The organism is Pseudomonas sp. TWR1-1-3, from assembly GCF_049896805.1.
Classification (GTDB): Bacteria; Pseudomonadota; Gammaproteobacteria; order Pseudomonadales; family Pseudomonadaceae; genus Aquipseudomonas; species Aquipseudomonas bubulae.
Genome location: NZ_JAFCUZ010000005.1, coordinates 403,701 through 458,630 on the forward strand (window position 1 = coordinate 403,701; position 54,930 = coordinate 458,630).

At 59.4% G+C, this 54,930-nt stretch carries 56 protein-coding genes and 2 tRNA genes (2 of these 58 running past the window's edge); 34 read left to right on the forward strand and 24 right to left on the reverse strand.

Going from position 1 to position 54,930, the window contains the following annotated elements; all coding sequences use genetic code 11:
• From glnA to ntrC, 4 genes are all read left to right on the forward strand, one after another.
• Window positions 1-1,071 carry the 3' portion of a glutamate--ammonia ligase gene (glnA, locus tag ACP7BE_RS20200; RefSeq protein ID WP_095000795.1) on the forward strand. Its footprint begins 336 nt before the window's first position, so only the last 1,071 of its 1,407 coding nucleotides appear in the window; its start codon lies off the left edge, out of view; the stop codon is at window positions 1,069-1,071.
• A gap of 174 nt (window positions 1,072-1,245) precedes the next feature.
• Window positions 1,246-1,662, forward strand: a complete 417-nt coding sequence (locus ACP7BE_RS20205; RefSeq protein ID WP_095023767.1) for a cupin domain-containing protein — start codon at window positions 1,246-1,248, stop codon at window positions 1,660-1,662.
• A gap of 409 nt (window positions 1,663-2,071) precedes the next feature.
• On the forward strand, window positions 2,072-3,157 hold the full coding sequence (gene glnL / locus ACP7BE_RS20210) for a nitrogen regulation protein NR(II) (RefSeq protein ID WP_095000793.1): 1,086 nt from the start codon (window positions 2,072-2,074) through the stop codon (window positions 3,155-3,157).
• On the forward strand, window positions 3,154-4,587 hold the full coding sequence (ntrC, locus tag ACP7BE_RS20215) for a nitrogen regulation protein NR(I) (protein ID WP_088378458.1): 1,434 nt from the start codon (window positions 3,154-3,156) through the stop codon (window positions 4,585-4,587). The genes glnL and ntrC overlap by 4 nt, the downstream gene beginning before the upstream one ends.
• A gap of 453 nt (window positions 4,588-5,040) precedes the next feature.
• Here ntrC and ACP7BE_RS20220 read toward each other — a convergent pair whose 3' ends face one another.
• A complete protein-coding gene (locus ACP7BE_RS20220; protein WP_095000792.1) occupies window positions 5,041-5,478 on the reverse strand; it encodes a hypothetical protein in 438 nt (145 codons plus the stop codon).
• Between ACP7BE_RS20220 and trmL the strand changes: the two genes are divergently transcribed.
• Window positions 5,477-5,932, forward strand: a complete 456-nt coding sequence (gene trmL / locus ACP7BE_RS20225) for a tRNA (uridine(34)/cytosine(34)/5-carboxymethylaminomethyluridine(34)-2'-O)-methyltransferase TrmL (protein WP_095000791.1) — start codon at window positions 5,477-5,479, stop codon at window positions 5,930-5,932. The two genes, ACP7BE_RS20220 and trmL, sit on opposite strands and share 2 nt — an antisense overlap.
• A gap of 142 nt (window positions 5,933-6,074) precedes the next feature.
• On the opposite strand, the gene secB is transcribed toward trmL, so the two are convergent.
• Genes secB through ACP7BE_RS20240 form a run of 3 tightly spaced genes read right to left on the reverse strand, consistent with a single transcriptional unit; the run spans window position 6,075 to window position 7,272 of the window.
• Entirely contained in the window at window positions 6,075-6,560 is a 486-nt protein-coding gene (gene secB / locus ACP7BE_RS20230; RefSeq protein WP_003438592.1) for a protein-export chaperone SecB, read from the reverse strand.
• A 41-nt stretch (window positions 6,561-6,601) separates the two neighbouring features.
• Window positions 6,602-6,856: a glutaredoxin 3 gene (gene grxC / locus ACP7BE_RS20235; RefSeq protein ID WP_095000790.1), complete on the reverse strand. Its 255-nt coding sequence runs from the start codon at window positions 6,854-6,856 to the stop codon at window positions 6,602-6,604.
• Window positions 6,857-6,858: 2 nt separating this feature from the next.
• A complete protein-coding gene (locus ACP7BE_RS20240) occupies window positions 6,859-7,272 on the reverse strand; it encodes a rhodanese-like domain-containing protein (RefSeq protein WP_086799305.1) in 414 nt (137 codons plus the stop codon).
• A 148-nt stretch (window positions 7,273-7,420) separates the two neighbouring features.
• On the opposite strand from ACP7BE_RS20240, the gene gpmI reads away from it, so the two are divergent.
• The 4 genes from gpmI to ACP7BE_RS20260 all read left to right on the forward strand — a co-directional run bounded on the left by gpmI (window position 7,421) and on the right by ACP7BE_RS20260 (window position 12,574).
• Window positions 7,421-8,956, forward strand: a complete 1,536-nt coding sequence (gene gpmI / locus ACP7BE_RS20245) for a 2,3-bisphosphoglycerate-independent phosphoglycerate mutase (protein ID WP_095017755.1) — start codon at window positions 7,421-7,423, stop codon at window positions 8,954-8,956.
• 195 nt (window positions 8,957-9,151) lie between these two features.
• Window positions 9,152-10,438, forward strand: coding sequence for a murein hydrolase activator EnvC family protein (locus tag ACP7BE_RS20250; protein WP_095000788.1), 1,287 nt, complete (start codon window positions 9,152-9,154; stop codon window positions 10,436-10,438).
• Window positions 10,439-10,473: 35 nt separating this feature from the next.
• Window positions 10,474-11,790, forward strand: coding sequence for a S41 family peptidase (locus ACP7BE_RS20255; RefSeq protein WP_095000787.1), 1,317 nt, complete (start codon window positions 10,474-10,476; stop codon window positions 11,788-11,790).
• 1 nt (window position 11,791) lies between these two features.
• On the forward strand, window positions 11,792-12,574 hold the full coding sequence (locus ACP7BE_RS20260; protein WP_178102580.1) for a divergent polysaccharide deacetylase family protein: 783 nt from the start codon (window positions 11,792-11,794) through the stop codon (window positions 12,572-12,574).
• A gap of 70 nt (window positions 12,575-12,644) precedes the next feature.
• Here the strand turns inward: ACP7BE_RS20260 and ACP7BE_RS20265 are convergent, their stop codons facing one another.
• The 7 genes from ACP7BE_RS20265 to ACP7BE_RS20295 all read right to left on the reverse strand — a co-directional run bounded on the left by ACP7BE_RS20265 (window position 12,645) and on the right by ACP7BE_RS20295 (window position 18,395).
• Window positions 12,645-13,400, reverse strand: a complete 756-nt coding sequence (locus tag ACP7BE_RS20265; protein WP_095000785.1) for a substrate-binding periplasmic protein — start codon at window positions 13,398-13,400, stop codon at window positions 12,645-12,647.
• A gap of 72 nt (window positions 13,401-13,472) precedes the next feature.
• Window positions 13,473-14,243, reverse strand: coding sequence for an imidazole glycerol phosphate synthase subunit HisF (gene hisF / locus ACP7BE_RS20270; protein WP_048383956.1), 771 nt, complete (start codon window positions 14,241-14,243; stop codon window positions 13,473-13,475).
• Between the two features lie 10 nt (window positions 14,244-14,253).
• Window positions 14,254-14,991, reverse strand: a complete 738-nt coding sequence (hisA, locus tag ACP7BE_RS20275) for a 1-(5-phosphoribosyl)-5-[(5-phosphoribosylamino)methylideneamino]imidazole-4-carboxamide isomerase (RefSeq protein ID WP_088378464.1) — start codon at window positions 14,989-14,991, stop codon at window positions 14,254-14,256.
• 39 nt (window positions 14,992-15,030) lie between these two features.
• Entirely contained in the window at window positions 15,031-15,288 is a 258-nt protein-coding gene (locus ACP7BE_RS20280) for a DUF2164 domain-containing protein (protein WP_016783110.1), read from the reverse strand.
• Entirely contained in the window at window positions 15,288-15,926 is a 639-nt protein-coding gene (gene hisH / locus ACP7BE_RS20285) for an imidazole glycerol phosphate synthase subunit HisH (RefSeq protein ID WP_016783109.1), read from the reverse strand. The genes ACP7BE_RS20280 and hisH overlap by 1 nt, the downstream gene beginning before the upstream one ends.
• The gene (gene hisB / locus ACP7BE_RS20290; RefSeq protein WP_016783108.1) at window positions 15,926-16,519 is read right to left on the reverse strand and encodes an imidazoleglycerol-phosphate dehydratase HisB; all 594 of its coding nucleotides are present in this window, start codon (window positions 16,517-16,519) and stop codon (window positions 15,926-15,928) included. Before hisB ends, hisH begins: the two co-directional genes overlap by 1 nt.
• A 214-nt stretch (window positions 16,520-16,733) precedes the next feature.
• Window positions 16,734-18,395, reverse strand: a complete 1,662-nt coding sequence (locus tag ACP7BE_RS20295) for an OFA family MFS transporter (RefSeq protein ID WP_150629290.1) — start codon at window positions 18,393-18,395, stop codon at window positions 16,734-16,736.
• 291 nt (window positions 18,396-18,686) lie between these two features.
• On the opposite strand from ACP7BE_RS20295, the gene ACP7BE_RS20300 reads away from it, so the two are divergent.
• From ACP7BE_RS20300 to ACP7BE_RS20325, 6 genes are all read left to right on the forward strand, one after another.
• Window positions 18,687-20,894 carry an AsmA family protein gene (locus ACP7BE_RS20300; protein WP_095031401.1) on the forward strand — a complete coding sequence of 736 codons (2,208 nt, stop codon included), beginning with the start codon at window positions 18,687-18,689 and terminating at the stop codon, window positions 20,892-20,894.
• A complete protein-coding gene (gene mutY / locus ACP7BE_RS20305; RefSeq protein ID WP_095000781.1) occupies window positions 20,891-21,958 on the forward strand; it encodes an A/G-specific adenine glycosylase in 1,068 nt (355 codons plus the stop codon). Before ACP7BE_RS20300 ends, mutY begins: the two co-directional genes overlap by 4 nt.
• Window positions 21,955-22,227: an oxidative damage protection protein gene (locus ACP7BE_RS20310; RefSeq protein ID WP_003438557.1), complete on the forward strand. Its 273-nt coding sequence runs from the start codon at window positions 21,955-21,957 to the stop codon at window positions 22,225-22,227. Before mutY ends, ACP7BE_RS20310 begins: the two co-directional genes overlap by 4 nt.
• 104 nt (window positions 22,228-22,331) lie before the next feature.
• Window positions 22,332-22,407 (forward strand) — tRNA-Phe (locus ACP7BE_RS20315).
• A 163-nt stretch (window positions 22,408-22,570) separates the two neighbouring features.
• On the forward strand, window positions 22,571-23,041 hold the full coding sequence (locus ACP7BE_RS20320; protein ID WP_095000780.1) for a hypothetical protein: 471 nt from the start codon (window positions 22,571-22,573) through the stop codon (window positions 23,039-23,041).
• 59 nt (window positions 23,042-23,100) lie between these two features.
• A complete protein-coding gene (locus ACP7BE_RS20325) occupies window positions 23,101-23,997 on the forward strand; it encodes an alpha/beta hydrolase family protein (RefSeq protein WP_095000779.1) in 897 nt (298 codons plus the stop codon).
• A gap of 2 nt (window positions 23,998-23,999) precedes the next feature.
• On the opposite strand, the gene ACP7BE_RS20330 is transcribed toward ACP7BE_RS20325, so the two are convergent.
• The gene (locus ACP7BE_RS20330) at window positions 24,000-24,245 is read right to left on the reverse strand and encodes a DUF1272 domain-containing protein (RefSeq protein ID WP_095000778.1); all 246 of its coding nucleotides are present in this window, start codon (window positions 24,243-24,245) and stop codon (window positions 24,000-24,002) included.
• Between the two features lie 351 nt (window positions 24,246-24,596).
• On the opposite strand from ACP7BE_RS20330, the gene ACP7BE_RS20335 reads away from it, so the two are divergent.
• Both ACP7BE_RS20335 and ACP7BE_RS20340 read left to right on the forward strand, forming a co-directional pair.
• On the forward strand, window positions 24,597-25,202 hold the full coding sequence (locus ACP7BE_RS20335; protein ID WP_095000777.1) for a biliverdin-producing heme oxygenase: 606 nt from the start codon (window positions 24,597-24,599) through the stop codon (window positions 25,200-25,202).
• Window positions 25,199-27,436, forward strand: a complete 2,238-nt coding sequence (locus ACP7BE_RS20340) for an ATP-binding protein (protein ID WP_095000776.1) — start codon at window positions 25,199-25,201, stop codon at window positions 27,434-27,436. Before ACP7BE_RS20335 ends, ACP7BE_RS20340 begins: the two co-directional genes overlap by 4 nt.
• A gap of 97 nt (window positions 27,437-27,533) precedes the next feature.
• Here the strand turns inward: ACP7BE_RS20340 and gltS are convergent, their stop codons facing one another.
• From gltS to gabP, 4 genes are all read right to left on the reverse strand, one after another.
• On the reverse strand, window positions 27,534-28,742 hold the full coding sequence (gene gltS / locus ACP7BE_RS20345) for a sodium/glutamate symporter (protein WP_095000775.1): 1,209 nt from the start codon (window positions 28,740-28,742) through the stop codon (window positions 27,534-27,536).
• 57 nt (window positions 28,743-28,799) lie between these two features.
• On the reverse strand, window positions 28,800-29,738 hold the full coding sequence (gene hutG / locus ACP7BE_RS20350; protein ID WP_426107034.1) for a formimidoylglutamase: 939 nt from the start codon (window positions 29,736-29,738) through the stop codon (window positions 28,800-28,802).
• 20 nt (window positions 29,739-29,758) lie between these two features.
• Window positions 29,759-30,484: an IclR family transcriptional regulator gene (locus ACP7BE_RS20355; RefSeq protein WP_095000773.1), complete on the reverse strand. Its 726-nt coding sequence runs from the start codon at window positions 30,482-30,484 to the stop codon at window positions 29,759-29,761.
• Window positions 30,485-30,677: 193 nt separating this feature from the next.
• Window positions 30,678-32,069, reverse strand: a complete 1,392-nt coding sequence (gene gabP / locus ACP7BE_RS20360) for a GABA permease (protein ID WP_095017765.1) — start codon at window positions 32,067-32,069, stop codon at window positions 30,678-30,680.
• Window positions 32,070-32,612: 543 nt separating this feature from the next.
• On the opposite strand from gabP, the gene ACP7BE_RS20365 reads away from it, so the two are divergent.
• The 5 genes from ACP7BE_RS20365 to ACP7BE_RS20385 are packed head-to-tail and all read left to right on the forward strand — an operon-like array spanning window position 32,613 to window position 36,783.
• Window positions 32,613-33,386: an ABC transporter ATP-binding protein gene (locus tag ACP7BE_RS20365; protein ID WP_095017766.1), complete on the forward strand. Its 774-nt coding sequence runs from the start codon at window positions 32,613-32,615 to the stop codon at window positions 33,384-33,386.
• A gap of 13 nt (window positions 33,387-33,399) precedes the next feature.
• Window positions 33,400-34,155 (forward strand): ABC transporter substrate-binding protein, encoded by a 756-nt coding sequence (locus tag ACP7BE_RS20370; RefSeq protein ID WP_095000771.1) that lies wholly within the window; start codon window positions 33,400-33,402, stop codon window positions 34,153-34,155.
• 57 nt (window positions 34,156-34,212) lie between these two features.
• The gene (locus ACP7BE_RS20375) at window positions 34,213-34,905 is read left to right on the forward strand and encodes an ABC transporter permease (protein WP_095000770.1); all 693 of its coding nucleotides are present in this window, start codon (window positions 34,213-34,215) and stop codon (window positions 34,903-34,905) included.
• On the forward strand, window positions 34,905-35,594 hold the full coding sequence (locus ACP7BE_RS20380) for an ABC transporter permease (protein ID WP_095000769.1): 690 nt from the start codon (window positions 34,905-34,907) through the stop codon (window positions 35,592-35,594). The genes ACP7BE_RS20375 and ACP7BE_RS20380 overlap by 1 nt, the downstream gene beginning before the upstream one ends.
• On the forward strand, window positions 35,575-36,783 hold the full coding sequence (locus ACP7BE_RS20385) for a methyltransferase (RefSeq protein ID WP_426107038.1): 1,209 nt from the start codon (window positions 35,575-35,577) through the stop codon (window positions 36,781-36,783). Before ACP7BE_RS20380 ends, ACP7BE_RS20385 begins: the two co-directional genes overlap by 20 nt.
• 105 nt (window positions 36,784-36,888) lie before the next feature.
• On the opposite strand, the gene uraH is transcribed toward ACP7BE_RS20385, so the two are convergent.
• The gene (gene uraH / locus ACP7BE_RS20390) at window positions 36,889-37,299 is read right to left on the reverse strand and encodes a hydroxyisourate hydrolase (protein ID WP_095017768.1); all 411 of its coding nucleotides are present in this window, start codon (window positions 37,297-37,299) and stop codon (window positions 36,889-36,891) included.
• Window positions 37,300-37,326: 27 nt separating this feature from the next.
• Entirely contained in the window at window positions 37,327-37,806 is a 480-nt protein-coding gene (locus ACP7BE_RS20395) for a GlcG/HbpS family heme-binding protein (protein ID WP_426107040.1), read from the reverse strand.
• A 135-nt stretch (window positions 37,807-37,941) separates the two neighbouring features.
• On the opposite strand from ACP7BE_RS20395, the gene ACP7BE_RS20400 reads away from it, so the two are divergent.
• From ACP7BE_RS20400 to ACP7BE_RS20410, 3 genes are all read left to right on the forward strand, one after another.
• A complete protein-coding gene (locus ACP7BE_RS20400; RefSeq protein ID WP_095000765.1) occupies window positions 37,942-38,616 on the forward strand; it encodes a heavy metal response regulator transcription factor in 675 nt (224 codons plus the stop codon).
• A complete protein-coding gene (locus tag ACP7BE_RS20405; protein WP_095000764.1) occupies window positions 38,609-39,973 on the forward strand; it encodes a heavy metal sensor histidine kinase in 1,365 nt (454 codons plus the stop codon). The genes ACP7BE_RS20400 and ACP7BE_RS20405 overlap by 8 nt, the downstream gene beginning before the upstream one ends.
• A 186-nt stretch (window positions 39,974-40,159) precedes the next feature.
• Window positions 40,160-40,235, forward strand: a tRNA-Thr gene (locus ACP7BE_RS20410).
• A 99-nt stretch (window positions 40,236-40,334) separates the two neighbouring features.
• On the opposite strand, the gene ACP7BE_RS20415 is transcribed toward ACP7BE_RS20410, so the two are convergent.
• Both ACP7BE_RS20415 and ACP7BE_RS20420 read right to left on the reverse strand, forming a co-directional pair.
• A complete protein-coding gene (locus ACP7BE_RS20415; protein WP_095000763.1) occupies window positions 40,335-40,745 on the reverse strand; it encodes a type II toxin-antitoxin system HicB family antitoxin in 411 nt (136 codons plus the stop codon).
• Window positions 40,742-40,939: a type II toxin-antitoxin system HicA family toxin gene (locus ACP7BE_RS20420; protein ID WP_095001086.1), complete on the reverse strand. Its 198-nt coding sequence runs from the start codon at window positions 40,937-40,939 to the stop codon at window positions 40,742-40,744. The genes ACP7BE_RS20415 and ACP7BE_RS20420 overlap by 4 nt, the downstream gene beginning before the upstream one ends.
• A 246-nt stretch (window positions 40,940-41,185) precedes the next feature.
• Between ACP7BE_RS20420 and ACP7BE_RS20425 the strand changes: the two genes are divergently transcribed.
• From ACP7BE_RS20425 to ACP7BE_RS20435, 3 genes are all read left to right on the forward strand, one after another.
• Complete coding sequence (locus ACP7BE_RS20425) at window positions 41,186-41,686, forward strand: sigma-70 family RNA polymerase sigma factor (protein ID WP_095000762.1); 501 nt, start codon at window positions 41,186-41,188, stop codon at window positions 41,684-41,686.
• On the forward strand, window positions 41,686-42,633 hold the full coding sequence (locus tag ACP7BE_RS20430) for a FecR domain-containing protein (RefSeq protein ID WP_426107043.1): 948 nt from the start codon (window positions 41,686-41,688) through the stop codon (window positions 42,631-42,633). Before ACP7BE_RS20425 ends, ACP7BE_RS20430 begins: the two co-directional genes overlap by 1 nt.
• A 112-nt stretch (window positions 42,634-42,745) precedes the next feature.
• Window positions 42,746-45,184 carry a TonB-dependent siderophore receptor gene (locus tag ACP7BE_RS20435; RefSeq protein WP_095025192.1) on the forward strand — a complete coding sequence of 813 codons (2,439 nt, stop codon included), beginning with the start codon at window positions 42,746-42,748 and terminating at the stop codon, window positions 45,182-45,184.
• Between the two features lie 110 nt (window positions 45,185-45,294).
• Here ACP7BE_RS20435 and ACP7BE_RS20440 read toward each other — a convergent pair whose 3' ends face one another.
• Together ACP7BE_RS20440 and ACP7BE_RS20445 are read right to left on the reverse strand one after the other, a co-directional pair.
• The gene (locus ACP7BE_RS20440) at window positions 45,295-45,702 is read right to left on the reverse strand and encodes a type II toxin-antitoxin system HicB family antitoxin (protein ID WP_095000759.1); all 408 of its coding nucleotides are present in this window, start codon (window positions 45,700-45,702) and stop codon (window positions 45,295-45,297) included.
• Between the two features lie 40 nt (window positions 45,703-45,742).
• The gene (locus tag ACP7BE_RS20445) at window positions 45,743-45,922 is read right to left on the reverse strand and encodes a type II toxin-antitoxin system HicA family toxin (RefSeq protein ID WP_095001085.1); all 180 of its coding nucleotides are present in this window, start codon (window positions 45,920-45,922) and stop codon (window positions 45,743-45,745) included.
• Between the two features lie 233 nt (window positions 45,923-46,155).
• On the opposite strand from ACP7BE_RS20445, the gene ACP7BE_RS20450 reads away from it, so the two are divergent.
• The 3 genes from ACP7BE_RS20450 to dsdC all read left to right on the forward strand — a co-directional run bounded on the left by ACP7BE_RS20450 (window position 46,156) and on the right by dsdC (window position 49,928).
• A complete protein-coding gene (locus ACP7BE_RS20450) occupies window positions 46,156-47,496 on the forward strand; it encodes a gluconate:H+ symporter (protein WP_095000758.1) in 1,341 nt (446 codons plus the stop codon).
• A 42-nt stretch (window positions 47,497-47,538) separates the two neighbouring features.
• The gene (gene dsdA / locus ACP7BE_RS20455; protein WP_426107047.1) at window positions 47,539-48,885 is read left to right on the forward strand and encodes a D-serine ammonia-lyase; all 1,347 of its coding nucleotides are present in this window, start codon (window positions 47,539-47,541) and stop codon (window positions 48,883-48,885) included.
• An 83-nt stretch (window positions 48,886-48,968) separates the two neighbouring features.
• Window positions 48,969-49,928, forward strand: coding sequence for a DNA-binding transcriptional regulator DsdC (gene dsdC / locus ACP7BE_RS20460; RefSeq protein WP_095000756.1), 960 nt, complete (start codon window positions 48,969-48,971; stop codon window positions 49,926-49,928).
• Here the strand turns inward: dsdC and ACP7BE_RS20465 are convergent.
• Both ACP7BE_RS20465 and ACP7BE_RS20470 read right to left on the reverse strand, forming a co-directional pair.
• The gene (locus ACP7BE_RS20465) at window positions 49,870-51,213 is read right to left on the reverse strand and encodes a sensor histidine kinase (RefSeq protein WP_426107049.1); all 1,344 of its coding nucleotides are present in this window, start codon (window positions 51,211-51,213) and stop codon (window positions 49,870-49,872) included. The genes dsdC and ACP7BE_RS20465 overlap by 59 nt on opposite strands.
• Complete coding sequence (locus tag ACP7BE_RS20470) at window positions 51,210-51,902, reverse strand: response regulator transcription factor (RefSeq protein ID WP_095000754.1); 693 nt, start codon at window positions 51,900-51,902, stop codon at window positions 51,210-51,212. Before ACP7BE_RS20470 ends, ACP7BE_RS20465 begins: the two co-directional genes overlap by 4 nt.
• Window positions 51,903-52,079: 177 nt before the next feature.
• Here ACP7BE_RS20470 and ACP7BE_RS20475 point away from each other — a divergent pair, with 177 nt between their 5' ends.
• The 3 genes in view from ACP7BE_RS20475 to ACP7BE_RS20485 are tightly spaced (at most 33 nt apart) and all read left to right on the forward strand, a layout consistent with a single transcriptional unit that may run on beyond the window.
• Window positions 52,080-54,182 carry a TonB-dependent receptor domain-containing protein gene (locus tag ACP7BE_RS20475; RefSeq protein ID WP_426107052.1) on the forward strand — a complete coding sequence of 701 codons (2,103 nt, stop codon included), beginning with the start codon at window positions 52,080-52,082 and terminating at the stop codon, window positions 54,180-54,182.
• 33 nt (window positions 54,183-54,215) lie between these two features.
• Window positions 54,216-54,518: a hypothetical protein gene (locus ACP7BE_RS20480; protein WP_426107054.1), complete on the forward strand. Its 303-nt coding sequence runs from the start codon at window positions 54,216-54,218 to the stop codon at window positions 54,516-54,518.
• On the forward strand, window positions 54,515-54,930 hold the 5' end (the start) of the coding sequence (locus tag ACP7BE_RS20485; RefSeq protein WP_153379214.1) for a PepSY-associated TM helix domain-containing protein. Its footprint extends 1,195 nt past the window's final position; the window shows 416 of its 1,611 coding nt (coding positions 1-416); its start codon is at window positions 54,515-54,517; its stop codon lies off the right edge, out of view. Before ACP7BE_RS20480 ends, ACP7BE_RS20485 begins: the two co-directional genes overlap by 4 nt.

Here is a 54,930-nt window from a genome sequence, read left to right on the forward strand (position 1 = left end):
GAATACCTGAAGTCCACCGGTATCGGCGACACCGTTTTCGTTGGCCCGGAGCCAGAGTTCTTCATCTTTGACCAGGTGAAGTTCAAGTCCGACATTTCCGGCTCCATGTTCAAGATCTACTCCGAACAGGGTTCGTGGATGTCCGACCAGGACGTGGAAGGCGGCAACAAAGGCCACCGTCCTGGCGTCAAAGGCGGTTATTTCCCGGTTCCGCCGTTCGACCATGACCACGAAATCCGTACCTCCATGTGCAACGCCATGGAAGAGATGGGCCTGGTTATCGAAGTTCACCACCACGAAGTGGCAACTGCTGGCCAGAACGAAATCGGCGTGCAGTTCAACACCCTGGTGAAAAAGGCTGACGAAGTTCAGACCCTGAAATACTGCGTACACAACGTGGCAGATGCCTACGGCCGTACCGCTACCTTCATGCCAAAGCCTCTGTACGGCGACAACGGCTCGGGTATGCACGTTCACATGTCCATCTCCAAAGATGGCAAGAACACCTTCGCAGGCGAAGGCTATGCCGGCCTGTCCGACACTGCCCTGTTCTTCATCGGCGGTATCATCAAGCACGGTAAGGCCCTGAACGGCTTCACCAACCCGGCTACCAACTCCTACAAGCGTCTGGTACCAGGCTTCGAAGCACCGGTAATGCTGGCCTACTCGGCTCGTAACCGTTCGGCTTCGATCCGTATTCCTTACGTGTCCAGCCCTAAAGCTCGCCGTATCGAAGCACGCTTCCCGGATCCGGCAGCCAACCCGTACCTGTGCTTCGCGGCACTGATGATGGCTGGTCTGGACGGTATCCAGAACAAGATCCACCCTGGCGACGCAGCGGACAAAAACCTGTATGACCTGCCGCCTGAAGAAGCCAAAGAGATCCCGCAAGTGTGCGGCAGCCTGAAAGAGGCCCTGGAGGAACTGGACAAAGGTCGCGCGTTCCTGACCAAAGGCGGCGTTTTCAGCGACGACTTCATCGACGCGTACATCGCCCTGAAAAGCGAAGAAGAAATCCAGGTTCGTACCTTCGTACACCCACTGGAATACGAGCTGTACTACAGCTGCTAATCCGGTGACGCCTGCGCAAGCGGCGTGATTTGAAAAAGCCTCCTTCGGGAGGCTTTTTTGTGGGCGCCGTCTTACACAAGCATCGGATCAGAGCTTCTGGATTCGTGCCTGCACCTGACAGCCACCCTGCTGAGTGACCGGTAGTTTGTCGCCACTCAACCAATGGAGACTGACATGCACCCCTTACTCGCCCTCAAAACCCTGCTGCTGGCATGCGCCTGCCTGCTCATGCTGGGCTGCAACAGTTCACCCACTGCGGTAACGGTCGAACAACTGCTCAAGACAGGCCAATCTTGGACAGGCACCCCTTACACCTGGCCGGACGGCAAGCCGGAATTCACCGTGGTCAAAATCACACTCCCGGCCAACACCGCACTGAAATGGCACACGCACCCCATGCCCAATATCGCCTACGTGGTCGCTGGCGAACTGCTGGTCGAAACCGAAGACGGCATGCACAAAACCACGCTCAAACCTGGCCAGGTACTGCCCGAGATGGTCAATACTTCCCATCGAGGCACCAGCGGCAAGGCCCCGGTAGAACTGATCGTGTTCTATGCAGGCACGCCCGGCATGCCGCTGTCCCATTAACCACGCAAGGCCCGTAGCAGGTACCGGAAGCTGCGTTCGAAACGCAAAACGGTGGTCACCTCAGAGTGGGCGCTGCCTGTGTCGCATCGCACACTCGGGGCTTGTGACCGGTGTGCGCTCGATCGCGGTACACAACCTCTGGCTGCACCCATAGCAAATATCCCGCGCACATTTTCAGGCAACTGAATCCATTCATCTAAATTGCACTATATTGGTGCGACTATAGTTTGATAGTGCACTTACCAGCCCAATTTGGTTCATAAACACTCGCATGCCGGGCTGCGGCGATATGCGCCCAGCTTGTAAACGCCTATTTCAGGGGAGCGACGCTTCTTTTCGGAGCCTTGGTTTGGTTTTTGCATTTTCCTTGCACCAGCGCTTCACCGCGCACGCAATCCGGGATCGGCCCATGACCATCAGTGACGCCCTGCACCGACTGTTACTCGACAACCTGACCACTGCCACGCTTTTACTCAATGCTGATTTGCGCCTTGAGTACATGAACCCGGCGGCAGAGATGCTGTTGGCGATCAGCGGTCAACGCAGTCACGGCCAGTTCATCAGCGAGCTCTTTACGGAGTCCACCGAGGCTCTGCACTCGCTGCGCCAGGCAGTTGAGCAAGCGCACCCGTTTACCAAACGCGAAGCCATGCTGACCTCGCTGACGGGCCAGAACCTGACGGTGGACTATGCCGTAACGCCCATCTTGAGCAATGGCGGCACCATGCTGTTGCTTGAGGTACACCCCCGCGACCGTCTGCTGCGCATCACCAAAGAAGAAGCCCAGCTGTCCAAGCAAGAAACCAGCAAGATGCTGGTACGCGGCCTGGCACACGAGATAAAGAACCCTCTGGGAGGCATTCGCGGTGCGGCCCAGCTGCTGGCCCGGCAATTGCCCGACGAAAACCTGCGCGACTACACCAACGTCATCATCGAAGAAGCAGATCGCCTGCGTAATCTGGTCGACCGGATGCTGGGTTCCAACAAACTGCCGTCGCTGGCCATGACCAACGTCCACGAAGTACTGGAGCGCGTGTGCAACCTGGTCGAGGCCGAGACCCAGGGCAGCATCACTTTGGTGCGTGACTATGACCCCAGCCTGCCTGACCTGCTGATCGACCGTGAACAGATGATCCAGGCAGTACTCAATATCGTGCGCAACGCCATGCAGGCCATCGGCAGCCAGAATGAGCTGCGCCTGGGCCGCATCAGCCTGCGCACCCGCGCCATGCGCCAGTTCACCATTGGCCACATACGCCACCGGCTGGTGACAAAAATCGAAATTATCGACAACGGCCCGGGCATACCGTTCGAGCTGCAAGACACCCTGTTTTTCCCGATGGTCAGCGGCCGCCCGGACGGTACCGGGCTTGGCCTGGCCATCACGCAAAACATCATCAGTCAGCACCAGGGGTTGATCGAGTGTGAAAGCCACCCCGGCCACACACTCTTCTCGATCTTTCTACCACTGGAACAAGGAGCCGCATCGACATGAGCCGAAGTGAAACCGTGTGGATCGTCGACGACGACCGTTCAATCCGCTGGGTACTGGAAAAAGCCTTGCAACAGGAAGGCATGACCACACAAAGTTTCGACAGTGCCGATGGGGTCATGAGCCGACTGGCTCGCCAACAGCCTGACGTGATCATTTCCGATATCCGCATGCCCGGCTCCAGCGGTCTGGACCTGCTCGCCAAAATCCGCGAACAGCACCCGCGCCTGCCGGTCATCATCATGACCGCTCATTCCGATCTGGACAGCGCGGTAGCGTCCTATCAGGGCGGCGCATTCGAATATCTGCCCAAGCCGTTTGATGTCGATGACGCCGTGTCTCTGGTCAAGCGCGCCAACCAGCACGCCCAGGAGCAGCAAGGCCTGGCCGTAGCGCCGACGCTGGCCCCGACGCCGGAAATCATCGGCGAAGCCCCGGCGATGCAAGAGGTGTTTCGTGCCATTGGCCGCCTGAGCCACTCCAACATCACGGTGCTGATCAACGGTGAATCAGGTACCGGCAAAGAGCTGGTGGCCCACGCCCTGCACCGCCACAGCCCGCGGGCCGCGTCGCCATTTATCGCATTGAACATGGCTGCGATCCCCAAGGACCTCATGGAATCCGAGCTATTCGGCCATGAAAAAGGCGCTTTCACTGGCGCTGCAAACCTGCGCCGGGGTCGTTTTGAGCAGGCCGATGGCGGCACCCTGTTCCTCGATGAGATCGGCGACATGCCGGCGGACACCCAAACCCGGTTGCTGCGGGTACTGGCCGATGGCGAGTTCTACCGGGTTGGCGGGCACACGCCGGTCAAGGTCGATGTTCGCATCATCGCAGCCACACACCAGAACCTTGAAACCCTGGTGCAGGCCGGCAAGTTTCGTGAAGACCTGTTCCACCGTCTGAACGTAATCCGCATCCATATTCCGCGCCTGTCAGACCGCCGCGAAGACATCCCGACCCTGGCCCGGCACTTTCTCAGCAGCGCCGCGCAAGAACTGTCCGTAGAGCCAAAACTGCTCAAGGCCGAGACCGAGCAGTACCTGAAAAACCTGCCCTGGCCAGGCAACGTGCGCCAGCTGGAGAACACCTGCCGCTGGATCACGGTGATGGCTTCGGGTCGCGAAGTGCATATCGGCGACCTGCCTCCCGAGTTGCTCAACCTGCAACAGGACGCCTCCCCTGTCACCAACTGGGAGCAGGCACTGCGCCAGTGGGCTGACCAGGCGCTGGGGCGTGGCCAGTCCAACCTGCTCGACAGTGCAGTGCCGACCTTTGAGCGGATCATGATCGAGACGGCGCTCAAGCACACCGCAGGCCGCCGTCGCGACGCTGCCGTGCTGTTGGGCTGGGGCCGCAATACCTTGACCCGCAAGATCAAGGAACTGGGCATGAAGATCGATGGCGACGAGGATGAGGGCGACGAGGCTTGAAGCCGTTCGAAAGCGCCCTCACCCCAACCCTCTCCCGTAGGGAGAGGGAGCTGATGGGTGGTGTTTCATAAATCTGCTTTTGCCTTTAGTCCCCTTTCCCTGCGGAAGAGGGTTAGGGGCTCTTGATCTGACCGCACCACCCTCAAGCAACCCGCCCCAATATCGTGCACAGCTCTAGCCCAAGGGTTTGCGCCAAAATCGGGAACAAAATCAGCCCCCAAACAAAAGCCCCGGATTCCGGGGCTTTTGCGTACTCAAGGGGCAATTTTTACAAAAAATCAAAAACTGGCACGCGCCCTGCAATACCTATTACACGCAACACCGCTTTAGGGGACCTTGATACAGGCAGGTCAAGACTCCCCACTTTTACACCGCAGCCTTGATGCCTTTTGCATCAACGCGCACAGCGCTTTTGGGGAACCCGGTACAGGCAGGCTGGAATTCCCTCTTTTATTACTCTCGCAGGTTTACCTGCAACCGCCAGCGTCCATCTTGCGACGCCCCGGCCCAGTCGCCCTTCAAGGCACGGGCCGCCACCAGGGTCAGCAGCAACCCGCCATCCGTATCACGCACCCGCCAGTTCACGCTCTTGCCGTTAAACGTCAACTGGCCGCTCTGCACCTTGCCCCTGGCATCAAGCAGCAACCCCAGCGTGCCGTCGACCAGCTCACCATGCAGCTTGGGCTCGGCGCTGAACCACACCACCAGGCCCCCGGGCAGCACGTCCACCTGCTGCAGCTCCACAGGGGTTGGCGCGGTCAATCGACCGATCATCATCCCCACCATCACACCGACTATCGCCAAAGAACCTAAAACCCGTGGCCATAGTTTCGGTCGCGGGTCCTCTTCAAGCGTAGAATGCTGTCCATCTTTAAGTTCGGAGCCGTGCATGTTTCACGTCATCCTTTTTCAACCAGAAATTCCGCCGAATACCGGCAACATTATCAGGCTGTGCGCCAACAGCGGCTGCCACCTGCATTTGATCGAGCCTATCGGTTTTGAGCTGGACGACAAGCGCTTGCGCCGTGCCGGGCTCGATTACCACGAGTATGCGCCGCTCAAGCGTCATGCCGACCTGGCCAGTTGCCTGGAAAGCCTGGGCCATCCGCGCCTGTTCGCCTTTACCACCAAAGGCTCCAGGCCGTTCCACGACGTGCAGTTTGCCGAGGGCGATGCTTTTCTCTTCGGCCCTGAAAGCCGTGGCCTGCCGCCCGAAGTGCTCGACAGCCTGGACGGCGAGCACCGCCTGCGCCTGCCTATGCGCGAAGGCTGCCGCAGCCTGAATCTGTCTAACACCGTAGCGGTCGCCGTGTATGAGGCCTGGCGCCAGCTAGGTTTCAAGTAAACACACACCCTGTGGGAGCGGGCTTGCCCGCGATGAAAGCTACGCGATGTACCTGTTGCACCGCAGCGATTCAATCGCGAGCAAGCCCGCTCCCACACACAAAAAAAGCGCCCTCAGGCGCTTTTTTTTGGCAATCGGCTGTTTATTGAACAGTCGGGCTGCCTTCTTCCTGCATGCGCTGCAGTTCTTGCGCGTACAGGGCATCGAAGTTCACCGGAGCCAGCATCAACGCAGGGAACGAGCCACGTGTCACCAGGCTGTCCAGGGTTTCGCGGGCATACGGGAACAGGATGTTCGGGCAGAACGCGCCCAGAGTGTGGTTCATCGACGCTGGATCAAGGTTTTTGATCAGGAAGATGCCAGCCTGTTGCACTTCAGCAATAAAAGCCACTTCGTCACCGTTTTTAACGGTAACCGACAGGGTCAGAACCACTTCGTGGAAGTCGCCTTCCAGCGGCTTTTGACGGGTGTTCAGGTCCAGGCCAACGCTCGGCTCCCACTGCTGACGGAAGATCGCCGGGCTTTTTGGCGCTTCGAACGACAGGTCACGCACGTAGATGCGCTGCAGGGAGAATTGTGGAGCGGTGTCTTCATCGCTAACAGCAGCGGTGTTCTGTTGGTCAGTCATCACAGATCCTTGTTGATCTTGGGGCTTATAGAGAATGAGAGTCAGACGTTCAGCAGCGCATCCAATTTACCTGCGCGCTCCAGAGCAAACAGGTCATCGCATCCGCCAACATGCTTGTCGCCAATCCAGATTTGCGGAACCGACGTGCGGCCTGCCTTCTGAGCCATCTCGGCACGTACCTGTGGCTTGCCGTCGACTTTGATCTCTTCGAAGGCAATACCCTTGTTCTCAAGCAGAGCCTTGGCACGCATGCAATAAGGGCAATAGTCGCTGGAGTAAACGATGACCTTGGACATAGTTACTTCACCACTGGCAGGTTGTCAGCGCGCCAGCTGGAAATGCCGCCAGACAGCTTGGCAGCATTGTAACCAGCCTTGAGCAGCTCACGGGCATGGCCGCCCGAGTGCTGGCCGGCAGCGTCGACCAGAATGATGGTCTTGCCCTTGTGCTTGTCCAGCTCGGCAATGCGCGCCATCAGTTTGTCTTGCGGGATATTAATAGCACCCACGATGTGGCCGGCGGCAAAATCCTTGGCCGGGCGAATATCAATCACCACACCTTCGTCGCGATTGACCAGGCCGGTCAGTTCGCCCGTGCTGATGCTGCGCCCGCCACGGCTCATCTCGTGGGCGATCAACAGCGCCAGCAGGATGACAAACGCGCCTACAAGCAGGTAGTGGGAAGTCGCAAATGCAATCAGGTGCTCAACCATCAGAAGGTTCCAGGGTCGTAAAATGTGGGCCAGTATACACAGCCACCTTGGTCGGCCAAACCCCGCCCGGCGGTGACGCCACATGAACTTCGCTTTAAACTGCGCGTCCTCTGTATACCTTCTTATAAACCAGCCACGAGTGGGATCTATGACTACCACGCCTAAACCTTTGGTCCTGATCATCCTGGATGGCTTCGGTCACAGTGAAAGTCACGAATACAACGCCGTTTATTCGGCCAAGAAACCGGTGCTGGATCGTCTTTGCGCGAGCATGCCGAACGGCCTGATCTCGGGTTCGGGCATGGATGTCGGGCTGCCTGACGGCCAGATGGGCAACTCCGAGGTCGGCCACATGAACCTGGGCGCCGGCCGCGTGGTGTATCAGGATTTCACCCGTGTCACCAAATCCATCCGCGATGGCGAGTTCTTTGAAAACCCGACCATTTGCGCCGCGGTCGACAAGGCCGTGGCTGCAGGCAAGGCCGTGCACATCCTGGGCCTGCTGTCCGATGGTGGTGTTCACAGCCATCAGGACCACCTGATCGCAATGGCCGAGCTGGCATTCAAGCGCGGCGCAGAAAAAATCTACCTGCACGCCTTCCTTGATGGCCGCGACACCCCGCCAAAAAGTGCCTCATCTTCCATTGAACTGCTGGACGAAGCGTTCAAGGACCTGGGCAAAGGCCGTATCGCCAGCCTGATCGGCCGTTACTTCGCCATGGACCGTGACAATCGCTGGGACCGCGTAGAGCAGGCCTACAACCTGATCGTCGACGGCAAGGGCGAGTTCAACGCCGCTACCGCCCAGGAAGGCCTGGAAGCTGCCTACGCACGTGGCGAAAGCGACGAATTCGTCAAAGCCACGACCATCGGCGAGCCGGTGAAAGTGGAAGACGGCGACGCCGTGGTCTTTATGAACTTCCGCGCCGACCGCGCCCGCGAGCTGACCCGTGTATTCGTTGAAGATGACTTCAACGCCTTCGCCCGCGCCCGCCAGCCAAAACTGGCCGGTTTCGTGATGCTGACCCAATACGCTGCGAGTATCCCGGCACCCAGCGCATTCGCGCCCGGCAGCCTGGAAAACGTACTGGGCGATTACCTGGCCAAAAACGGCAAAACCCAGTTGCGCATTGCAGAAACCGAGAAGTATGCCCATGTGACCTTCTTCTTCTCGGGCGGCCGTGAAGAGCCGTTCCCGGGTGAAGAGCGCATTCTGGTGCCGTCGCCGAAAGTCGCCACCTACGACCTGCAACCGGAAATGAGCGCCCCCGAAGTCACCGACCATATCGTCGATGCCATCGAAAACCAGCGTTATGACGTGATCGTGGTCAACTACGCCAATGGCGACATGGTTGGCCACAGCGGCGTATTCGACGCAGCCGTCAAGGCAGTTGAATGCCTGGATGCCTGCGTGGGCCGTATCGTGGAAGCACTGGACAAGGTCGGCGGCGAAGCCCTGATCACCGCTGACCACGGCAACGTGGAGCAGATGGAAGACGAGTCCACAGGCCAGGCGCATACCGCCCACACCTGTGAGCCCGTGCCGTTTATCTATGTAGGAAAGCGCTCGCTCAAAGTTCGCGAAGGCGGCGTGCTGGCCGACGTGGCACCCACCATGCTCAAACTGCTGGGGCTGCCACAGCCGCAAGAGATGACCGGCAAATCGATTCTGGTCGACGCTTAAAACAACGCAATGCCTGTGGGAGCGGGCTTGCTCGCGATACCGGCGACGCGGTGCATCAGGCATTGCGTGGTGATGCTATCGCGAGCAAGCCCGCTCCCACAGGATCAACGGCTACAATTTCACCTTCATCCATTTCTTATAGGTGACGAGGGCGGGCATACTAGGCCGTCCCGTTCCCCAGGTGTCGCCCGCCCCATGCTTCGCGCCCTTATAGCCTTGACCCTCGCATGCATGCTCCAACCGGCGTTTGCCGACGAGCGCGCGCAAACCCAACAGCAGCTGGATGCCACGCGCCAGGATATCAGCGAGCTGAAAAAGCTCCTGGGCAAGCTGCAGGAAGAAAAGTCCGGCGTGCAGAAAGACCTGCGCGGTACCGAAACCGAAATCGGCAAGCTGGAGAAGCAGGTTGAAACCCTGCAACAAGAACTAAAAAAGAGTGAAGGCGAGCTGCTGCGCCTAGATAGCGAGAAAAAAAAACTCCACAGCGCAAAACTTGAACAGCAACGCCTGATCGCCATTCAGGCCCGCGCCGCCTATCAGGGTGGGCGTCAGGAATACCTGAAGATGCTGCTCAACCAGCAAAACCCCGAGAAGTTCGCCCGAACCCTCACTTATTACGACTACTTGAGCGAAGCCCGTCTGGCCCAGCTCAAAGGCTTCAACGAGACACTGCGCCAACTGGCCAATGTCGAGGCCGATATCAACTTGCAGCAAGCGCAACTGCTGACCCAGAAAAGCAGCCTGGACACCCAGCGCGCCGAGCTCGACAAGGTGCGTGCAGAGCGCCAGCAAGTGCTGGCCAAGCTCAATACCGACGTAAAGGACCGCGACCAGAAGTTGCAGGCCCGCGAGCAGGATCAGGCCGATCTGGCTAAAGTCCTCAAGACCATCGAAGAAACCCTCGCCCGCCAGGCCCGCGAAGCCGAGCAGGCGCGGCAAAAAGCCCTGATTGCGCAGCAGGAAGCCGAGAAAAAACGCCAGCGCGAGGCTGCATCGGTCGTTACCGATGCCCCGCGAAAACCGGTGCAATCCACACCGGGGCCATTGGTCTCCAGCGCAGGTGCGTCTTACGGCGGTGCTTTTTCTCAAGCCCGGGGCAAACTTCCATGGCCAGTTGATGGTCGACTGCTTGCACGTTTCGGTGAAACCCGTGGCGACGACTCGCGCACCAAGTGGGACGGCGTGATGATCAGCGCCGGTGCCGGCACCCAGGTACACGCCGTACACGGCGGGCGCGTGGTGTTTGCCGACTGGCTGCGCGGTGCAGGCCAACTGGTGATTCTGGACCACGGTAATGGTTTCTTAAGCTTGTATGGCCACAATCAGACGTTGCTCAAGTCTGCCGGCGACGTTGTAAAAGCCGGCGAGGTAATTTCCACCGTGGGCAACAGCGGTGGTCAGGCCACGCCAGCACTGTATTTTGCTATTCGTCAGCAGGGACGCCCAAGCGACCCTGCACAATGGTGTCGCACTCAGGGATGAGTCCATCACCTTTAATACGTAGGAGTTCGCTCAACATGCCGCATTTGTCCCGCCTCAACTCGCTGGCCCTGACGATCGCTCTGCTGATCGGCTCGCCATTGGCATTTGCTGCCGAGCCGAGCATTCCGCCAGCCGGGGCTGCTACCAGCGCCAAGGCACCGCTGCCTCTGGAAGAGCTGCGCACATTTGCCGAGGTCATGGATCGGATCAAGGCCGCCTATGTTGAGCCGGTAGACGACAAAACCCTGCTGGAGAATGCCATCAAGGGCATGCTCAGCAACCTCGACCCGCATTCTGCCTATCTGGGGCCGGAAGATTTCGCCGAGCTGCAGGAAAGCACCAGCGGCGAATTTGGCGGGTTGGGCATTGAAGTCGGCACTGAAGACGGCAACATCAAGATCGTCTCACCGATCGACGACACCCCTGCCAGCAAAGCCGGCATCCAGGCCGGTGACTTAATCGTCAAGATCAATGGTCAGCCCACCCGTGGCCTGAGCATGACCGAGGCCGTAGACAAAATGCGCGGCAAGATCGGTCAGAAAATCACCCTGACCCTGGTACGCAACGGTGGCGCACCGTTTGACGTAACCCTGACCCGGGCCAATATCCAGGTCAAGAGCGTCAAGGCCCAGCTGCTTGAAGACGGCTACGGCTACATCCGCATAACCCAGTTCCAGGTCAAGACTGGCGAAGAAGTGGCCGCTGCGCTGTCCAAATTGCGCAGGGAAAACGGCAACAAGCGCCTCAAGGGCATCATCCTTGACCTGCGCAACAACCCGGGCGGCGTGCTGCAGTCGGCAGTTGAAGTGGTAGACCATTTCATCACCAAAGGTCTGATCGTCTATACCAAGGGCCGTATCGCCAACTCTGAGCTGCGTTTCTCGGCTACCGGCAAGGATCTGAGCGAAGGCGTGCCATTGGTGGTACTGATCAACGGCGGCAGCGCCTCGGCGTCAGAGATCGTCGCCGGTGCCTTGCAGGATCAGAAGCGTGGTGTGGTGATGGGCACCACCAGCTTCGGCAAAGGCTCGGTGCAAACCGTACTGCCGTTGAACAATGACCGCGCGCTGAAGATCACCACAGCGCTGTACTTCACTCCGAACGGGCGCTCGATCCAGGCCCAGGGCATTGTTCCGGATATCGAAGTCAGCCGCGCCAGGATCACCCGCGAGCAAGACACCGAGTACTACAAAGAGGCCGACCTGCAAGGTCACCTCGGCAATGGTAACGGCGGTGCCGACAAGCCGACGGGCTCCGGCCCCAAAGCCAAGCCGATGCCCCAGGACGATGACTTCCAGCTGAGCCAGGCCCTGAGCCTGCTTAAAGGCTTGAGCATCACACGCGGCAACTGAGGTGCGCCTTTCCCTGGCCCTCATCCTGCTCTGCTGCCTGACCGGTACCGCCCACGCGGCACCGGTCAGCGCGCCCGCCACACCGCACAAGGCTTACCTGAGCCTGATTATCGATGACCTTGGGCAAAACCTGCCCCGGGACCGCCGCGTGCTGGCGCTGCCCGGCCCGGTCACCACCGCCGTGATGCCCGACACCCCCCATGCTGCCGAATTTGCCCGCGAAGCCCACAAGGCCGGCAAGATCGTCATTTTGCACATGCCAATGGACCCGGCCACCGGGCCCTTTGCCTGGCACCCGGACCTGCCTGTCGACGAACTTGAAAAGCGCCTCAACGCCGCGTTCAAGGCAGTGCCCTACACCAGCGGTATCAACAACCACATGGGCAGCCGCATGACCTCCCAGCCACAAGCGATGGCCTGGCTGATGGGCAACTTGCAGCAACGTCACAAATTCTTTGTCGACAGCCGCACCAGCGCGCAGACGGTCGCGGCGGCCGAGGCGCAAAAAATCGGCCTGGCCAGTGTTTCGCGGGATGTGTTTCTCGATGACGTACGCACCGAGCAGGCGATCACCACACAACTGCACACCGCGATCAATCTGGCGCGCAAGCAAGGTTCGGCGGTGATGATCGGCCATCCCTACCCGCAAACCCTCGCCGTGCTTGAACGGGAGCTGCCCAAGCTCAAGGCCCAGGGCATTGACTGGATCGATATCAGGCAAATGATCGGCGTGCGCAGCAACAAGGCGATGGCCGGACATGGGAAGGATGGGGTTTATCGCTGAGACCCGTGCCATTTGTAGCCGCTGAGGAGCGCAGCCTTCGTTCCTCGTCAGCGGCTACACGCTCTGTGTGTTACAGGTACTTTGCGCGGATTTTCTCATCCACGCCTTCTGCCTTTAACTCATCCAGCGCCTTCTGCAACTTGCTCACCACCTCGTCCGGCACGTCTTTGTTCAGCGCCAAAAACAGCTCGGCCTGATTGAAACGCAACACCGTCTTGAACCCTGAAATCCCTACCTGACGCGCCAAAAATTGGCCAGCTGGAGCACCTGTGGCCCACAAGTCGATTTGCCCGGCCTGCAACTTGCGGGCGTTGTCCTGATCGCGCAGCACAATCACCGGCGCCAGCCCCTGCTTCTCTAGGGACAAGGCAATGGCGTCGCCCTTGTAAGCGCCCACCCGATACTGGCGGGCCTGTTCGAGGGACGTCAGGGTAATCGGGCTATCCCCTCGGGCCAGCAACACCCAGTCATCAGGACCAATAGGGCCGACCCACTTGAACAGCTTTTCACGCTCGGGCACGCGGGCGGTGACAAACACACCGTATCCGGGTTTTTCGAGGGCAAGGTGGTAGATACGCTCCCAAGGGAAACGCAGGGTCATGCTGTAGGGGATGCCGGCACGTTTGAAGGTTTCACGCAGAATATCGACGGCGATACCTTCAATATTATCGTTCTGCGCAAAATTCTTGCCGTTTTTGGCCATGTTGTACGGCGGGAAGTTTTCAGTCAGTAACACGATCGATGAGTTCGACGTATCAGCCGCAAAAGCGGTACTCGCCAGCCACATGGTGGAACTGACGAGAATAGGCACAAAGCGTTTAAACATGACAGGCGACCTGAATCCATGGCGTGCTCAAGAGTGCCGTGGGCACGCCATGCTGTCCAGTAGCCTTTGGCCTTAGCGAACCACGATTCCGCGCTCTGCCATGTACGCCTTGGCCTCTGGCACCGTGTATTCACCAAAGTGGAAAATACTCGCCGCCAGCACTGCACTGGCGTGACCTTCCAGAATGCCGTCAGCCAGATGCTGGAGGTTACCGACACCGCCCGAGGCAATCACCGGAATGCCCAGTGCATCACTGATTGCACGGGTAACCCCCAGATCGAAGCCGTTTTTCATGCCGTCCTGATCCATGCTGGTCAGCAGGATTTCGCCGGCGCCCAGGCCTTCCATCTTCATGGCCCACTCGACCGCGTCGAGCCCGGTTGGCTTGCGCCCGCCGTGGGTGAAAATTTCCCAGCGCGGGGTTTCGCCCGGCAAGGAGACTTTCTTGGCATCAATGGCGACCACAATGCACTGCGAGCCAAAATGCTGCGCCGCTTCGCCCACAAACTCCGGGTTAAACACCGCTGCGGTATTGATCGAGACTTTGTCGGCACCGGCATTGAGCAGGTTGCGTATGTCCTGGATGCAGCGCACCCCGCCACCTACGGTCAACGGGATAAACACCTGACTGGCCATGCGTTCGACTGTATGCAGCGTGGTGTCGCGCCCATCGACGCTGGCAGTGATATCGAGAAAGGTAATCTCGTCAGCACCCTGCTCATCGTAACGACGGGCGATCTCTACCGGGTCGCCGGCATCGCGAATGTTCTCGAACTTGACGCCCTTTACGACCCGGCCGTTATCCACGTCCAGGCAAGGGATGATGCGTTTGGCCAGCGCCATGGGTCTCTCCTCAGGCCTTGTAGCTGTCGCAGAAGGCTTGCGCCTCGGCCACATCCAGCGTGCCTTCATAGATGGCGCGACCGGTAATGGCGCCCACGATGCCCGGCGCCTTGGCGTCCATCAGGGCCTTGATGTCACCCAGGTTGTGGATGCCGCCCGAAGCGATCACCGGAATGCTGGTGGCAGCGGCCAATGCGGCGGTGTAGCTCACGTTGCAGCCCTGCATCATGCCGTCCTTGGCAATGTCGGTATAAACGATGGCCGACACGCCGTCTGCTTCAAATCGTTTGGCCAGGTCGATGACCTGCACGGTGCTCACTTCAGCCCAGCCGTCAGTGGCCACAAAGCCGTCTTTTGCATCCATGCCGACAATGATCTTGCCCGGGAACGCGCGGCAGGCCTCGGCCACGAACTCAGGGTTTTTCACTGCCTTGGTGCCCAGGATCACATAGCTCACGCCCGCTTTGACGTAATGCTCGATGGTTTCCAGGGAGCGAATCCCGCCACCGATCTGGATCGGCAGGTGCGGGTACAGCTTGGCAATGGCAGTGACCACTTCGCCGTTGACCGGCTGGCCTTCAAAGGCGCCGTTGAGGTCGACCAGGTGCAGACGGCGGCAACCGCCCTCTACCCATTTGGCAGCCATGCTCACCGGGTCATCGGAAAATACCGTGGAGTCTTCCATGCGGCCCTGGCGCAGACGTACACAGGCACCGTCTTTAAGATCGATAGCGGGAATAATCAGCATGTGGCAAACCTTCAAATTCGGGAGTCTGAGACTCGGAAATCAGTTCTTCTCGAGCGCCCACAGGTCGCTTTCGATGCTCTCGAACCTCTCTTTGAGGTGCGCCTGCACATCGAAAATCGCCCGATTGTAGTAATGCGGGGCGATTTCGCGGGTGAACAGCTCAAGGATTTCAGCCGCCTCGAACGAACCCAGGTCCAGTTCGAAGCGGTCTTCCATAAAGCGTTTGATCTTGCTGTTGGCTTCGCTCTCTTGCTCAGGGGTGAGCGTGAGAATCGGCGGCTTTTTGCGCGGCGCCATTACCAGCGGCCATCCCAGGCCGCAAAGTTTTCCAGCAGCTGCAAGCCGTGGGTATGGCTTTTTTCCGGGTGGAACTGCACCGCGAAGCGCGAGCCCTCGGCCAGCGCTGCGGCGAAATCAACACCGTAATGCCCGCCACCGACTACCTGGCGAGGATTGCCCGCCGCAATGTAGTAGCTGTGTACAAAGTAGAAACGCGCCAGGTCGGGGATGCCGTGCCACAGCGGGTGATCCACTTTTTGCTGCACTTCGTTCCAGCCCATGTGCGGCACCTTGAGATGCTCGCCGTCTTCGTGCAGGTCCTTGCCGAAGAACTTCACGGCGCCCGGGAACAGGCCGATGCAATCAACACCGCCGTTCTCTTCGCTACTGTCGAGCAAGGCTTGCATGCCGACACAAATACCGAGAAACGGACGATCCTGACTGACTTCACGCACCAGCGAGTCAAAACCCAGGCGACGGATTTCGGCCATGCAATCGCGGATCGCACCCACACCAGGGAACACTACGCGGTCGGCTTCGCGAATCACGCTGGCATCGCTGGTAATCAGCACCCGACCGGCGCCAACGTGCTCCAGCGCCTTGGCCACCGAGTGCAGGTTACCCATGCCGTAATCGATTACCGCCACTGTCTGCATCAGAGCACGCCCTTGGTAGAAGGCATTTGCCCGGCCATGCGCTCATCCAGCGCCACGGCCATGCGCAGGGCGCGGCCGAAAGCCTTGAACACGGTTTCGATCTGGTGGTGGGTGTTGGTGCCGCGCAGGTTGTCGATGTGCAGGCTGACATTGGCGTGGTTCACGAAGCCCTGGAAGAACTCCTGAAACAGGTCAACATCGAAGCCGCCGACGGTGGCGCGGGTGTAGGGAACATGCATTTGCAGACCAGGACGACCGGAAAAGTCGATGACTACACGGGACAGCGCTTCGTCCAGCGGGACGTAAGCGTGACCGTAGCGGGTCATGCCTTTTTTATCGCCGACTGCTTCGCTGAAGGCTTTACCCAGGGTAATGCCGACATCTTCGACGGTATGGTGATCGTCGATATGCAGGTCGCCTTTGCACTCGATGTCCAGGTCGATCAACCCATGTCGGGCGATCTGGTCGAGCATGTGCTCAAGAAAAGGAACACCGATATCGAATCGGGCCTTACCGGTACCATCCAAGTTGATCGAGGCTTTAATCTGGGTTTCCAGAGTATCGCGCTCGACTGACGCCTTACGTTCGGCCATCACCAGCTCCGCAAAATCATTGGGCGAAAAAGGTGGCCATTATAGGCACGGGTCAGGCAAACAGAAACATTAAGGGTGCGGTGGCTGACGTAATGCGCGTTGACGCACAGGCCGCGCCGCCTGAATCGCGAGCAAGCCCGCTCCCACAGAGACGCAATCCGTCTGTGGGAGCGGGCTTGCTCGCGATGGCGTCAGCGCTGACTCAACACATCAATCAGTGAAACAACACCGCCGTCTTCTGCACCGTTACCCACACGCCCCACAACAAGGGGATGCCCACGGCCAGCCAGGCTGCAATCACCAATGGCTGACTGCCCGGTGCGGCTTTCCACTCCAGCGACGTACTGGCGTCCGCGCCCTTGTCGTGCCCCAGCGCCTGTTCGGCGGCCAGCTCGGCGTCGGTCATGAAGTATTTGTCGGCCACCGGGCGTACCAGCAGGTTGCAGATAAAGCCCAACACCAGCAGACCGGCGAGGATGTACAAGGTGATGTCATACGCCGCCGCACGCTCCACCCCGATGCTCAACTGATACTCGCGCAGGTAGTTGACCAGCACCGGCCCCAGCACGCCCGCAGCCGCCCAGGCGGTCAGCAGGCGACCGTGGATCGCGCCGACCATCTGCGTACCGAACAGATCGGCCAGATACGCTGGCACTGTGGCAAACCCGCCGCCGTACATCGACAGAATGATGCAGAACGCCGCCACGAACAGCGATACGTTGCCCAGATGGCCCAGGTTCGGAATCATCGCGTACAGCGCAAAACCCAGGGCGAAGAACACAAAGTAGGTGTTTTTGCGGCCCAGGTAATCCGAGAACGATGCCCAGAAAAACCGCCCGCCAATATTGAACAGGCTCAGCAAACCGGTGAACCCTGCTGCAATCGCGGCGATCTGCGCCAGCTGCGCTGCATCCAGCTGGCTGAAGGTCAGATCATTGCCCAGCAACTTGCCCGCGAAGACTTCCTGCAGCAATGGCGAGGCCATGCCCAGAATGCCGATACCGGCCGATACGTTAAGGCATAGAACCAGCCATACCAGCGCAAATTGCGGAGTTTTCCACGCCACACTGACATGCACATGGCGCTGGGTAATCATTGCGTTGGCCGCTTTCTTCGCCGGTGCCTTCCAGCCCTCGGGCTTCCAGCCGGTGGGTGGAACGCGGTACGACAACGCGCCGCCAATCATGAACACAAAGTAAATCGCCGCCATGGCCACAAAGCTCTGCCACACCCCCACGCCTTCCGGCCCGGCAAAATGGTTCATCAGCGCCGCAGCCAACGGTGCGCCCACCATTGCCCCGCCCCCAAAGCCCATGATCGCCATGCCCGTAGCCATGCCGCGCTTGTCCGGGAACCACTTGATCAGTGTCGACACCGGCGAGATATAACCCAGCCCCAGGCCGATACCGCCGATCACCCCCGACCCCAGCCACATCAGCCAGATCTGATGGGTATAAATACCCAATGCAGAAATCAGCAAACCGCCGCACCAGCACAAGGCCGACACCACACCGGCCTTGCGTGGCCCGGCATGCTCAAGCCAGCCGCCCCATACCGCGGCCGAGCAACCGAGGAAGATAAAGAACAGGGTGTAGATCCAGCCGAGCATCGAAATCGGCCAGTCGCATTGCGACGAAAACACTTGCGCGATAAAGCTCATGTCTGGCGCACAAGCCACAGGTGCAGTCACGCCCAGGGCTTTGGACAACGGCAGCCAGAACACCGAAAAGCCATAGGCCATGCCGATGCACAGATGGATGGCCAGAGCAGCTGGCGGCACCAGCCAGCGGTTGAAGCCGGGTTTGGCGATGATGCGTTCCTTGGACAGGAACGCAGGCGGCGAAGCAGAACTGCCCGCAGCAATGCTGATACTCATAGGTGTTTCCCCCAGGTAATGAAGTTATTTCCCCGGCACGCTCGCTCCCTGACTTTGGCGCTCTGTGGCACACAGTCGTTTTTATTGGATCGAGACGCGGCAATGTGCCGCAGAAGGCCCGAAAAACAAGCGAAGATTACCATTTGATCGCCAGCCTGGCCCTAACCTGATGTGGTCTTTGGCCAAGCAACTGATCCGCTACTATCCACCCCCCAGTCGGCGTGCGCGTGGCGCTATACTCTGCGGCTGAATTTAAAACTTACTCTCACACAGACTTACAAGGACTCGCCCATGAAAGCGTTCGGCAAAATCCTGGGTCTGGTGCTTCTCGGATTGTTGCTGATCATCGTGGCCCTGGGCTTTGCCCTCAGCCATCTGTTCGATCCCAACGACTATAAAGACGAGATCCGCCAGATAGCCCGTGACAAAGCCCACATTGAGCTGACCCTCAATGGCGACATCGGCTGGAGCCTCTTCCCCTGGCTTGGCCTGGAACTGCACGACGCCAGCGTTGCCACTCTCGCAGCGCCGACCCAGCCTTTCGCCGATCTTCAGATGCTCGGTCTGTCCGTGCGCGTACTGCCGCTGCTGCGCAAAGAAGTGCAGATGAGCGACGTGCGCGTCGAAGGCCTGAACCTGCGCCTGACCCGCGACAAGGACGGCCACGGCAATTGGCAGGACATCGGCAAGCCGGCCACCGCCGCCGCGCCAACCACCGGCACCGAGCCCGCTGCGAGCAACAAGCCTGAAAGCGCCGGCCAGCCCCTCAAGCTCGATATCGACAGCCTGACCGTGAACAACGCCCGGGTTGAATATAACGACGAGCAAAGCGGCAAGCAGTTCAGCGCCGAGAGCATCCAGCTGAGCACCGGCCCGGTTCACGAAGCTACCAGTATCCCGGTCAAGCTGACCGCCTTCCTGGGCACCAACCAGCCGGTGATGCGGGTCAAGACCGAAGTTGACGGCAAGTTGCGCTTTGACCGTGTACTCAAGCGCTATCAGTTTGAAGACATGAAGGTCACCGGCGAAGCCTCCGGTGAGCCGCTGCAGGGCAAGACCATGACGTTCGCCGCACAGGGGCAAATTCTGGTTGATCTGGCTGCGAACGTCGCCGAATGGAGCAGCCTGAAGATTTCAGCCAACCAGTTGCGCGCCCTGGGTGAGTTCAAGGCCAACAGCCTCGATACCACTCCGCAAATCAGTGGCGGCCTGTCGATTGCCCAGCTTGATCTGGCCCGGTTCCTCGACAGCATCGGCCACCCGCTACCTGCCATGGCGCCGAACAGCCTGAGCAAGGTCGAACTGGTCAGTCGCCTTTCGGGCACGCCTAGCAGCGTGACCTTTGACGAGCTGAACCTGAAAGTCGACGACAGCACCTTCACCGGCCTCGTGGCCATTGACGATTTCGCCAAACAAGCCGTACGTATTCAGCTCAAAGGCGACACATTCGACGCTGATCGCTACATGCCGCCCAAGTCGGCCGAAGCCAGCAGCGCCAGCGTTGCGCGCAAGGCTGAAGTACAGAGCAGCGAAGCCGGCGCCCTGGCCGCATCGGGCGATACGCCGCTGCCGGAGGCTCCGACCAAAAGCGGCTGGAGCACCGCCAGGATCATTCCGGTCACCCGCCTCAAGGCGCTCGACCTGAATGCTGATATCAGTTTTGGCCAACTGACCCTGAGCAAACTGCCGATACAAAACGCGGTGCTCAAGGCCAACAGCAAAGCCGGTGTCCTGACCCTGGAAAACCTCAGCGGTAACCTTTACAAAGGCAGCTTTGCCGCCAATGGCAGCCTGGACGTACAACCCATGCTACCGGTGGTCAAACTGCAGACCCGTATTACCAATGTGCCGGTGGAAAAAATCCTGCAAAGCCAGGGGCAAAAACCACCGGTGACCGGTCTGCTGACCCTCAACAGCAACGTCACTGGCAGCGGCAACAGCCAGAGCGCACTGATTTCCAGCCTCAACGGCACCGCCAGCTTTATGCTTAACGATGGTGTGCTGCTCAACGCCAACCTTGAGCAACAGCTGTGCAAGGGTATTTCGGTACTCAACCGCAAAACCCTGAGCGGCGCGCCCCTGGGCAAAGACACGCCATTCAAGGAGCTCAAGGGCACCCTGGTGTTCCGCAACGGTGTGGCCAGCAACCCGGACATGATCGTGCGCATCCCCGGCCTGAGCGTCAAAGGCGATGGCGACATCGACCTGCGCGTACTGGGCATGGATTACCGCATCGGCATCATCATCGAAGGCGACACCCGTGCCATGCCGGACCCGGCCTGCCAGGTCGGCAAGAACTTTGTCGGCATCGAGCTGCCATTACGCTGCCGTGGCCCGCTGGAACTGGGGGCCAAGGCCTGCCGTCTGGACAAGGAAGGGCTGGGCAAGGTTGCCGCCAAAGTGGCGGGCAACAAGCTCACTGACAAACTCGAAGAAAAGCTCGGTGACAAGGTCAGCCCCGAGCTCAAGAACGCGCTCAAAGGGCTGTTCAACCGATGAGAGATGAGCAGTTTTCAACCGCGGTGCTGGACTGGTATGACCAGCACGGTCGCCACGACCTGCCCTGGCAACAGGGCATCACCCCGTATCGGGTATGGGTCTCGGAAATCATGTTGCAGCAAACCCAGGTCAGTACCGTGCTGAACTACTTCGACCGTTTTATGGCTTCACTGCCGACGGTCGAGGCCCTGGCCGCTGCACCGGAAGACGAAGTACTGCACCTGTGGACCGGCCTGGGCTACTACACCCGTGCGCGCAACCTGCAAAAGACCGCCAAAATCGTTGTCGCCGAATATGACGGCCAATTTCCGCGGGATGTGGAAAAACTGGTCGAGTTACCCGGTATCGGTTTATCCACCGCCGGTGCGATTGCCAGCCTGAGCATGGGTCTGCGGGCGCCGATTCTGGACGGCAACGTCAAGCGGGTACTGGCGCGCTACACGGCGCAAGAGGGCTACCCCGGCGAGCCCAAGGTGGCCAAACAGCTGTGGGCCACTGCCGAGCGCTTCACCCCCCACGACCGCGTCAACGCCTACACCCAGGCGATGATGGACATGGGCGCCACGCTCTGCACCCGCAGCAAGCCCAGTTGCCTGTTGTGCCCGCTTGAAAGCGGCTGTGAAGCGCACTTGCTGGGCCTGGAAACCCGCTACCCGATCCCCAAACCGCGCAAGGTCATCCCGCAAAAGCGCACGCTGATGCCAATGCTGGCCAATGCCGGGGGCGAAATCCTGCTTTACCGCCGTCCGTCGACCGGCTTGTGGGGCGGCCTGTGGAGCCTGCCCGAGCTCGATGACCTGCAGGACATCGAGCATCTGGCGCTGCAACACTCGCTGGCCCTGGGCGCGCAACACGAACTGACCGGCCTGACCCATACCTTTAGCCATTTCCAACTGGCCATCGAACCCTGGCTGATCCACGTCAAGGAGTCCGGCCATCACGTGGCCGAGGCCGACTGGCTCTGGTATAACCTCGCCACCCCGCCGCGCCTGGGCCTTGCCGCCCCGGTCAAGAAGCTGCTCAAACGCGCAGCCGACCTATTGAACGCTGGAGAGACGTCATGACCCGCACCATCATTTGCCGCAAGTACAAAGAAGAACTGCCTGCCCTTGAGCGCGCTCCGTTTCCGGGCGCCAAAGGCCAGGACATTTTTGACCACGTTTCGGCCAAGGCCTGGGCTGACTGGCAAAAACACCAGACCCTGCTCATCAACGAAAAGCGCTTGAACATGATGAACGCCGAAGACCGTAAATATTTGCAGGGCGAAATGGACAAGTTCTTCAGCGGCGAGGAATACGCACAAGCCGAAGGCTACGTTCCGCCAACCGAATAAACCCCGGTTTTAAAGGCTTTGATCCGTAAGCGACGGTAATAATTAAATATTTTTCAAAAAAGTGTTTGACGGGTTATCGAAAAAGGCTTCTAATGCGCCCCGTTGCCCAGATAGCTCAGTCGGTAGAGCAGGGGATTGAAAATCCCCGTGTCGGCGGTTCGATTCCGTCTCTGGGCACCACATTCAGTTTTGATGTGGTGTTCACACCACGCCAAAACAAAGAAAACCCGCCTAGTGCGGGTTTTTTTTTGGCCGTTATTTATACCCGGCGGCGCCACCTCTCTTGGCGATTGCAAAGAGATGGGGTTCAATCCTCTCATCAGCCTGCAAAGGACACACCTTCATGTCATCGCCAAAAAAGCAGCAAAAAAACGCGCAGCGGGCCAAAACCAAGGCCAAGCAGAATCGCGTGGGCAAACCGGCCAAAGCCTCGGCTGGCGCCCTGATCGACAACCCGTTCGATGACGTGAAAATCGACCTCAGCACCTTCAACTTCCAGGACATCCTAGACAACGGTTTTGACCCCGCTGACTACGATGACCTGTTCCAGGCCATGAAAGCCGCCGAAGCCATCAACCTGCAAACCCTGTGTGCGGTATTCCTGCAGTACCCGGTACTGGAACTGGTGATCTCGGAAGAAGAGGAAGAGCCGGCCACCGATTTTCTGATGGGCTTGCTGATCGAATACCGCATTGCCGTACATGGCGATGATGAAGACAGCGCCGTGGCCTGGATCGAAACCCCGGCATTCCAGAAAGCCTACGTCGAAGCTTCACGGCTACTGACAGAACGCAACGCCCGGAGCGCGCACTGACAGCAGCCCTGCCCGAACCTGTCAGCCGGGCGTTCACCGAGCCTGCTGCTGACGGTTACCTGCTGGGCGGTTTCGAATGGCGCCAGCGCATACCGGACAGCACGCGAGCAGTGATCATCATCAACGCCGCCACCTCGGTGCGTTGCCAGTATTACTCGCGGTTTGCCGAATACCTGTTCCGCCAGGGCATGGACGTGATGCTGTTCGACTACCGCGGCATCGGCGCCTCACGCAGCGGATCGTTGCGCGGTTTTACGGCCTCCTGGTCGGACTGGGGCACGCTGGACGCAGAAGCGGTGCTCAAGCGCGCACAGCGCGAGTACCCCGGCCAGCCGATCGACGTGGTGGGCCATAGCTTTGGCGGTTGTGCGGCGGGCCTGGCGGCTTCCGGGCTGGCGATTCGCCATTTGGTCACAGTCGGTGCGCAATATGCCCACTGGCGCGACTACGCACCCGCACAGCGCTGGCAGATGCTCGCCAAATGGCACGGGGTCATGCCGTTGCTGACCCGCATGTGCGGCTACTTCCCCGGCAAGCGCCTGGGCTGGCTCGAAGATACCCCGGCGGGGGTGGTCAAGGACTGGGGCGCCTTCAGTACCCGCTACGAAAAACTCCCCAGCGCCCGAAGCTTCACTGCCCTGCCCTTTTGCTCGGTTACGGCCAAAACCCTCGCCATCAGCTTCACTGACGATCCTTTCGGTACTGTCGCGGCCATCGAACGCCTGCTGAACTACTTCAGTGCCAGCTCGCGTACGCATCTGCGTATCCAGCCGCAAGACATTGGCGAAACAGCCATAGGTCATTTCGCGTTTTTCCATAGCCGCTTTCAGGACAGCCTATGGCCGATTGCCTTGCAGTGGTTGCAACGCGGGGAGTTGAACGGGGATGTCCCGGGGCAGACAGTCTCTGTAAAAGCACCCTCTCCCTCGGGAGAGAGCCAGGGTGAGGGGCTTTAAAATCAACGCGCAGCACAGCCTTCAGGTTTGTACACCCGCTCACTGGACGGCGGATTGCTCGCCAACTTGCTCACCGGTCTACGCGGCCGGACCAACAGCTCGCCCCCGCAATTGGGGCAAAGACCACCTAGATGCTGCTCCGTACACGTCGCACAAAAGGTGCACTCGAATGAGCAAATCCGCGCTTGTGCTGAATCTGGCGGCAAATCGCAATCACAGCATTCGCAATTGGGGCGTAATTCGAGCATAAGCACCTCACATTGAACCGGTAATTTTCATCTTTACATTTAAGACGCTTCCCACGAAAAACCAACCCCGATCTAAGCCAAGAGAGCTGAATTCGGGAATGGCCTAAATGTATCCAACCTGCGATACACATCCTCGCCATTGCAAACCTTCGAAGCTGTGACGCAGCGCGTCACGAATTGAGCCTACCCAATAAGCATCCTGCTACGGGGAGAAGTCGAGCCTGGGCGCACTCAAACAACCACTGTTCTGCCGGGTTTTGTAGCAAAATAATTGCACTTTTTTATTACCATGACCTCCTACAGTTATGAGCGCCTAATTCACGCGCCACACAGAGAGCCGTCTTACAAGGCATGTCAGAAGACCAACCTTTATCAGCGGTATCGCCCGTTCTGCACGAGCTACGCGCTGGCACTCATACACGCCATGTAGCCCTTGAAAAACGCCTGCCGTTCTTCAGCAATACACTCGACCTTGAACGCTACACGCGCCTGTTGAGCGCTTACTACGGCTTCTATCACGAGCTGGAGGAGCGACTGCAACACAGCCCCTGGATGACCCACGATTTCGACCTGCAGGCACGACTCAAAACACCCGCGCTGCGTCGGGATCTGCAGGCCCTGGGGGTCAGCATCCAGTCGCTTGCACTGTGCGAAACCCTTCCGGCATTGCACAGCCCCGCCTGCGTACTGGGTGTGCTGTATGTGCTGGAAGGCGCCACTCTGGGCGGCAACGTGCTGCGCAAGCAGATGTCGCAACGACTGGGCCTGGAGGGACACAACGGCTGCGCTTTCCTTTACGTGTACGGCGAGGCCACCGGGCGGCAATGGAAGGCATTCCTGGAGTTTCTGGGCAGCGTGCCCCTGGACGCCCGAGCGCGAGACCAGGCCGTACAGGCTGCCAGCTCAACATTTAGCTGTTTCGAGCACTGGCTCGAACGTCAGGAGGTTTTATTATGACCCCACAGGACCCTCAAGCCTTTGAACGCTTGCTGGCCAATTGTGCTGATGAACCCATTCGCTTTCCCGGGGCGATCCAGCCCCACGGCCTGCTCGTGACACTGACGGAGCCGGGGCTGCAGATCCAGCAGGTCAGTGCCAATGTGCTGACCCTGTTCGGCGTCAGTGCCGAATCACTGCTGGGCCTGCCACTGGCCGCCCTCAGCGGCTCCGAAGCCGCCAACGCAGTGCAGCAGGCCGCCGTCTACACCACGCTGGCCGATGCTCCGCCTTTGGCCCTGAACCTGCTGGGGCGTGAATACGAAGGCCTGCTGCACCGTGACCAGGGCATTCTGGTTCTGGAGCTGGAACTCAAACCCGATGACTCAGAAATTCACAGCACCATGGGCAAGGTGCGCAACCTGAGCCGTATGCTGCAACGCCTGCAAGGGGCCAAGACCCTCACCGCACTGTATGAAATCTGCGTGCGCGAGATCCAGGCACTGACGGGCTACGACCGGGTTCTGATCTACCGTTTTCAGGATGAAGGCCACGGCCAGGTCATCGCGGAAGCCTCCTCGCCAGCGATGGAATTGTTCAACGGCATGTTTTTCCCTGCCTCCGACATCCCTGAACAAGCCCGCGAGCTGTACCGCACCCACTGGCTGCGCATTATTCCGAACGCCGATTACCAACCTGTGCCGCTGATTCCCACATTGCGCCCGGACACCGGCGAGGCACTGGATCTGAGCGGGGCCGTATTGCGCAGCGTGTCTCCGATTCACTGCCAGTACATGAAGAACATGGGCGTGCTGTCGTCCATGAGCATCTCGCTGATGGATGGCGAGCGCCTGTGGGGACTCATCAGTTGCGGGCATCGCCAGACGCTGCATGTCCCCCATGAACTGCGCATGGCCTGCCAGACCATCGGTCAGGTGCTGTCCCTGCAGATCAGCGCCCTGCAAACCCTGGAAATCAGCCGTCAGCGCGAAGCCAAGATGGATGCCCTGGTGCGCCTCAACGCCGCCATGGTGCAAAGCACCGCAGCCGTATTTGAAGGCCTGGCACAAATGCCCGAAGCCTTGATGGATCTGACTGGCGCCAGCGGCGTGGCGATTCTGGAAGACAAGGTGCTGCACCGTTATGGTCAGTGCCCCTCCCCGGAAGACACTCGCGCGCTGTACCAATGGTTCAAGGACAGCGGCCAGCCAGTCTTCTCCAGCCACAACCTCAGCACCCTGCACGCCCCGGCAGCACAGTACAAGGACATCGCCAGCGGCCTGCTGGCCATGACCCTGCCCAAGCCCGTGGACAACGCCGTGCTGTGGTTTCGCCGCGAAGTCAAAGAAAGCATCCAGTGGAGCGGCGACCCCAATAAACCGCTGAACCTGGAAGCCGGCAGCAACGGCCTGCGCCTGAGCCCGCGCACCTCGTTCGAAATCTGGAAAGTCGAGATGGACGGCATCTCCAGCAAATGGAGCCACGGCGATCTGTTTGCTGCCAATGACCTGCGCCGCTCGGCCCTGGAAAACGACCTGTCGCGCCAGGTGCTGCGCGAGCAACAGGCCGTGCGCGCACGCGACGAGCTGGTGGCAGTGGTCTCCCACGACCTGCGCAACCCCATGACCATCATCTCGATGCTCTGCGGCATGATGCAAAAGGCCTTCAGTAGCGACGGCCCGCACACATCGCGACGCATCACCTCGGCCATCGACACCATGCAGCAGGCCAGCAGCCGCATGAACGTGCTGCTCGACGATTTGCTCGACACCTCGAAAATCGAAGCCGGTCGCTACACCATCAGCCCGCAGCCACTGGAAGTCAGCCAGATTTTTGAAGAGGCACTGTCGTTGCTCGCGCCGCTGGCGCTGGACAAGGCCGTGGAACTGACTTTCCACGCCGAGCCCGACCTGAAAATCAGCGCCGACCCCGAACGCCTGTTCCAGGTGCTTTCCAACCTGATCGGCAATGCGATCAAGTTCACCCCCGCACAGGGCAAGATCGGCGTAGCAGCCATGTCCAACGGGGACGATATCGTGTTCAGCGTGCGAGATTCGGGCAAGGGCATAGCCCCCGAGCAGCTGCCCCATATCTTCGACCGCTACTGGACGGCTAAAGAAGGCAACGCGCTGGGCACGGGCCTGGGGCTGTACATTTCCCAGGGCATCATCAAGGCCCATGGCGGCCAGCTACTGGCCGAAAGTACACCGGGAGAAGGCAGCGAGTTTCGCTTCACGGTCCCAAGAATGGTCTGATGGTTAACAGCACAATGCCCTGCAGCTATCACACCTGAATGCTGCATAAAAACGGCCGCCTCCTTGACGGGAGAGCGGCCGTTTTACATTCAACCCGTCAGCTGAAGGCGTTGATAAACCAGGTGATCATCGGGATCGCCACGATATCGATCAGCACCGCCCCACACAGCGGCACGATGATAAAGGCCTTGTACGAGAAGACTTTGTAGTGATCGCAGATGGCCCCCATATTGGCCACGGCATTGGGCGTCGCGCCCAGCCCGTGCCCCATGAAACCAGCGCACAAGACCGCGGCGTCGTAGTTGCGGCCAAACAGGCGGAACAGGACGAACACGCACAGCAGGATCATGATCACCACCTGCACCACCAGAATCACCAGCAACGGCAAGCCGAGCTTCTCCAGCTCCCAGAACTTCAAGCTCATCATGGCCATGGTCAGGAACATGCCCAGGCACACATCACCGATAGTGCTGACGGCATGGTCGGGCACCTCGATCAGCTGGGCCCGGTCATTGAGGTTGCGCAGGATGATCGCGACGAACATGGCCCCCACATAGCTCGGCAAGACGATACCCAAATGCTGCTGCAAGCTGGAGCCCAGCCAGAACCCCAGCACCATGATCACCACAATGCAGGTCAGCAAACGCAGCAGGGTTGCGGCATCCAGCGCGGCCACAGGGGTGTGGACCACGTCTTCGAACGCCTTGAGACTGCCCGCGGCTTCGGCCTTGACCACCAGCTTGTTGCGCTCGATCAACCAGCGCGCCAGCGGGCTGCCGAGCAAACCGCCGGCCACCATGCCAAAGGTTGCAGCGGCGAGCGCAGCAGTCGTAGCCCCGACCGCCCCAAGGTTTTCAGCAATCGGCCCAAAGGCTGCCGCCGCACCAAAGCCGCCCTCCAGTGACACCGCCCCGGCCATGATCCCCAGCAGCGGGTCGATGCCCAGCAGCTTGGCCACACTCACTCCCACCACGTTTTGCACCAGCGCCAGGCCCCAGCACGCGCCCAGGTAGATAAACAGCAGCTTGCCGCCCTTGCGCAACAACCCCAGGCTGCCGCCCAAACCTACAGTGGTGAAGAACGCCACCATCAGCGGGGTTTGCAGGCTGGTGTCGAGGCTGAGGTTGAGCAGTTGCTGATCCCGTAATAACCAGATCACCAAGGCAAACCCAAAACCACCGATGACCGGTGCAGGAACACACAATTGACGCAGCCAGTAGCTGCGCTTTTTCAGTTGGGCACCCAGGCCCAGCAGGAGCAACGCGAGAGCAAGGGTGCTCAGCGCATCCAGTTCGAATGTCAGCATGGCGAATTTCTCTTTTTCTTATGATTCAACAAGCGGTTTCAGGGATTTGCGCAAAACTTAATCAATCAGGCTGGCGAGCAGACGCGCGCCAATGCGGGCGGTTCGGTTGTCGATGTCCAGGCTCGGGTTGAGCTCGGCGATGTCGGCCATGCGCAATTTGCCGCTGGCTTTGGCGTGGCGTACCAGGTGCTCGACGATCTGCATGTCCACCCCATGGGCAGACGGCGCACTGACGCCGGGGGCCTGGCTGGCGGGCAGGACATCAAGGCAAAGGGTCATGTAGAGGTGATCGACGTCTTGCAGAAAATCATCGATCAACGCTTCGCAGGCGGGGATGTCCCAGCTGTTCATTTGCCGGTCGAGGCGGTAACGCACATTCAGGCGCTCGGCCTGTTCAAACAGGGCCTGGGTATTGTTCAACTGGCTGACACCCAGGCAGCAATAGGTGAACGGCATATCGAAACGCTGGCAAGCCTCGGCAATCTGCCGGAAGGGTGTGCCTGAGCTGCTTTGTTCGGCGTGGCGCAAATCGAAATGCGCATCGAAATTGAGAATGCCAATGCGTGGCTGCGGGTGCTTGCGGCGCAAGTGATCAACCAGACCACTGAAACTGGCAAAGGCGATTTCGTGCCCGCCACCCAGGCCCAGCGGTAAATGCCCCTGGTCGAGCAAATGGCTGACCTGTTGGCCATAGCCTTGCTGCGCGCCCTCCAGATCATCGCCCGCGCAGCTCACATCACCGGCGTCGTACAGCGGCGCGTGACCGTGCCATGCCAGATTGGCCAAGGCCTTGCGCAAGGCCACCGGCCCCTTGCGGGCACCGGTACGGCCCTGATTGCGCCTGACCCCTTCATCGCTGGCCAAACCAATCAATGCAGCCCCCGCTGGCAGGCCATCGGCCACAGGCTTGACCCATTGATGCCAGCGCAACGCGCCCTGCCCTTCAGCGGCATCAATACGGCCTGTCCACAAGGACATGTCGGGTACAACCGTCATGTTTGAAACTCCAGTCAAATTCAGTCGAGCCGGGCGCTCAGGCGCAGGGCAACGTCCTGGGTCCAGCGGATCAGGCGTTCACTGCGGGTGTGTGCCCTGGTAGCCGGGGCCATGAGGCTGATGGCGCCTTGCAGGCGATTGCGGCTGTCGAGCAACGGCGCGCTGATGCCCCAGATACCGTCGTCGATCTCACTCACACTCACGGCATAACCGGCAGCACGGATTTGGGCAAAGCTGCGCTGATAGGTGGCCACTTCTTCAGGCTCGACGCCTTGCGCCAGAAGCGCCGACACACTGTGCGCTTCATCCATATACGCCAGCAGCACCCGCGCAGAAGCGCCGACCAGCAGCGGCTGGGCCAGCCCCTTCTGGTAACAGCAGCGCAGCGGCTGCGGGCTGTCGACCAGCTCAATGCAAATCGCCTGACCGTTGCTCGGCACCATCAAGGCCACGCTCTCCTGGCTTTGCTCGGCCAGACGCTTGAGTTCAGGTTTGGCCAGCGTTACCAGCACCGCTTCGCGGTCAAATTTTTTCGCCAGCTGCAAACAGGCTGGCCCTGGCAGATAGCGGCCCTGGCCGTTCTCTTCGGCCAGGCCCCAACGCAACAGGGTGTTGAGGTGGCGATAGGTGCTGCTCAGCGGTTGCCCCAGTTGCTCGGAAAGCGCCTTGGCGGAGATCGCCTCGGCGGATTGCCCCAGGCTGACGAGGATTTGCAGCAAGCGATCAGTTGGCGTGTTGTAGTTCATTATCGGCCCCATGCTCTTGCCTGCATGGTGCACGGTGTTTCCCATTAGCTGAAATTCGATTCCCACTGAATGGGAAAAAACCGCCAGATAGTGATCAGCGGTCGCAAATTGCCCCCCTTACAGGCACAAAAAAACCGCCATCCCGAAGGATGACGGTTTTTCTGGGTATTCAACCGCGAGAACCGTCCTGGCCTCAGTTGAGTACCGGTGCCCCCAACTTCTCAATGCGACGACGGCGTGCCACCAGCAGGCCTGCCACCACCACCAGAATGCTCAGCATACCGGTCGCCATGATTTCAACGCGATGCGCTTCCTGGAACAGCATGACCGTCAGAATAGCCACGATAAAGACGATTACCGCATAGGTCAGGCCCGGGAACAGCCACATCTTGAACGAGATGTTCTCGCCCAGGGCCGTACGCTTCTGGCGCATGCGCAGTTGCGACACGGCAATCACCAGATACACCAGCAGCGCGATCGCGCCAGAGCTGGCCAGCAGGAACTCGAACACGGCAGCCGGCGCCACATAGTTGGCAAATACCGCTACAAAAGCTGCACCCGTGGACATCATCACCGCCCAGTAAGGCGTGCCCGCAGCATTGGTGCGCTTGGCCGCAGCCGGTGCATCACCACGTTTGCTCAGGGAGTAGAGCATGCGCGAAGAGGTGTAGAGCGCCGAGTTCAGGCAGCTGGTTACGGCGATCAGTACCACGATATCAACGATCAGCTTGGCATTCGGGATGCCCATGCGATCAAGTACGGTCTGGTAGGAACCCAACTGCGCCAGGCTCGGGTCGTTCCACGGCACCAGGGCCACAACGATGAAAATCGATACCAGATAGAACAGGCCAATACGCCAGATCACCGAATTGGTGGCCTTGGTGATCTGCTTGCTCGGATCTTTGGATTCCGCCGCCGCGATGGTGACAATTTCAGTGCCCATGAACGAGAACATGGTGGTCAGCATGGCAGCCAGAACAGCGCCCATGCCATTGGGCATAAAGCCGATGGTATCGGACAGATGCGCGACACCGCTGACCTGGCTGGTAGGCAGATAGCCGAAAATGGCCAGCAGACCCAAAATGATAAAGCCAATAATCGCCAGCACCTTGACCAGCGCAAACCAGAACTCGAACTCACCGTAGTTCTTGACGCTGAACAGGTTGGTGGCGGTCAGCAACAGGGTGATGACCAGGGTAAACACCCAGATCGCCGTACCCGGGAACCAGGCATGCAGGATGGTACCTGCGGCGACAGCTTCCAGCGGGATCACCAGGACCCAGAACCACCAGTACAGCCAGCCAATGGTAAAACCAGCCCAATGCCCGATGGCACGGTCGGCGTAAGTGGAGAACGAACCGGTATCAGGTGAGGCAACGGCCATTTCGGCCAGCATGCGCATCACCAGCACGACCAAGGTGCCTGCTGCGGCATAAGCCAGCAACACGGCAGGGCCCGCTTGGGCAATCGCGTGTCCGGAACCGACAAACAAACCGGCGCCGATAACACCGGCAATCGACAGCATGGTCACATGCCGTGGTTTGAGCCCTTGTTCCAGGCCGCTAGAGGATTGCGTATTGCTCATTGGGACTACCTTTCATTGAAGCCATTCCGAGCACCCGCGTTGACTTTCGTAAAAAGTAACCAACGGGGCGTTTAGAATCCTTGACGCAATAACTGAGCCAGAATGTGACACATGCACGGTTTCCGCGGGCTGCAACGATTTGCAACAGACATTGCAAGCCATTGAGCGCAATGGCATTTCGCCAAGTCGTTACCGAAACACTCAGCTACAAGGGTCTCGACGCACCAAAAATACCCAAAACACCCCATATGGCCCAAAAGCAGTGCACATCTTTAACCTTTAGTAGGTTCGCGCTTCCAACACCGGGCCAAAGCTGGCAACATCGCGACCTTTTTTAAGCGACACCTGTCTGGCCGAACGGCGAATTACAGGGTCGGTTGTTGTCGGCGCGACACTCTGCTGTAGCGATGCGACAAACTGCCACCCTCGCGCCTTTTGTGTCTTCAGGGCGGCTGGTTGCCTCTGCAACCCTATGCTAGCTTGGCCTGCGCCAGGAAGGCCGCCCAACAGCAGGATCGCACCCGAACACAAAGAGGAACGCACATGGCTTTGGCCACGCCCGCGCTTGAAATCCGCAACTTGCACAAACGCTACGGCGAGCTTGAGGTACTCAAGGGTATCTCGCTGACCGCACGCGACGGCGACGTGATCTCGATCCTGGGTTCTTCCGGTTCCGGCAAGTCCACTCTGCTGCGCTGCATCAACCTTCTGGAAAACCCCCACGAAGGCCAGATCGTGGTCGCCGGGGAAGAGCTCAAACTCAAGAAAGCCAAAAATGGCGAACTGATCGCGGCCGACGGCAAGCAGATCAACCGCATGCGCAGCGAACTGGGTTTTGTGTTTCAAAACTTTAACCTGTGGCCGCACATGACCATCCTCGACAACATTATCGAGGCGCCACGTCGCGTACTGGGGCAAAGCAAGGCCGAGGCCATCGAAGTGGCCGAAGCATTGCTGGCCAAAGTCGGCATTGCCGAAAAACGCCATGCCTATCCGTCCGAATTGTCCGGTGGCCAGCAGCAACGCGCAGCGATTGCCCGCACCCTGGCCATGCAGCCCAAAGTGATTCTGTTCGATGAACCGACATCGGCACTTGACCCGGAAATGGTTCAAGAAGTACTTAGTGTGATCCGCGCACTCGCCGAAGAAGGTCGCACTATGCTGTTGGTCACCCACGAAATGGGCTTTGCCCGTCAGGTGTCCAGCGAAGTAGTGTTTTTGCACCAGGGCCTGATCGAAGAGCAAGGGTCGCCAGAACAGGTGTTCGACAACCCGGTTTCGGCGCGCTGTAAACAATTCATGTCCAGCAACCGCTAACGGAGCAACACGAATGCAGAACTATAAAAAGCTTCTCATGGCCGCTGCCGCCACACTGGTTTTCAGCGCCAACGCCTTGGCTGCAGACAAGTACAAAGTCGGCATTGAGGGCGCTTACCCACCGTTCAACAACAAGAACGCCAGTGGTGAAGTCGTGGGCTTCGACCCGGATATCGCCATGGCCCTGTGCGCCAAGATGAAAGCCGAGTGTGAAATCGTCACCTCCGACTGGGACGGCATCATCCCGGCACTGAACGCCAAAAAGTACGATTTCATCGTGTCGTCGCTGTCGATCACTGACGAACGCAAGCAGGCGGTGGACTTCACCGACCCGTACTACTCCAACAAGCAGCAGTTCATCGCGCCGAAAAAAGTCGACTTCAAAACCGACCTCGCGTCCCTCAAGGGCAAGGCCCTGGGCACTCAGCGTTCAACCCAGGCTGCGACCTGGCTGGATGACAACCTGGGTACCGACGCCACCATCTCCCTGTACGACACTCAGGAAAACGCCTACCTCGACCTGACTTCGGGCCGTGTAGACGCGCTGCTGGCTGACAAGTACGCCAACTACGACTGGCTGAAAAGCCCGGCTGGCCAGGCATACGAGTTCAAGGGTGAACCGGTCAACGAAGACGACAAGGTCGGCATCGCCCTGCGCAAAGGCGACAACGAACTGCGTGCCAAGCTGAACCTGGCCCTCAAGCAAATCGTTGAAGACGGCACGTACAAGAAGATCAACGACAAGTACTTCCCGTTCAGCATCTACTGACCTGCCTGACCGGTGCGCCTGTAGGCGCGCCGGTCCCTAGCAAAGCCTGCCTACCCCATGACTATCGATTTATACGGATTCGGCCCGGCGCTTGCCGCTGGCGCGCTGATGACCGTCAAACTGGCACTTACCGCGCTGTGTCTGGGCCTGGTGCTCGGATTGCTCGGTGCCTTGGCCAAGACCTCCCCCTTCAAACCGCTTAGATGGTTGGGCGGCGCCTATTCGACCCTGGTTCGCGGCGTGCCCGAACTGCTCTGGGTGTTGCTGATCTACTTTGGCAGCGTGAACCTGGTGCGCACCATCGGCGAATACATCGGCATGCCCGACCTCACCCTCAGCGCCTTTGCGGCGGGTGTACTCGCGCTGGGCCTGTGCTTTGGTGCCTATGCCACCGAAGTGTTCCGCGGTGCCATCCTGGCCATTCCCAAGGGCCACCGCGAAGCGGGCATGGCACTGGGCCTGTCCAAACCGCGGATTTTCACCAAGCTGGTGCTGCCGCAAATGTGGCGTATTGCCCTGCCCGGCCTGGGTAACCTGTTCATGATCCTGATGAAGGACACCGCGCTGGTGTCGGTCATCGGCCTTGAAGAAATCATGCGTCAGGCGCAAAACGCCGTGACCTTCGCCAAACACCCGTTCACCTTCTACATGGTGGCAGCCGTGATGTACCTGGGCCTTACCGTACTGGCCATGGGCACCATGCACGTGCTTGAAAAACGCGCAGCGCGCGGCTTCGTGAGGAGGACGTAATGGAGTGGGAAGTAATCCTCAAGTGGCTGCCCAAGCTGATGCAGGGTGCGACCCTGACCCTGGAGCTGACCGCCATCTCGGTGATCGCCGGTCTGATCGTGGCCATCCCGTTGGGCATCGCCCGCTCATCCAAGCTCTGGTATGTGCGCTCACTGCCCTACGCCTACATCTTTTTCTTCCGTGGCACGCCGTTGCTGATCCAGCTATTTCTGGTCTATTACGGCCTGGCGCAGTTCGATGTGGTGCGTGACAGCGCGTTGTGGCCGTACCTGCGCAGCCCGTTCTGGTGCGCGATCATCACCATGACCCTGCACACCGCTGCCTACATTGCCGAGATCCTGCGCGGCGCGATCCAGGCCATCCCGCCAGGTGAAATCGAGGCAGCACGGGCTCTGGGCATGTCGCGTTTCAAGACCCTGGTGCATATCGTCCTGCCACGCGCTGCACGCATCGGTCTGCCGGCCTACAGCAACGAAGTGATCCTGATGCTCAAAGCCAGCTCGCTGGCGAGTACCGTGACCCTGCTGGAACTGACCGGCATGACCCGCACCATCATTGCCCGCAACTACCAGACCGTGGACATGTTCCTGGCTGCCGGGGCAATTTACCTGGTCATGTCGTTTGTGCTGATCCAGGGCTTCAAACTGTTGGAGCGCTGGTTGCGCGTCGATGCCTGCCAAGGGCGCTGACCTGCTTGCCCGCTTCGAGGCGCTGGACGGGTTTCTGCAAAACCACCAGCACCTCTGGCGCCCACGGCCCTTCACTCAGTTGAACGTGCCGTGGGAAGCGCAACACCCGGAACTGGCGCAGTGGTTGCGCCAGCGTTCGCTGCAAGACGCCGAAGCCAGCCACAACCACCCCCAACACCTGCCCGCCCCTGCGCCGTTCCCTGAACTGGCGGCGACTTCCCTTACCCTGAGCGCAGTGCCACGACTAGCGGCCCAAGCCCTTGCGCCCGTAAACCCGCGCTTACAAGTGGATGTACCCGGGCGCAAATGGCAACAGATCGAGGCCTTCGCCCAGAGCCTGACCTTTGCACAAGCGCCAACCCACTGGCTGGACTGGTGTGCGGGCAAGGGGCATTTGGGGCGCCGACTGTTAAGTGCCGGGCAACAACTGACGTGCCTGGAATATGATCCGGCATTGATCGAATCCGGCCAACACCTGAGCCAGCGTCATCAACTGGCGGCCCGTCATGTTCAGCAGGATGTGCTCGCTGAAGCAGCAGCCCGGCAGCTCACACCCCAAATGACACCCGTGGCGCTGCACGCCTGCGGCGATTTGCATGTGCGCCTGCTGCAACTGGCCAGCGCGGCGGGGTGTGCACAACTTGCCGTGTCCCCCTGCTGCTACAACCGCATCGGCGGGTCGCACTATCAAGCGTTATCCACAGCCGCCAAGGCATCTTCCCTGCAACTGTCGCTGGAAGACCTGAGCCTGCCCATGAGCGAAACCGTGACCGCCGGCACCCGCGTGCGCCTTCAGCGTGACCAGTCGATGGCACGGCGCTTGGGTTTTGATCTGTGGCAGCGCCAGCGCCGTCAGTGTGATGAGTACTTATCCACACCCTCGCTGCCCAGCAGTTGGCTGAACAAGCCGTTTGCCGAGTACTGCTCGGACTTGGCGGCGCTGAAGAACTTATCCACAAGTGGCGAAGAAGACTGGCCGGCGCTGGAAGCCGCAGGCTGGGAGAGGTTGGCGCAGGTGCGCAACCTGGAATTGGTGCGCGGGCTGTTTCGCCGCCCGCTGGAGCTGTGGTTGGTGCTCGATCGGGCGCTCTACCTGGAGGAGAACGGCTATGCAGTGCAGGTTGGCGAGTTCTGCGACAGCCAGCTGACGCCGCGCAATTTGATGGTGCTTGCGCAGCGCTGTGGATAACCCTGTGGGAGCGGGCTTGCTCGCGATTCAGGCGCTGCGGTCTGACAGTTAAACCACAGCGATCTCATCGCGAGCAAGCCCGCTCCCACAAAGGGTTTCGCAGGACTACGACCCGCGATATGTCGAAAAACCATAAGGGCTGAGCAACAACGGGATGTGGTAATGCTGATCCACATTCTTCACTTCAAAAATCACCGGGATTTCCGGGAAGAACGTGTCACGCCCTGCCTTCTTGAAATAATCGCCGGTCTTGAATACCACCCGGTACTCCCCCGCCTCGAACGCCTGCTTGCCCGGGAACAACTCGCCAATACGTCCCTGCTCATTGGTCACGCCTTGCGCCAGCGGCTGCCAATCCTTGCCCACATGCTTTTCCAGGGTCACATTGACCCCCGGGGACGGCAGACCGTTTTCAAGATTCAGCACATGCACGCTCAACGGATTGCCGGCAGCCAGCGCCAGGCTCGACACAGCGCTCAGGCTTAAAGCCGCCAGGGTGATTCGCAACGATTTCATGGTAAGTCCTCAGTGGTTAAAATCTGATCAACGTTGAATGGTCAGGCTAACTTGCCCGGCAGCCTTGATCGCGCAGGCTTCGTCCTGCTCAGCACCGCCCGCCCCGGCCACGCCCAGCGCGCCCACCAGTTCACCTTCGGCGAACAACGGCACACCGCCGCCCAGCAGCAACAGCTCGGCAATGGAGTTGAGATTGGCGGCCTCGGGGTTGTTACGCGCACGCTCGGCAAACAGCCTGGTCGGGGTTTTGGTCGACAGCGCGGTATACGCTTTGCGCTGGCTCGCCAGCAGGTTGTGCGGGCCAACGCCTTCCGGACGCTGTGCCATCAGCACGTTGCCACCCCGGTCGAGCACGCTCAGCGCCCCGGTGCAGTGCTTGAGGGTCGCGTCGGCCAACTGGCGGGCGGTGGCCAGGTCCAGATCGGCATGGCGCGCCAGATTCGGCGCCGCCTGGGCCACGCCGGCAACGCCAACGGCAGTCCACAACAACAAGGTTTTCAACATCATGGGCAAGCTCCTGTACGAATGGGCCCACCTTAACCAGCGCTCCTCGTCAGAACCCCGTCAGTTGCATTACAAGTTTGTAATAGGCAACACCGACGAAGGCGCCTAGCCTGTGCAGACGATTGATCGAGGTGTGCGATGCGTTTGCTAGTGGTTGAAGATGAAGCCAAGACCGCCGATTTCCTGGCCAAGGGCCTCAAGGAGTCCGGCTTTGCCGTGGATGTGGCACTCAACGGCCTGGACGGGCGCTATTTTGTCGAACAGCAGGAATACGACCTGATCATCCTTGATGTGATGCTGCCGGGGCTCAATGGCTGGCAACTGCTGCAACTGATTCGCCAGCGCGGCGCCACTCCGGTGCTGTTCTTGACCGCCAGGGATGCTATCGAAGACCGCGTGCGCGGTCTGGAGCTAGGCGCCGACGATTACCTGCTCAAACCTTTCGCCTTTGCCGAGTTGCTCGCCCGGGTGCGCACGCTGCTGCGTCGCGGCCCGCTACGCGAGGCCGAGTCGTATGCCATCGCCGATCTTGAAATCGACGTGCTGCGCCGCCGGGTCAGCCGGGGTGGCCAGCGCATCAGCCTGACCAACAAGGAATTCGCCCTGCTGCAACTGCTGGCCAGCCGCCAGGGCGAGGTGCTGTCCCGCACCCTGATCGCCTCCCAAGTGTGGAACCTCAATTTCGACAGCGACACCAATATGGTCGAAGTCGCCGTGCGTCGCCTGCGGGCCAAGGTCGACGATCCCTACATGCCCAAGTTGATCCACACCGTGCGCGGCGTTGGTTATCAACTGGAAGCACCCGATGAGTAAATCCATCGCCTGGCGTCTGGCGCTGGCGATCGCCATGACCTGCGCGTTGGTACTGAGTGTGATCGGGGTGTTCCTGTATCGCTCCCTGGCCTCGGAACTGGCGTTTCGTGATGACCAGGCGCTGCTCGGGCGCCTTGAACAAGTGCGCGCCCTGCTGCATGACAGCGATAGCCTCGAAGCCCTGCAAGAACGCCCGCGCCTCTACCAGAACATGCTGGGCAACCTGGACAGTGTGCTACTGGTCAAGCGGGCAGATGGCAGCCCGCTTATCGCCATTAACCCGCACCGGCAGGACTTGCCTGATATACCGCCCATTGCTCAGGACCGGGCGCCACAGCGTGCCGATATCCAGACACTGGACCAGACAGTGCTGCTCGCCGGCATGGCCCGAGGCCCGGCCGATGAAATCCTCAGGGTGACCGTAGGCAAACGCCTGGATGAGCGTGAGCAAATGCTCGCTAGCTACCGTATGCGTTTATATGGCGCCGTGGGCCTGGGCGCGCTGCTGGCTTTCGGCCTTGGCCTGCTGCTGTTGCGCCGCGGCCTTGAGCCTTTGCGTGAGCTGGCCCACGCCATGGCTGGCATCGATCCGCGCAGCCTTGACCAGCGCATGGCCACACATGACGTGCCTGCCGAACTCAAGGAGCCGGTACAGGCTCTCAACGCCATGCTGACACGCCTGGAAGACAGCTTTGCGCGGCTGTCACAGTTCTCCGCCGACCTGGCCCATGAAATCCGCACGCCGTTGCACAACCTGCTGGGCAGCAACAGCCTGGCACTGAACCAGTCACGCAGCCCGACTGAGTACCAGGAAGTACTTGCGTCGAATATCGAAGAGTACGAGCGGCTCAACCGTATGGCCGAAAACCTGATGTTTCTCGCTCGCTCCGAACACGGCCAGCGCCCGTTGCAGTTGCAAGTGCTGGACCTTGGTGAGGTGGGCGACGAGCTGTGCGATTACTTCGAAGCACTGGCTGAGGACCGGCAGCTGCAGTTGGACAATCAGCTCAGCGGCTCGCTGATGGCCGATCAACAGCTGCTGCAGCGGGCACTGGGCAATTTACTGGCCAATGCCGTGCGCCATGCTCAACCGGGCTCTACCGTACGCTTGCAGCGCCATGACGATGCCGGGTTTTGCTGGATCGGTGTGCACAACCCTGGCCCGCCGATTGAGGCGCAGCATCTGGGCAAGTTGTTTGACCGTTTTTACCGGGTCGATCCTTCACGGGCCCAACCGGGGGACTCGGGCGGGCTCGGGTTGGCGATTGTGCATTCGATCATGCAATTGCATGGCGGCCAGGTGCGGGTGGTCAGTGATACCAGTGGCACGCTGTTTGAACTGGGGTTTGCTCAATAACCTTTTTAGTTTTCCTGTGGGCGCGGCGGTGCGACGAAGTGTCGGCGCTGACCAATTCGGCGAAAAATCGGGTCACGACGGAGCACTTGCCCCCCTCCTTCACCGAGCGCCGGTCAGAAACGTGAAAATAGTCTGTTATCAGGGGTTTACAAGCCCAAACATCCGGGTATACTCGTCGCCCATAACGCCGGTATAGCTCAGTTGGTAGAGCAACTGACTTGTAATCAGTAGGTCCCGAGTTCGACTCTTGGTGCCGGCACCATACGCAACACCAGAAGAGGCTCACCGAAAGGTGGGCCTTTTTTGTTTTCAGGGTTTGGAGAAGACTCAAGAGCACCACATGGTGATGGTCTTGAGCCGATTAAAAATTCTGAACGCTCAGCTCGCGCAATGCAGCTGTTGCTAGAAACCCCGAACGGGATGCATAGCGGTGGTCCCTGCTCACTCGTTCATCAATGCGCTGCAACAGGTTTTCTGGCAAAGAAGCGTTGAACCGAACCGACTTGCCAAGGTAAGGCGTCAAATCGAAGTCAACGATTGCCCATATTCCACCGACAAAATCCGGGTTCTCCAGGTGGGCATCCACGTCCTTACCCTGCGGCAGCTCGCCGCCGTCCGCAACAATGCCTTCCAGATGCAACGCCAATGATTCCTGCACGTTATCCAGCGCTTGCGAAAAAGTGCTCCCGGCAGAAAAACAGCCTGGCACATCAGGCACCGTTACGCTGAATTCGGAATCTGCGTCTTTATGTATGACCACTGGAAATTTCATGACCGTAACTCTCCCTTGAGACCTGCGGATTTGAGAATGTTGTGCAGCGTCCCTTTGGCAATTTCTGACTTGGGATGTGGAACCGTTACCCGACCCGCTTTGGCTGGATGCTTGAACTGATGGTGACTTCCCTTGATTGCGATCTCAAACCATCCATCTGCCACCAATAATTCAATAAGCTCACGACTTCGCACTTGATCACCACGCATTGTGTGTACGCTACACACCATTGAAAAATGGTGCAATCGGAAAATACACACACTACACACCAAAAAACGCGATCGGCTTAGAGTTGTGTTACACCCTGTGCACCCGAACGACTCTATCTCCAGCAGTATTATCGCTGTCCGCCCCCCCCTCCAATGAACCTCCCCCTTGCATAAATACTGTCCCATCACAATAATGCGATCGATTACCAATTACATTTTGGTTGCATCATTATGTCGGCGCTCGACCCTTCAGCTCTTCATCGGTTGTACAGCGATCACAACAGTTGGCTAAAGGGCTGGTTGCGCGTGCGCCTGGGCAATACGGCGGATGCCTGCGACCTGGCCCAGGACACGTTCCTGCGGGTCATGACCGCACGCCATGACACGCCCATTCGGGAGCCCCGTGGTTATCTGAGCGCCATTGCCCGCTCGCTGTTGATCGACAAAGTGCGCCGCCGCACCATCGAGCAAGCCTATCTGCAGGCGCTGGCACTCAAGCCCGAGCCTGTGGATATTTCGCCAGAAATACGCCTGTCGATTATCGAAACGCTGATTTCGATCGACAGCCTGCTCGATGAGCTGGGCCCCAGAACGCGGGAAATTTTCCTCGCCGTGCAGCTCGAAGGCTTGAGTTATGTTGCCGTCGCCGAGCGTTTCGAGGTGTCGGTTACCACGGTGAAAAATCATTTGATTCGCGCCATGACCCGCTGCCTGTTGCTGGTCGACAATTGATGTCCCCTGCCCCGGATCTCAAGGCGCTGGAGGCTGCTGCCACCTGGTATGTACAACTTAATGACGGCACCACCGACGAGGCTCGCACCCGGGACTGGCAGACCTGGTTGAGAGCCTCCCCACAACATGAAGCCGCCTGGGCACGGCTTGAGAGGTTCCAGCGCCAATGGGCATTGATGCCCCAGGAGGCCGCTCTCTCCAGCCTCGACGCCGCGAAAACCCAACGCCGTGATGTGCTGAAAATCCTTGGCATGCTGCTGGCTGTTGGCAGCGGTACCTGGCTGGCGGCCGAGCAGGTGCCCTATCGCTCGATGCTTGCGGGGCAGCGTACCGGCGTCGGTGAGCGGCGTTCGCTGCGCCTTGAGGATGGCTCACAACTGGAGCTGAACGCCAACACGGCGCTGGATATCCACTTCGACGCCAAACAGCGTGTGATTCGTCTGCACCGGGGTGAAATCTTGATTCAGACCGCCAAGGATCCTGAGCAGCGTCCCTTTATCGTGCAGACCGAGGACGGCAGCGTGCGCGCCCTTGGCACCCGTTTCAGCGTGCGCCAATTGCCCGAGCACACGCGAGTCGGGGTGTTGCAATCCGCCGTGGAAATTCGCCCGCTTGAGCTGATCCATCAGCCCCTGCGTCTGGAGACCGGACAACAAGTCACTTTCGATAGCAATGCAATCGGCAGGGTTCAGCCTTTGCCTGCGGCCTCAACCGCCTGGGTACAGGGCATGTTGAGCGTGGACGACTGGCGCCTGGGCGATTTTATCGAGGAGTTGGGCCGTTACCGTCCGGGCGTGCTGCGTTGTGCAACAGCCGTTCAGAACTTACGCATCTCGGGGGCCTTTCGTATCGATGACACCGATACGGTGCTGGAGAATCTGGGTAAAACCCTGCCAGTCAACGTTCGTTTCTTCACCCGCTACTGGGCCAGCATCGAACCGGCATAAGCTCAGGTGCAAATGGTTTGAACTTTAACCTTGCTGATTTAGATTCTCATCCGTCAATGACATAAGCCGCGACTACAGCGCGTTTGTGCCATGACCACGCAAGGATCATCGAATGCCCCCGCTCCCCCTCAATACCACCACCAAAATAGCCCGCGCTGTGCGCCTGGCGGTATTTGGCGCGTCCCTCGCCAGCCTGTCCGGTCTGGCGCTGCTACCTGCCCAGGCCGCAGCGCAAAGCCAGGCGCAGTACCAGATTGCCCCTGGCCCTCTGGGCAGCGCCCTGACCCGGTTTGGTGTGCAGGCTGGGGTTACGATTTCGTTTGATACCGAACAGGCCCGTCACCTCAAGACCGGCGGGCTTGAAGGTTCATACAGCGTCGAGGAAGGCCTGGAGCGCTTGCTTGCCAATAGCGGGTTGCAAGCCGAGCGCCAGAGCAACGGGGGTTATGTACTGGTCGCCAGCAACAGTGAAGCCGCGCTGGAGCTGGGGGCCACTCAAGTTGTCACCAACCAGTTGGGTACCGTTACCGAAGGCACCGGTTCCTACACGCCGGGCGCTATCGCCACGGCCACTCGCCTGGTGCTCACACCGCGGGAAACGCCGCAATCGATCAGCGTAATCACCCGCCAGCATATGGATGACTTCGCCCTCGACAATGTTGACGACGTGATGCGCCATACACCGGGCATTACCGTCTCGGCCTACGACACGGACCGCACCAACTACTACTCGCGTGGTTTTTCGATCAACAACTTCCAGTACGACGGCATCCCCTCCGCCGTCCGCAACGTTGCCTATTCAGCGGGTAATACCCTGAGCGACATGGCTATTTATGACCGTATCGAGGTACTCAAGGGCGCTTCAGGTTTGCTCAGCGGGGCGGGGTCCCTGGGCGGCACCATCAACCTGGTGCGTAAAAAACCCACCCATGATTTTCACGGCCATATCACCGCAGGCGCAGGTTCGTGGGACAACTACCGGACTGAAGTAGACCTCAGCGGCCCATTGACCGAAACCGGTAATGTGCGCGGTCGTGCGGTAGCGGCCTATCAGGACCGGCAATCGTATATCGACCGCTACTCCAACCAGAGTTCGGTGTTCTACGGCATCCTCGAAGTCGACCTGACGCCAGACACCTTGCTGACCGTGGGCGCCGATTATCAGGACAACAAACCCCAGGGCTCCACCTGGTCGGGGAGCTTCCCGCTGTACAACTACGCGGGCGAGATCAACAGCGCCAAACGCTCATTCAGCAACGCCACCGACTGGAGCAGCTGGCAGCAATACACCCGCACGGTGTTCGCGACCCTGGAACAGGACCTGGGCAGTGGTTGGGTGGGCAAGCTGCAACTGGACCACAAGATCAATGGCTACGATGCCCAGCTGGGGGCGATTCAGTTCAACCAGCCTGCGGCTGATGGCACCGCCAATATCAATGCTCAACGTTACAAGGGCGAAACCACCAGCGACGCGGCCGACCTCTATGTCAGCGGCCCCTACGAGTTTCTCGGCCGTGAACACGATTTGGTGTTGGGCGGCTCCATCAGTACCGCCAACTGGAAAGGCAAAGGCTATTGGGACGTGACCTTCTCCACCCCCAATCTGGTGGATTACTTCAACTGGGACGGCCATCTGGCCAAACCTGACTGGGGCAACGCATCTCAAATCAGCGATGACACCGTGCGCCAGACCGGCATGTATGCAACCACGCGTCTGAATGTCACAGATGAGCTGAAAGTGTTTCTGGGCGGGCGGGTGGTCGACTACACCCTTACGGGCACCACCAATACCTATCGCGAAACAGGACGCTTGATTCCCTATGCGGGCATTACTTATGACCTGACCGATTACCTGACGGCCTATGCCAGCTACACCGATGTATTCATGCCCCAGGAGTTCTACAACCTGGATCGCAACAGCAAAATGCTTGACCCAGACGAGGGTGAAAACTACGAGATCGGCCTCAAGAGCGAGTTCTTCGATGGCCGCCTGAACGCCAGCCTGGCGTACTTTGAGGTCAAGGAAAGCAACCGTCCCATCCCCGACGATGCCTGGAACAACCTGCAACCCACCCCGCCCAACTATGCCTTCAAGGGCACTGCGGCTAAAACCAAGGGCTACGAGCTGGAGATATCCGGCGAGCTGAGCCCGGGCTGGAGCCTGCAGGCCGGTTACACGCACAAGGTGGTACGCGATGACAACGGTAAAAAGATCTCGACCTTCGAACCCGAAGACCAACTGAGCTTCTACACCATCTACAAACTGAAGGGCGACCTCAACAAAGTCTCCGTGGGCGGTGGCGCACGCTGGCAGAGCACGGCCTGGCAAGAGATGTTCAACGGTCCCAAGGACAGGTACGAAGACTTCTCGCAAAAGCCGTACTGGGTGGTGGACCTGATGACCCGTTATCAATTCACGGAAAACCTGTCGACCACGCTTAACGTCAACAACGTGTTCGACAAGTATTACTACACCAATATCGGGTTCTATAACTCGGCGATTTATGGCGAGCCGCGCAACTTTATGCTGACCACTCGCTGGGATTTCTGACACGCATATCCAATTGTGGGAGCGAGCCCGCTCGCGAAGGCCTGCAGAGCTTCAGCAAGCAGGATAGCCCCCACGATTTTGGGGCTTCGCGAGGTGGCCTTTACTCCGGCCTACGCTTGTTGCAGAACCTTTAATGCTGCCGAAGCCAGAAATCCTGAACGGCTCTTTTGCTCAGGATGATGCTTCACATAATCATCGATCCGATTCAGCAAGATTGCGGGCAAGGTGATATTCAGCTTTTCCGCCTTTCCGAGGTATCTGGTGATATCGATATCGACCAATGCCCAGATGCAGCCCTCATACTCGGGGTTGGAAACATGAGCGCTTACAGGGGTTGCAACAGGAATTCTGGCGCAATCCTCTGCCAAAATCTCCAGGTGCCCTTCAATGGCTTCGCGTGCCATGGCCATCGCGTCGTCAAGATCCTCCCCCGCAGAGAAGCACCCAGGGATATCCGGCACGTCTACACCCCAGGCATGTTGTTCATCGCCAGGGCGAATCGCTATTGGGTAAAGCATGTTCAAAACCTCCACAGGGCGGGTTAAAGCAGCCTGCTAGTCAAAGCTGAGCTTGCTTCAAAATACTGTTGATCGTTTTGGTCAGTAAATCTTTCTTCGGATGAGGAATCGTTACCAGCCCCGGCTTCGTCGGGTGCTTGAAGTGGTGATGACTTCCCTTGCTCCGTACCAGATACCAACCGTCAGCTTCTATTGCGGTTATCAGCTGTCGGCTATTCAAATTCGTCATCCCCAATAGTGGTTACTATAACCACCGTATTCATAAAATGTCATCCCCAATCATGGCTCCGGTAGTCTTTGCGCATGGATACCTCCTGACAGATGACCCCACATCATCTGTACCGTGAAAAACCATCCTTTGTCAGCCTACGGAGATGTAACCTCTAATTGCCGGAAGCAAAGTGACGACGATCACTTATTTCAACAATAAAAGCGCTTCCCGGAGCACCTCCCATGCACAGCGGTCCCACTCTTTTGCTGGTGTTGTTTTGCGCCATCGCCCTGATCATTTTCCTTATCGTCAAAGTCCGCGTTCATGCCTTTCTGGCCCTGACCGCTGCGAGCTTTGTGGTGGGAATCGGGTCAGGCATGCCGTTGGTAAAAATTGCTTCGTCGTATGAAGCCGGTGTCGGCGGAACCCTCGGGTTTCTGGCCACGATCATTGGCCTGGGCGGGATTCTGGGCAAGATGCTGGAGGAGTCCGGCGGTGCGGAGCGCATCGCTCAGGCCCTGTTGAACACCCTGGGCAAGGACCGCGCTTCGTGGGCGATGATGCTCGTCGGATTTATCGCAGGCATCCCGGTGTTTTTCGAGGTGGGGTTCGTGCTTCTTATTCCGCTGATTTATGTAGTGGCCAAAGAGACTCGCATCAACCTGCTGTACTTGGGCGTACCTCTGGCGGTGTCGCTGATGGCGGTGCATTGCATGTTGCCGCCACACCCTGCTGCGATGGCGATCACCGGGATGCTGGGCGCCGATGTCGGCAAAGTAATCATGTACGGTCTGATTGTCGCGCTGCCGACCGCCATGATTGCCGGGCCGCTGTGGGTCAAACTGGTGTGCAAGACCGAAGCACCAGCCACTCAGGAAGCTTTTTTGAACGAGCATTGCGATGACAGCAAAACCCGCGACCTGCCAGGCCTTGGCGTCACCCTGCTGACCATCGCCCTGCCGCTGCTGCTGATGGTCGGTAAAAGTTTCGCTGCCGGTCTGCCCCATGAATCCACCGCATTCAGCGTGATTTCGTTTATGGGCACCCCGCTGATCGCACTGTCGATTGCCGTGGTATTCGCTTATTGGGCACTGGGCTTGCGCCGCGGTTTGACCATGGCCGACCTGCTGGCTTACACGCAAAAGAGTTTTCCGCCGCTGGCCAGTATCCTGCTGATCATCGGTGCCGGCGGGGCATTCAATGGCATTCTGATCGACAGTGGTGTGGGTAGCGCGCTGTCCGCCTCGTTGACCCAATTGAATATGAACCCCATCGTGCTGGCCTGGCTGGTGGCCGGTTTGATGCACTTCGCGGTCGGCTCGGCAACAGTGGCCATGATCAGCGCCGCAGGCATGGTATTGCCTATGCTGGGAGCTCACCCGACCGTGAGCAAGGAGATCATCTGCATCGCCATCGGTGCCGGAGCCATGGGCTGGACCCACGTCACGGATTCGGCCTTCTGGGTGGTCAAGGAGTACCTGGGTGTATCCCTGACCGACGCCCTGAAAACCTTTACCACCGCCACCGTACTGGCTTCATCGATCGCGCTGGGGCTGACCCTGCTGCTGTCGCGCTTTGTTTGATTCAAACCGTATATTCAGACTTATCGTTTAAAGGACCCCGCCATGATTTTGGGCAGAACACTTGAAAACTGGTGCGCCAGCTTCCCGCTGATCCGCGAACTGGTCGCGTTGCAAGAAACCACCTGGTTCAACCCCGGGGTGGCACCGGTGGCGCAGGCGCTTGGCGATACAGGCCTGACCAGTGCCGACGTGGCCGATGCCAGCGCACGCCTTGAGCGGTTTGCTGCCTACCTGCGGGTTGCCTTCCCTGAGACAGAGGACAGTGCTGGCATTATCGAGTCGGACATCCTGCCCCTGACGCATTTGCAGCCGTTGCTCGGCGAGCGTTACGGGCAAAGCCTCAATGGCGCGCTGTGGCTCAAGCGCGACAGCCATCTGCCCATCTCCGGCTCGATCAAGGCCCGCGGCGGGATCTATGAAGTGCTCAAGCATGCCGAAGACCTGGCCCTGGCCGGTGGCCTGATTAAGCTCGACGACGACTACGCGCTGCTGCACAGCGACAAGGCCCGGGCCTTTTTTGGACAGTACAAAATCGCCGTTGGCTCCACCGGCAATCTCGGCATGTCGATCGGCATCATGGGTGCTGCGCTGGGCTTTCAAGTGACCGTGCATATGTCGGCCGATGCCCGGCAATGGAAGAAAGACAAACTGCGCTCCCATGGCGTGACGGTGGTGGAGTACGAAAGCGATTACAGCGTGGCCGTGGCCCAGGGTCGCCAGCAGGCTGAGTCCGACTCGAGTTGCCATTTTGTCGACGATGAAAACTCGGTCAATCTGTTCCTCGGCTACGCAGTGGCCGGCGAGCGTTTGAAACAGCAGTTCGCGGCGGCGCAAATCACCGTGGATGCCCAGCATCCCCTGTTTGTGTACCTGCCCTGCGGAGTCGGTGGCGCGCCCGGCGGCGTGGCTTTCGGCCTCAAGCTGGCCTTTGGTGATGCAGTGCATTGCATCTTCGCCGAACCGACCCACTCGCCCTGCATGCTGTTGGGTGTGTACACCGGGATGCACGACGAAGTCAGCGTGCAGGATTTCGGCATCGATAATGTCACGGCGGCAGACGGCCTCGCCGTGGGCCGAGCTTCCGGCTTTGTCGGCAAGGCCATGCAGCGCATGCTCGACGGCTTCTACACCGTCAGCGATGAGGAAATGTACAGTCTGCTGGCCCTGATGGAACGCAGTGAAGGCTTGCGCCTTGAGCCTTCCGCACTGGCAGGTGTGCCAGGTATTGCCCGGGTACTGGGCGAGCAGCAAGGCTATCTGGCCCGCGCTGGCCTGAGCCCGCAGGCCATGGCCAACGCCACCCATCTGGTGTGGGCAACGGGAGGAAATATGGTGCCTGCGGCCGAGATGGACGCCTATCTGGCCAAGGGTCGTGAGTTACTGGGCTGACTCAGGCGTAAAGCGGATGTGGCAAGATGGACTCATTGCCACATTCTGCAAGAAGTCGGCCTTTGGCTTGAGGGCAAACTACCGTGCTTAATCTTCCTCCCCGCATCAGCTCACGGCTCAACAGCAGCCAGTTCGCCAACCTTCATACCTTTCTGGTGGCCGCCCGACACCTGAGTTTTGCCCGCGCTGCGCAGGAACTTTGCCTGACCGCCAGCGCCGTCAGCCACCGTATCAGCCGGCTGGAAACGGCGTTGAATATGAAGCTGTTCCAGCGCCTTACCCGCCAGGTCAGCCTGACTGACGAAGGCGAGCGAATTTTCGAAATTCTGCAAAGTGCGATGGGAGAATTGTCCGAAGCACTTGAACGCTCGTCACAGCCAGAAATTGCCGGAGCCATTGCGCTCTATGCCAGGCCATCGGTGGCCCAATGCTGGCTGGTGCCCCGGCTGGCCGACTTTATCGAGCGCTATCCGCTGGTCTCACTGGACCTGCGGGTGGGCAATGACAATGTCGACTTTCGCACACGCAAAATAGATCTGGCCTTGTACTACGCCAACGGCGAATTCCCCGGCCTCACCAGCCAGCGGCTGATGCGCGAATGCATGGCGCCGGTGTGCAGCCCGGAATATGCGCAGCGTCACCGTCTGCACGAAAACCCGCAAAATCTGAGCAACTGCACCACCCTGCACGACTCCCTGGCCTGGGACCATGCCGCCTATGATGCCGAGTGGACCCTGTGGGCCGAACAACACAACCTGCTCGCGGCACTGCCCAAACGTACCCTGACCTTCGACCGTTCGGACCTGTGCGTCACGGCCGCTATGAGCCACGCGGGGATCGCCATCGGGCGCCAGCAACTGGTGCAAAAACGTGTTGATCGCGGCGAACTGGTGCTGCCTTTTGGCGGTTTCAGGCAGTACGGTCACTATGATTATTATCTGGTGCACCCACCGCTCAATGTGGTGCCCAAGCGCTTGCAGGTGTTTATGAACTGGCTGCACATGTGCGCTCAGGAACAGACGATTGAGCAACGGCCAAACTGACCCTGATGGTGGTGTTTGGCGCCTGTACGAACGCTACATGACCACCTGTGTTTTGCACGATCTGACGCACAATCGCCAGCCCCAACCCGGTACCTTCGCTGCTTTGCCGGCCCTTGCGAAAGCGCAGGAACATGGCTTCGCGCTCCTCTGGCGCAATACCCTGCCCCTGGTCGCTGACCTCCAGCTGCAAGTGCCCGGCCACCTTGCGCAGGGTCACCTGAACAGTGCCCTTGCCGTGGACCAGGGCGTTTTCCAGCAGGTTGCCCAAAGCTTCACGCAACTGATCGGGATTGCCCCGGCATTCGCAACCTGCGGTGATATCCACCTCGATTACCCGACCACTGGCCTCAAAGAGCGGTAACAGCGCGGCACAGACTTCGCGAGTGAGACGCGAGAGATGGGTGCGCTGCTGCCCGTTATGGCCTTGGGCGGCCTCGCCTTCCTGACGCGCCAGTTCCAGTAGCTGAGTCACCAAACGGCGCATCTGGCGCATTTCCATGTCCAGCGCAGGCCACTCGACCTGCCCTGTGCGCCGGGCTGCTTGCAAGCGCAAATCCAGCACGGTCAACGGCGTGCGCAGTTCATGGGCTGCGTCGGCCACGAAACGCCGTTCGGCAGTGTAGGCCGCAGCCAAACGATCAAGCGCCGTATTGGCCGCAGCCGCCAGGGGCTGGATTTCACTCGGCAGGTTGTCCAGCGGGATACGTTGTTCTGGGTTTGCCGGCCCGATACTGCGCGCCAACTTGGCCGCCACCCGCACCGGACGCAAGGTCCAGTGCAGCAATAAAAGGATCAGGCCCAATGACAGCAAACCGATGGGTACCATCATCACCAGGCTCTGGCGCAAGCGGGCCGCCAGCAGGTTGCCAATCACTTCGCGCTCAAGATTATCCTGCTTGGCCACCATCAATATGGCACCTTCGGGCAACTCCACGGGCACGCTGACCACCCGCCCGCTGAAAGCGCTCCAGCGCATCCAGCCCGGGTCCGCACCTGGCTGCTTGAGCCGACGGGGATGTTTGAGGTTTTCGGACTTCCACAACAATCGACCATCGGCCGAATACAACGAATAAGACAGTTCGCCACCGGCATACTGGCGCGGCAGGCTGGCAGGGTCGCTATCCACCCGAAAACCATCAGCAATTACCTGCGCCTCAATGGTCATCACCCCGCGGCGCAGTTCGTCGCGGGTGCCGTACAGGTAAATCGCCAGGTTGCCGAAACCCAGGGCAAAGACCAACAGCAACGCGGTCAGCAGGCGCCAGCGCAGGCTGCGTTTAATCATGCCCGGTTATCGACGCTGAGCAGGCGATAACCCAAGCCGCGAACCGTTTCGATGCGGCTATGGGCGCCCGCCTCACTGAGCTTGCGGCGCAACCGCGAGACCAGCGCTTCGATGGCGTTGAGGGTCACCGGCTCATTGAAAGCATAAAGCCGCTCTTCGAGTTGCTCCTTGATCACGATACGCGGTGCAATGCGCAGCATTTCTTCCAGCAACATGGCTTCGCGCCGGGCCAGCACCGTTATCCGGGTGTTGCCATCAACGCTCAAGTGCCGGGTTTCAGGTTCGAATGCCAGGTTGTTGCAGCGCAACAGGGTACTCACACGGCTGCCGGGGCGACGCAAGACTGCGCGCAATCGCGCCTCCAGTTCCTGCATGTCGAAGGGTTTGAGAATGTAGTCGTCCGCGCCTGCATTCAGCCCGTTGACCCGGCTTTGCAGGGCATCCCGCGCAGTCAGGATGATGCACGGCAAATCGGCATTGGCGCTGTGCTGACGCATGGCCAGCAGTGACATGCCGTCCATGTCCGGCAAGCCAAGATCCAGGATCATCGCGTCATAGCTGCCGACTTCCAGCAAAGCCTGGGCCGTGCGCCCATCTTCGGCGCCATCCACGGCAAATCCGGCCTGCACCAGATGCTCGATCAGCAAACCGCGCAGTGCCCGGTGATCCTCAACAACCAGCACTTTCATTTACTTCAATCCACAAAAAGGTCAGCCACGACGATAAAAAACGGCGCAGGGGGAAATCAACAGGGGCTCGTCAGGTTCCGGTCAGGTTGAGCTGGCAACATTCGCAAACAAGAAACGCAACTGAGACAGCTTATTATTTTCATTTGCGCAATAGCAAGAATCCCAGGAACGCTGTTTATGAACTGCCACCGCCGCAGCACCGTTGCCCCCTCTCCTTTTGCCCGCAAGCCTCTGGCTATTTTTACCGCACTGGTCAGCCTTGGCCTGCCCCTGACGGCAGTTTGCGCCGATGAAGAAGAACAACCTTCCGGGGCAACGGCCAATGCCGCGCCACTGGAGGTCGGCTCAACGGTGGTTACGGCTTCGGGCTTCAGCCAGGACGTGCGCGATGCCCCCGCCAGTATCTCGGTCATCACCCGCGAAGAGCTGGAAAACAAGCAGTTCCGCTCGCTCGCCGATGCGGTACGCAATGTTGAAGGCGTGAGCATCATCGGCGGTGACAAGGGCGAGATTTCCATTCGCGGCATGGAGTCCAGCCACGTCCTGATCCTGATTGACGGTCGTCGCCAGAACACCAGCCAGGTCACGCTCAAGGGCGGCACCTCCGAAGGCCTGGGCATGAACTGGATACCGCCCGTCGAAGCGATTGATCGTATTGAGGTGGTGCGCGGCCCGATGTCCACGCTCTACGGCTCCGAAGCACTGGGCGGGGTGATCAACGTCATCACTCGCAAAGTGGCGCGGCAATGGTCAGGATCGGTATCCGCGGACCACACCTTCCAGGACAGCTCCAAAGCAGGTGACAGCACGCAACTGGACGGGTACGTGTCCGGTCCGCTGGTCGAAGACCGTCTCGGCATTCAGCTCTGGGGCTACGACAAGCAACGCGACGAGGACAAAATCCTCAACGGTTTCTCCAAATCGACCCGCCACAGCGGCACCGCACGCCTGTGGCTGACCCCTGATGAGCAACAGGAGTTCATGCTCGAAGCCGGCCGCACCGAGCAGGAGTTCTGGAACAACCCGGGCAAAAGCCTGGCGCCTACAGCCGCGAAAAACAACAACCAGTACACCCGCGATACTTATGTTTTGGCCCACACCGGCAACTGGGATTTCGGTACTACCGATATCAGCCTGTATCGCGAAGAAGCGACCCGCGCCAGCGATGTCCAGACCGGCAATCAGAGCGTCACGCCTGAAGTCACCAACTCGGTATTCGAAAGCAAAATCAGCCTGCCGTTTGACCGCAACGTCTTTGTTGCCGGCGCCCAGTGGAAAAAAGACGAGCTGGAGGCGGACGGTTATTACGCCAGCCCGCAGGGTGCTGGGATTGGCACTTCGATGACAGAAAAATCGCTGTTCGCCGAGAACGAATGGAGCGTGACTGACAGCTTCAGCCTGACCACCGGTATTCGCATGGACGACAACGAGTTCTTCGGTCGCCATTGGACACCACGCTTTTACGGCGTATGGCGCCTCAATCCGGACTGGACGCTAAAAGGCGGTGTGGCCAAGGGCTTCAAGTCGCCGACCATCACCCAGACCAACCCCAATATCGGCCTGCCGCAACGCGGTGGTGCTTACACCTGGGGCAACCCGGATTTGAAACCGGAAGAAAGCGAAAACCGCGAAATCGGCCTTTACTACGACGCCGGTGGAAAATTCAGCGGTAATGTCACGCTGTTCGACACCGACTACGAAAACAAGATCGCCAACACCGGCACCCGCCAGCTGTACTACCCGGACGGCAGCCCGGTACCCGCAGACCCGATCACCGGGCGCATCTACAGCACCTATTTCAATATCACCGGTGCCACGGTGCGCGGCATCGAGACCGCTGCCCGTTATCGCTTCAACGACCGGGTGCAGCTCAAGGGCGAGTACACCTACCTGCACTCCAAAGTGTCGAGCGGCGAGGCAACCATTCTAGGCTTTGGCTACCCACTGGCCGAGGGCCAGCCTCTGGTAGCCACGCCCAAGCACTCTGGCAGCGCGACGCTGGACTGGCAAATCATCGACTCGGTTTCCAGCTTCGCTACCGTCAGCTATCGCGGTGAAGAAACCAGCATTGCCTGGGGTCAGGGCGGTGCCGTGGCACAAAGCGAGCAAGCCATCACCACCGTGGATGTGGGCGCCACCTGGCAAGCTACCCAGGATCTTTCCTTGAGCCTGGTCGGCTATAACCTGACCAATCAGGTCAGGGAGCAGGATGTGGACTCCGATTATTCCTATGCCGAAGACGGCCGACGCTTTTGGGTCAAAGCCAACTATACGTTCTGACCCTGAACCGGGCTGCGCGCCCAAGGTATTCATATGAGCGATGCCCTTAATCCTGCGCCGCAGACGGCCTACCGTCTGGCCATTGCCGCACGCACCGTACTGGCCATTTTTGGCAGTTACCTGTTTGCCGCCTTGGCAGCAGCGAGCCTCAGCCTGTTGCTGCCCGGCCCCCGGGCGCAGGCAGTACTGGGCGCCACCATGCTGGCCTTTGCGCTGTATTGCGCGATGGCAATCTGGGCATTTAGCGCCGCATCTGCAATCCGGGCCTGGCTTGTTGCCCTGGCTTGCTGCGTGCCGCCGGCCCTCCACCTGCTGCTGCGGGAAGTCATGCCATGAAGGCCCTCGGTTTTCGTCAGGCCAACGCCTGGCTGCACACATGGGTCGGGCTGTTACTCGGCTGGTTGCTGTATGCCGTGTTCCTGACCGGTACCCTGAGTTTTTTTCAGGAAGAAATCACGTTCTGGATGAAACCTGAACTGCACGCCTCTGTGCCCGACAACCAGACCGCGCAGCGCCTTGCGCAAGCCATGCAAAGCCTGGCGCCCAACGCTGCGCAATGGACCCTCACCCTGCCCGGCGAACGCAATGCCGGGGCGCAGGCACAGTGGTTCGACATCGGCCAGCCGGTCGTCAAAAGGGGCGGCCAAAGCGTGGCCCTGGATGCGGGCACGGCCGAACCGGTGACCCCGCGGGAAACCCGTGGCGGCGGTTTTCTTTATCGTTTTCACTTTGAGCTGTACGGCATGCC

Excerpts from the sequence above, each read along its gene's own strand:
- ACP7BE_RS20205 (WP_095023767.1), top strand. The coding sequence starts at position 1,246 with ATGCACCCCTTACTCGCCCTCAAAACCCTGCTGCTGGCATGCGCCTGC.
- ACP7BE_RS20400 (WP_095000765.1), top strand. The coding sequence starts at position 37,942 with ATGCGTTTGCTAGTGGTTGAAGATGAAGCCAAGACCGCCGATTTCCTG.
- glnL (WP_095000793.1), top strand. The coding sequence starts at position 2,072 with ATGACCATCAGTGACGCCCTGCACCGACTGTTACTCGACAACCTGACC.
- gpmI (WP_095017755.1), top strand. The coding sequence starts at position 7,421 with ATGACTACCACGCCTAAACCTTTGGTCCTGATCATCCTGGATGGCTTC.
- ACP7BE_RS20475 (WP_426107052.1), top strand. The coding sequence starts at position 52,080 with ATGAACTGCCACCGCCGCAGCACCGTTGCCCCCTCTCCTTTTGCCCGC.
- ACP7BE_RS20250 (WP_095000788.1), top strand. The coding sequence starts at position 9,152 with ATGCTTCGCGCCCTTATAGCCTTGACCCTCGCATGCATGCTCCAACCG.
- ACP7BE_RS20220 (WP_095000792.1), bottom strand. The coding sequence starts at position 5,478 with ATGCACGGCTCCGAACTTAAAGATGGACAGCATTCTACGCTTGAAGAG.
- ACP7BE_RS20280 (WP_016783110.1), bottom strand. The coding sequence starts at position 15,288 with ATGGCGCCGCGCAAAAAGCCGCCGATTCTCACGCTCACCCCTGAGCAA.
- ACP7BE_RS20440 (WP_095000759.1), bottom strand. The coding sequence starts at position 45,702 with ATGCTTTACCCAATAGCGATTCGCCCTGGCGATGAACAACATGCCTGG.
- hisF (WP_048383956.1), bottom strand. The coding sequence starts at position 14,243 with ATGGCGCTGGCCAAACGCATCATCCCTTGCCTGGACGTGGATAACGGC.
- hisB (WP_016783108.1), bottom strand. The coding sequence starts at position 16,519 with ATGGCCGAACGTAAGGCGTCAGTCGAGCGCGATACTCTGGAAACCCAG.
- ACP7BE_RS20310 (WP_003438557.1), top strand. The coding sequence starts at position 21,955 with ATGACCCGCACCATCATTTGCCGCAAGTACAAAGAAGAACTGCCTGCC.
- gltS (WP_095000775.1), bottom strand. The coding sequence starts at position 28,742 with ATGCTGACATTCGAACTGGATGCGCTGAGCACCCTTGCTCTCGCGTTG.
- dsdA (WP_426107047.1), top strand. The coding sequence starts at position 47,539 with ATGATTTTGGGCAGAACACTTGAAAACTGGTGCGCCAGCTTCCCGCTG.
- ACP7BE_RS20320 (WP_095000780.1), top strand. The coding sequence starts at position 22,571 with ATGTCATCGCCAAAAAAGCAGCAAAAAAACGCGCAGCGGGCCAAAACC.
- ntrC (WP_088378458.1), top strand. The coding sequence starts at position 3,154 with ATGAGCCGAAGTGAAACCGTGTGGATCGTCGACGACGACCGTTCAATC.
- ACP7BE_RS20300 (WP_095031401.1), top strand. The coding sequence starts at position 18,687 with ATGAAAGCGTTCGGCAAAATCCTGGGTCTGGTGCTTCTCGGATTGTTG.
- mutY (WP_095000781.1), top strand. The coding sequence starts at position 20,891 with ATGAGAGATGAGCAGTTTTCAACCGCGGTGCTGGACTGGTATGACCAG.
- ACP7BE_RS20370 (WP_095000771.1), top strand. The coding sequence starts at position 33,400 with ATGCAGAACTATAAAAAGCTTCTCATGGCCGCTGCCGCCACACTGGTT.
- ACP7BE_RS20480 (WP_426107054.1), top strand. The coding sequence starts at position 54,216 with ATGAGCGATGCCCTTAATCCTGCGCCGCAGACGGCCTACCGTCTGGCC.
- ACP7BE_RS20255 (WP_095000787.1), top strand. The coding sequence starts at position 10,474 with ATGCCGCATTTGTCCCGCCTCAACTCGCTGGCCCTGACGATCGCTCTG.
- ACP7BE_RS20375 (WP_095000770.1), top strand. The coding sequence starts at position 34,213 with ATGACTATCGATTTATACGGATTCGGCCCGGCGCTTGCCGCTGGCGCG.
- ACP7BE_RS20240 (WP_086799305.1), bottom strand. The coding sequence starts at position 7,272 with ATGGTTGAGCACCTGATTGCATTTGCGACTTCCCACTACCTGCTTGTA.
- ACP7BE_RS20435 (WP_095025192.1), top strand. The coding sequence starts at position 42,746 with ATGCCCCCGCTCCCCCTCAATACCACCACCAAAATAGCCCGCGCTGTG.
- ACP7BE_RS20365 (WP_095017766.1), top strand. The coding sequence starts at position 32,613 with ATGGCTTTGGCCACGCCCGCGCTTGAAATCCGCAACTTGCACAAACGC.
- ACP7BE_RS20380 (WP_095000769.1), top strand. The coding sequence starts at position 34,905 with ATGGAGTGGGAAGTAATCCTCAAGTGGCTGCCCAAGCTGATGCAGGGT.
- hisH (WP_016783109.1), bottom strand. The coding sequence starts at position 15,926 with ATGCAGACAGTGGCGGTAATCGATTACGGCATGGGTAACCTGCACTCG.
- hisA (WP_088378464.1), bottom strand. The coding sequence starts at position 14,991 with ATGCTGATTATTCCCGCTATCGATCTTAAAGACGGTGCCTGTGTACGT.
- hutG (WP_426107034.1), bottom strand. The coding sequence starts at position 29,738 with ATGACGGTTGTACCCGACATGTCCTTGTGGACAGGCCGTATTGATGCC.
- ACP7BE_RS20340 (WP_095000776.1), top strand. The coding sequence starts at position 25,199 with ATGACCCCACAGGACCCTCAAGCCTTTGAACGCTTGCTGGCCAATTGT.
- ACP7BE_RS20450 (WP_095000758.1), top strand. The coding sequence starts at position 46,156 with ATGCACAGCGGTCCCACTCTTTTGCTGGTGTTGTTTTGCGCCATCGCC.
- ACP7BE_RS20355 (WP_095000773.1), bottom strand. The coding sequence starts at position 30,484 with ATGAACTACAACACGCCAACTGATCGCTTGCTGCAAATCCTCGTCAGC.
- ACP7BE_RS20415 (WP_095000763.1), bottom strand. The coding sequence starts at position 40,745 with ATGAAATTTCCAGTGGTCATACATAAAGACGCAGATTCCGAATTCAGC.
- gabP (WP_095017765.1), bottom strand. The coding sequence starts at position 32,069 with ATGAGCAATACGCAATCCTCTAGCGGCCTGGAACAAGGGCTCAAACCA.
- ACP7BE_RS20385 (WP_426107038.1), top strand. The coding sequence starts at position 35,575 with ATGCCTGCCAAGGGCGCTGACCTGCTTGCCCGCTTCGAGGCGCTGGAC.
- ACP7BE_RS20465 (WP_426107049.1), bottom strand. The coding sequence starts at position 51,213 with ATGATTAAACGCAGCCTGCGCTGGCGCCTGCTGACCGCGTTGCTGTTG.
- ACP7BE_RS20295 (WP_150629290.1), bottom strand. The coding sequence starts at position 18,395 with ATGAGTATCAGCATTGCTGCGGGCAGTTCTGCTTCGCCGCCTGCGTTC.
- trmL (WP_095000791.1), top strand. The coding sequence starts at position 5,477 with ATGTTTCACGTCATCCTTTTTCAACCAGAAATTCCGCCGAATACCGGC.
- secB (WP_003438592.1), bottom strand. The coding sequence starts at position 6,560 with ATGACTGACCAACAGAACACCGCTGCTGTTAGCGATGAAGACACCGCT.
- ACP7BE_RS20425 (WP_095000762.1), top strand. The coding sequence starts at position 41,186 with ATGTCGGCGCTCGACCCTTCAGCTCTTCATCGGTTGTACAGCGATCAC.
- ACP7BE_RS20470 (WP_095000754.1), bottom strand. The coding sequence starts at position 51,902 with ATGAAAGTGCTGGTTGTTGAGGATCACCGGGCACTGCGCGGTTTGCTG.
- ACP7BE_RS20405 (WP_095000764.1), top strand. The coding sequence starts at position 38,609 with ATGAGTAAATCCATCGCCTGGCGTCTGGCGCTGGCGATCGCCATGACC.
- ACP7BE_RS20395 (WP_426107040.1), bottom strand. The coding sequence starts at position 37,806 with ATGATGTTGAAAACCTTGTTGTTGTGGACTGCCGTTGGCGTTGCCGGC.
- uraH (WP_095017768.1), bottom strand. The coding sequence starts at position 37,299 with ATGAAATCGTTGCGAATCACCCTGGCGGCTTTAAGCCTGAGCGCTGTG.
- ACP7BE_RS20330 (WP_095000778.1), bottom strand. The coding sequence starts at position 24,245 with ATGCTCGAATTACGCCCCAATTGCGAATGCTGTGATTGCGATTTGCCG.
- grxC (WP_095000790.1), bottom strand. The coding sequence starts at position 6,856 with ATGTCCAAGGTCATCGTTTACTCCAGCGACTATTGCCCTTATTGCATG.
- ACP7BE_RS20335 (WP_095000777.1), top strand. The coding sequence starts at position 24,597 with ATGTCAGAAGACCAACCTTTATCAGCGGTATCGCCCGTTCTGCACGAG.
- ACP7BE_RS20265 (WP_095000785.1), bottom strand. The coding sequence starts at position 13,400 with ATGTTTAAACGCTTTGTGCCTATTCTCGTCAGTTCCACCATGTGGCTG.
- ACP7BE_RS20430 (WP_426107043.1), top strand. The coding sequence starts at position 41,686 with ATGTCCCCTGCCCCGGATCTCAAGGCGCTGGAGGCTGCTGCCACCTGG.